Source organism: Enterocloster clostridioformis (assembly GCF_020297485.1).
Classification (GTDB): domain Bacteria; phylum Bacillota; class Clostridia; order Lachnospirales; family Lachnospiraceae; genus Enterocloster; species Enterocloster clostridioformis.
This window is the reverse complement of record NZ_JAIWZC010000001.1, coordinates 519,043-576,485: the sequence shown is the minus strand read 5'-3', so window position 1 is coordinate 576,485 and position 57,443 is coordinate 519,043. Positions and strand designations below refer to the sequence as shown.

58 protein-coding genes, 1 pseudogene and 1 riboswitch (2 of these 60 only partly in view) are annotated in these 57,443 nt (G+C 48.2%); of the genes and pseudogenes, 11 read left to right on the top strand and 48 right to left on the bottom strand.

Annotation, left to right across the window (positions count from 1 at the left end):
- On the top strand, positions 1-166 hold the 3' portion of the coding sequence (gene tnpB / locus LA360_RS02580) for an IS66 family insertion sequence element accessory protein TnpB (RefSeq protein WP_057572403.1). It extends 185 nt beyond the left edge of the window; only the last 166 of its 351 coding nucleotides appear in the window; its start codon lies off the left edge, out of view; its stop codon occupies positions 164-166.
- A 216-nt stretch (positions 167-382) separates the two neighbouring features.
- Here the strand turns inward: tnpB (LA360_RS02580) and LA360_RS02575 are convergent, their stop codons facing one another.
- On the bottom strand, positions 383-610 hold the full coding sequence (locus LA360_RS02575) for a hypothetical protein (RefSeq protein WP_225537274.1): 228 nt from the start codon (positions 608-610) through the stop codon (positions 383-385).
- Between the two features lie 253 nt (positions 611-863).
- On the opposite strand from LA360_RS02575, the gene LA360_RS02570 reads away from it, so the two are divergent.
- Entirely contained in the window at positions 864-1,448 is a 585-nt protein-coding gene (locus LA360_RS02570; protein WP_225537272.1) for a sigma-70 family RNA polymerase sigma factor, read from the top strand.
- A gap of 285 nt (positions 1,449-1,733) precedes the next feature.
- Here the strand turns inward: LA360_RS02570 and LA360_RS02565 are convergent, their stop codons facing one another.
- Complete coding sequence (locus LA360_RS02565) at positions 1,734-1,961, bottom strand: hypothetical protein (protein ID WP_112483234.1); 228 nt, start codon at positions 1,959-1,961, stop codon at positions 1,734-1,736.
- Positions 1,958-2,170, bottom strand: coding sequence for a DUF6431 domain-containing protein (locus LA360_RS02560; protein ID WP_146774990.1), 213 nt, complete (start codon positions 2,168-2,170; stop codon positions 1,958-1,960). The genes LA360_RS02565 and LA360_RS02560 overlap by 4 nt, the downstream gene beginning before the upstream one ends.
- 308 nt (positions 2,171-2,478) lie before the next feature.
- Between LA360_RS02560 and LA360_RS02555 the strand changes: the two genes are divergently transcribed.
- Positions 2,479-2,712 (top strand): LysR family transcriptional regulator substrate-binding protein, encoded by a 234-nt coding sequence (locus LA360_RS02555; protein ID WP_089775474.1) that lies wholly within the window; start codon positions 2,479-2,481, stop codon positions 2,710-2,712.
- A gap of 84 nt (positions 2,713-2,796) precedes the next feature.
- On the opposite strand, the gene ltrA is transcribed toward LA360_RS02555, so the two are convergent.
- From ltrA to LA360_RS02540, 3 genes are all read right to left on the bottom strand, one after another.
- A complete protein-coding gene (gene ltrA, locus LA360_RS02550; protein WP_002578445.1) occupies positions 2,797-4,077 on the bottom strand; it encodes a group II intron reverse transcriptase/maturase in 1,281 nt (426 codons plus the stop codon).
- Between the two features lie 517 nt (positions 4,078-4,594).
- Entirely contained in the window at positions 4,595-6,118 is a 1,524-nt protein-coding gene (locus LA360_RS02545; protein ID WP_057573225.1) for a hypothetical protein, read from the bottom strand.
- 88 nt (positions 6,119-6,206) lie between these two features.
- Complete coding sequence (locus tag LA360_RS02540; protein ID WP_057573224.1) at positions 6,207-6,575, bottom strand: hypothetical protein; 369 nt, start codon at positions 6,573-6,575, stop codon at positions 6,207-6,209.
- A 116-nt stretch (positions 6,576-6,691) separates the two neighbouring features.
- On the opposite strand from LA360_RS02540, the gene LA360_RS02535 reads away from it, so the two are divergent.
- Positions 6,692-7,975 carry an IS630 family transposase gene (locus tag LA360_RS02535; protein ID WP_112483230.1) on the top strand — a complete coding sequence of 428 codons (1,284 nt, stop codon included), beginning with the start codon at positions 6,692-6,694 and terminating at the stop codon, positions 7,973-7,975.
- 159 nt (positions 7,976-8,134) lie between these two features.
- Here LA360_RS02535 and LA360_RS02530 read toward each other — a convergent pair whose 3' ends face one another.
- The 4 genes from LA360_RS02530 to tnpC all read right to left on the bottom strand — a co-directional run bounded on the left by LA360_RS02530 (position 8,135) and on the right by tnpC (position 10,544).
- Positions 8,135-8,335: a hypothetical protein gene (locus tag LA360_RS02530; RefSeq protein WP_057573271.1), complete on the bottom strand. Its 201-nt coding sequence runs from the start codon at positions 8,333-8,335 to the stop codon at positions 8,135-8,137.
- Between the two features lie 100 nt (positions 8,336-8,435).
- On the bottom strand, positions 8,436-8,645 hold the full coding sequence (locus tag LA360_RS02525) for a hypothetical protein (RefSeq protein ID WP_057573270.1): 210 nt from the start codon (positions 8,643-8,645) through the stop codon (positions 8,436-8,438).
- The gene (locus tag LA360_RS02520) at positions 8,638-8,823 is read right to left on the bottom strand and encodes a hypothetical protein (protein WP_057573269.1); all 186 of its coding nucleotides are present in this window, start codon (positions 8,821-8,823) and stop codon (positions 8,638-8,640) included. The genes LA360_RS02525 and LA360_RS02520 overlap by 8 nt, the downstream gene beginning before the upstream one ends.
- Before the next feature lie 185 nt (positions 8,824-9,008).
- Complete coding sequence (tnpC, locus tag LA360_RS02515) at positions 9,009-10,544, bottom strand: IS66 family transposase (RefSeq protein WP_112482318.1); 1,536 nt, start codon at positions 10,542-10,544, stop codon at positions 9,009-9,011.
- Positions 10,545-10,834: 290 nt separating this feature from the next.
- Between tnpC and LA360_RS02510 the strand changes: the two genes are divergently transcribed.
- Both LA360_RS02510 and LA360_RS02505 read left to right on the top strand, forming a co-directional pair.
- A complete protein-coding gene (locus LA360_RS02510; RefSeq protein ID WP_112481419.1) occupies positions 10,835-11,701 on the top strand; it encodes a tyrosine-type recombinase/integrase in 867 nt (288 codons plus the stop codon).
- Positions 11,694-12,851 (top strand): IS91 family transposase, encoded by a 1,158-nt coding sequence (locus LA360_RS02505; RefSeq protein WP_112481418.1) that lies wholly within the window; start codon positions 11,694-11,696, stop codon positions 12,849-12,851. The genes LA360_RS02510 and LA360_RS02505 overlap by 8 nt, the downstream gene beginning before the upstream one ends.
- A 309-nt stretch (positions 12,852-13,160) precedes the next feature.
- On the opposite strand, the gene tnpB (LA360_RS02500) is transcribed toward LA360_RS02505, so the two are convergent.
- The 30 genes from tnpB (LA360_RS02500) to LA360_RS02355 all read right to left on the bottom strand — a co-directional run bounded on the left by tnpB (LA360_RS02500) (position 13,161) and on the right by LA360_RS02355 (position 45,117).
- The gene (tnpB, locus tag LA360_RS02500; RefSeq protein WP_225537270.1) at positions 13,161-13,514 is read right to left on the bottom strand and encodes an IS66 family insertion sequence element accessory protein TnpB; all 354 of its coding nucleotides are present in this window, start codon (positions 13,512-13,514) and stop codon (positions 13,161-13,163) included.
- Between the two features lie 14 nt (positions 13,515-13,528).
- Positions 13,529-13,924 carry an IS66 family insertion sequence element accessory protein TnpA gene (tnpA, locus tag LA360_RS02495; RefSeq protein ID WP_057571583.1) on the bottom strand — a complete coding sequence of 132 codons (396 nt, stop codon included), beginning with the start codon at positions 13,922-13,924 and terminating at the stop codon, positions 13,529-13,531.
- A gap of 453 nt (positions 13,925-14,377) precedes the next feature.
- Positions 14,378-14,575, bottom strand: coding sequence for a hypothetical protein (locus LA360_RS02490; RefSeq protein ID WP_057573273.1), 198 nt, complete (start codon positions 14,573-14,575; stop codon positions 14,378-14,380).
- Positions 14,559-14,927, bottom strand: coding sequence for a BrnT family toxin (locus LA360_RS02485; protein WP_057573272.1), 369 nt, complete (start codon positions 14,925-14,927; stop codon positions 14,559-14,561). The genes LA360_RS02490 and LA360_RS02485 overlap by 17 nt, the downstream gene beginning before the upstream one ends.
- Before the next feature lie 56 nt (positions 14,928-14,983).
- Positions 14,984-15,454 carry an IS200/IS605 family transposase gene (gene tnpA / locus LA360_RS02480; RefSeq protein WP_112483138.1) on the bottom strand — a complete coding sequence of 157 codons (471 nt, stop codon included), beginning with the start codon at positions 15,452-15,454 and terminating at the stop codon, positions 14,984-14,986.
- Positions 15,455-15,540: 86 nt separating this feature from the next.
- Entirely contained in the window at positions 15,541-15,993 is a 453-nt protein-coding gene (locus LA360_RS02475; protein WP_412221599.1) for a tyrosine-type recombinase/integrase, read from the bottom strand.
- Positions 15,994-16,034: 41 nt separating this feature from the next.
- The gene (locus LA360_RS02470; RefSeq protein WP_112483044.1) at positions 16,035-16,160 is read right to left on the bottom strand and encodes a site-specific integrase; all 126 of its coding nucleotides are present in this window, start codon (positions 16,158-16,160) and stop codon (positions 16,035-16,037) included.
- 230 nt (positions 16,161-16,390) lie between these two features.
- Complete coding sequence (tsf, locus tag LA360_RS02465; RefSeq protein WP_022202471.1) at positions 16,391-17,326, bottom strand: translation elongation factor Ts; 936 nt, start codon at positions 17,324-17,326, stop codon at positions 16,391-16,393.
- A 29-nt stretch (positions 17,327-17,355) separates the two neighbouring features.
- Entirely contained in the window at positions 17,356-18,108 is a 753-nt protein-coding gene (rpsB, locus tag LA360_RS02460; RefSeq protein WP_002564490.1) for a 30S ribosomal protein S2, read from the bottom strand.
- A 277-nt stretch (positions 18,109-18,385) separates the two neighbouring features.
- Positions 18,386-19,174: a GTP-sensing pleiotropic transcriptional regulator CodY gene (codY, locus tag LA360_RS02455; RefSeq protein WP_002583383.1), complete on the bottom strand. Its 789-nt coding sequence runs from the start codon at positions 19,172-19,174 to the stop codon at positions 18,386-18,388.
- A 156-nt stretch (positions 19,175-19,330) separates the two neighbouring features.
- Positions 19,331-21,418 (bottom strand): type I DNA topoisomerase, encoded by a 2,088-nt coding sequence (gene topA, locus LA360_RS02450; RefSeq protein WP_022202470.1) that lies wholly within the window; start codon positions 21,416-21,418, stop codon positions 19,331-19,333.
- Positions 21,419-21,506: 88 nt separating this feature from the next.
- Positions 21,507-22,679, bottom strand: coding sequence for a DNA-processing protein DprA (gene dprA, locus LA360_RS02445; protein WP_022202469.1), 1,173 nt, complete (start codon positions 22,677-22,679; stop codon positions 21,507-21,509).
- Complete coding sequence (locus LA360_RS02440) at positions 22,670-24,205, bottom strand: YifB family Mg chelatase-like AAA ATPase (RefSeq protein ID WP_022202468.1); 1,536 nt, start codon at positions 24,203-24,205, stop codon at positions 22,670-22,672. Before LA360_RS02440 ends, dprA begins: the two co-directional genes overlap by 10 nt.
- 305 nt (positions 24,206-24,510) lie before the next feature.
- Complete coding sequence (locus tag LA360_RS02435) at positions 24,511-25,296, bottom strand: TIGR03915 family putative DNA repair protein (RefSeq protein ID WP_002583387.1); 786 nt, start codon at positions 25,294-25,296, stop codon at positions 24,511-24,513.
- A 20-nt stretch (positions 25,297-25,316) separates the two neighbouring features.
- Positions 25,317-26,864 (bottom strand): putative DNA modification/repair radical SAM protein, encoded by a 1,548-nt coding sequence (locus LA360_RS02430; protein WP_022202467.1) that lies wholly within the window; start codon positions 26,862-26,864, stop codon positions 25,317-25,319.
- 324 nt (positions 26,865-27,188) lie between these two features.
- Positions 27,189-28,205: a UDP-glucose 4-epimerase GalE gene (gene galE / locus LA360_RS02425; protein WP_022202466.1), complete on the bottom strand. Its 1,017-nt coding sequence runs from the start codon at positions 28,203-28,205 to the stop codon at positions 27,189-27,191.
- Positions 28,206-28,362: 157 nt separating this feature from the next.
- Positions 28,363-28,992 carry an RNA polymerase sporulation sigma factor SigK gene (gene sigK, locus LA360_RS02420; protein WP_022202465.1) on the bottom strand — a complete coding sequence of 210 codons (630 nt, stop codon included), beginning with the start codon at positions 28,990-28,992 and terminating at the stop codon, positions 28,363-28,365.
- Between the two features lie 70 nt (positions 28,993-29,062).
- Complete coding sequence (locus LA360_RS02415) at positions 29,063-31,003, bottom strand: LTA synthase family protein (RefSeq protein WP_022202464.1); 1,941 nt, start codon at positions 31,001-31,003, stop codon at positions 29,063-29,065.
- Positions 31,004-31,177: 174 nt separating this feature from the next.
- Positions 31,178-31,318, bottom strand: coding sequence for a hypothetical protein (locus LA360_RS02410; RefSeq protein ID WP_155521216.1), 141 nt, complete (start codon positions 31,316-31,318; stop codon positions 31,178-31,180).
- Between the two features lie 38 nt (positions 31,319-31,356).
- On the bottom strand, positions 31,357-32,694 hold the full coding sequence (locus tag LA360_RS02405) for an MATE family efflux transporter (RefSeq protein ID WP_057572510.1): 1,338 nt from the start codon (positions 32,692-32,694) through the stop codon (positions 31,357-31,359).
- A 204-nt stretch (positions 32,695-32,898) separates the two neighbouring features.
- On the bottom strand, positions 32,899-34,077 hold the full coding sequence (locus LA360_RS02400; RefSeq protein ID WP_022202462.1) for a phosphoribosylaminoimidazolecarboxamide formyltransferase: 1,179 nt from the start codon (positions 34,075-34,077) through the stop codon (positions 32,899-32,901).
- A 16-nt stretch (positions 34,078-34,093) separates the two neighbouring features.
- Entirely contained in the window at positions 34,094-34,807 is a 714-nt protein-coding gene (locus LA360_RS02395; protein ID WP_022202461.1) for an IMP cyclohydrolase, read from the bottom strand.
- Positions 34,808-34,876: 69 nt separating this feature from the next.
- Positions 34,877-34,966: riboswitch (ZMP/ZTP riboswitch) on the bottom strand.
- Positions 34,967-35,066: 100 nt separating this feature from the next.
- The gene (locus LA360_RS02390; RefSeq protein ID WP_057572509.1) at positions 35,067-36,455 is read right to left on the bottom strand and encodes an ABC transporter permease; all 1,389 of its coding nucleotides are present in this window, start codon (positions 36,453-36,455) and stop codon (positions 35,067-35,069) included.
- Entirely contained in the window at positions 36,442-38,280 is a 1,839-nt protein-coding gene (locus tag LA360_RS02385) for a COG1361 S-layer family protein (RefSeq protein WP_022202459.1), read from the bottom strand. Before LA360_RS02385 ends, LA360_RS02390 begins: the two co-directional genes overlap by 14 nt.
- On the bottom strand, positions 38,267-39,109 hold the full coding sequence (locus LA360_RS02380; RefSeq protein ID WP_022202458.1) for an ABC transporter ATP-binding protein: 843 nt from the start codon (positions 39,107-39,109) through the stop codon (positions 38,267-38,269). The genes LA360_RS02385 and LA360_RS02380 overlap by 14 nt, the downstream gene beginning before the upstream one ends.
- Before the next feature lie 468 nt (positions 39,110-39,577).
- Positions 39,578-40,978: a family 4 glycosyl hydrolase gene (locus LA360_RS02375; protein WP_057572508.1), complete on the bottom strand. Its 1,401-nt coding sequence runs from the start codon at positions 40,976-40,978 to the stop codon at positions 39,578-39,580.
- Between the two features lie 19 nt (positions 40,979-40,997).
- Entirely contained in the window at positions 40,998-41,927 is a 930-nt protein-coding gene (locus LA360_RS02370; protein WP_057572507.1) for an amidohydrolase family protein, read from the bottom strand.
- Positions 41,924-42,769 carry a carbohydrate ABC transporter permease gene (locus tag LA360_RS02365; protein WP_057572506.1) on the bottom strand — a complete coding sequence of 282 codons (846 nt, stop codon included), beginning with the start codon at positions 42,767-42,769 and terminating at the stop codon, positions 41,924-41,926. The genes LA360_RS02370 and LA360_RS02365 overlap by 4 nt, the downstream gene beginning before the upstream one ends.
- 2 nt (positions 42,770-42,771) lie before the next feature.
- On the bottom strand, positions 42,772-43,665 hold the full coding sequence (locus LA360_RS02360; RefSeq protein WP_002573315.1) for a carbohydrate ABC transporter permease: 894 nt from the start codon (positions 43,663-43,665) through the stop codon (positions 42,772-42,774).
- Positions 43,666-43,725: 60 nt separating this feature from the next.
- Entirely contained in the window at positions 43,726-45,117 is a 1,392-nt protein-coding gene (locus LA360_RS02355; RefSeq protein WP_112483046.1) for an ABC transporter substrate-binding protein, read from the bottom strand.
- A gap of 211 nt (positions 45,118-45,328) precedes the next feature.
- Between LA360_RS02355 and LA360_RS02350 the strand changes: the two genes are divergently transcribed.
- The 5 genes and pseudogenes from LA360_RS02350 to LA360_RS02330 form a co-directional block, all read left to right on the top strand.
- The gene (locus tag LA360_RS02350; RefSeq protein ID WP_022202453.1) at positions 45,329-47,101 is read left to right on the top strand and encodes a sensor histidine kinase; all 1,773 of its coding nucleotides are present in this window, start codon (positions 45,329-45,331) and stop codon (positions 47,099-47,101) included.
- Positions 47,094-48,611 (top strand): response regulator transcription factor, encoded by a 1,518-nt coding sequence (locus LA360_RS02345; RefSeq protein WP_022202452.1) that lies wholly within the window; start codon positions 47,094-47,096, stop codon positions 48,609-48,611. The genes LA360_RS02350 and LA360_RS02345 overlap by 8 nt, the downstream gene beginning before the upstream one ends.
- A 179-nt stretch (positions 48,612-48,790) precedes the next feature.
- Entirely contained in the window at positions 48,791-49,714 is a 924-nt protein-coding gene (pyrB, locus tag LA360_RS02340; protein WP_002583405.1) for an aspartate carbamoyltransferase, read from the top strand.
- The gene (locus tag LA360_RS02335; RefSeq protein WP_002583406.1) at positions 49,708-50,139 is read left to right on the top strand and encodes an aspartate carbamoyltransferase regulatory subunit; all 432 of its coding nucleotides are present in this window, start codon (positions 49,708-49,710) and stop codon (positions 50,137-50,139) included. The genes pyrB and LA360_RS02335 overlap by 7 nt, the downstream gene beginning before the upstream one ends.
- Before the next feature lie 32 nt (positions 50,140-50,171).
- Positions 50,172-50,345 (top strand): annotated as a pseudogene (locus LA360_RS02330) (ISNCY family transposase); the annotation flags it as partial.
- Positions 50,346-50,360: 15 nt separating this feature from the next.
- Here the strand turns inward: LA360_RS02330 and LA360_RS02325 are convergent.
- The 8 genes from LA360_RS02325 to LA360_RS02290 all read right to left on the bottom strand — a co-directional run.
- A complete protein-coding gene (locus tag LA360_RS02325) occupies positions 50,361-50,669 on the bottom strand; it encodes a cation:proton antiporter domain-containing protein (RefSeq protein ID WP_022202449.1) in 309 nt (102 codons plus the stop codon).
- A complete protein-coding gene (locus LA360_RS30245) occupies positions 50,657-51,166 on the bottom strand; it encodes a cation:proton antiporter domain-containing protein (RefSeq protein WP_022202448.1) in 510 nt (169 codons plus the stop codon). Before LA360_RS30245 ends, LA360_RS02325 begins: the two co-directional genes overlap by 13 nt.
- Positions 51,153-52,106, bottom strand: coding sequence for an ROK family protein (locus LA360_RS02315; RefSeq protein WP_057572504.1), 954 nt, complete (start codon positions 52,104-52,106; stop codon positions 51,153-51,155). Before LA360_RS02315 ends, LA360_RS30245 begins: the two co-directional genes overlap by 14 nt.
- A 32-nt stretch (positions 52,107-52,138) precedes the next feature.
- Positions 52,139-53,782 (bottom strand): hypothetical protein, encoded by a 1,644-nt coding sequence (locus LA360_RS02310; RefSeq protein ID WP_057572503.1) that lies wholly within the window; start codon positions 53,780-53,782, stop codon positions 52,139-52,141.
- A 15-nt stretch (positions 53,783-53,797) separates the two neighbouring features.
- Positions 53,798-54,634, bottom strand: a complete 837-nt coding sequence (locus LA360_RS02305; protein WP_022202445.1) for a carbohydrate ABC transporter permease — start codon at positions 54,632-54,634, stop codon at positions 53,798-53,800.
- Positions 54,634-55,521 carry a carbohydrate ABC transporter permease gene (locus LA360_RS02300; RefSeq protein WP_022202444.1) on the bottom strand — a complete coding sequence of 296 codons (888 nt, stop codon included), beginning with the start codon at positions 55,519-55,521 and terminating at the stop codon, positions 54,634-54,636. Before LA360_RS02300 ends, LA360_RS02305 begins: the two co-directional genes overlap by 1 nt.
- 24 nt (positions 55,522-55,545) lie before the next feature.
- The gene (bglB, locus tag LA360_RS02295; RefSeq protein ID WP_112483050.1) at positions 55,546-56,646 is read right to left on the bottom strand and encodes a beta-galactosidase BglB; all 1,101 of its coding nucleotides are present in this window, start codon (positions 56,644-56,646) and stop codon (positions 55,546-55,548) included.
- 232 nt (positions 56,647-56,878) lie between these two features.
- Positions 56,879-57,443: the final stretch of an ABC transporter substrate-binding protein gene (locus LA360_RS02290; protein WP_022202442.1), read on the bottom strand. It continues 758 nt past the right edge of the window; only the last 565 of its 1,323 coding nucleotides appear in the window; the start codon falls outside the window, past its right edge; it ends in the stop codon at positions 56,879-56,881.

Here is a 57,443-nt window from a genome sequence, read left to right as displayed (position 1 = left end):
AGACGGCATGTGCCTGCTGTATAAGCGTCTGGACGGAAACATAAAGGGGCGTTTCCGGTGGCCGCGCAGCCGGGACGAGGTGAAACCGATCACCTGGAAGCAGTTCGACTGGCTCATGTCAGGCCTGGAGATCGAACAGCCCAAGGCGCTGGAAATGGCTGTATAATACTTGCTGCGGGATGCCGAAAACCATTGGTTTTGCTGGATTTTTCCTGTATTTGGTGGTATAATTTAACTATCAGATTTCAGAGGAGAAAGCCAATGCCGCAGGACGCAAAAGACATCCAGTTCGCAGAACTTAAGGACATGATCGCCCAACTGAATACGACCATTGCAGCCCTGACTGGAACCATTCAGGAAAAGGATGCGGCCATTGCAAAACTCACGGAGGAATCATCTGTGGTGAATCCATCATACCACAGTTTCCGCCCCCTGTCATCATTTCGTTGCAGATCAGGCGGGATATTTTTTCGTCAGGCGTGTCGGCATATCCCGAACCTGTATATACCCTGACCTTGAAAAGCGTCCCGCCGATCCTGCGGTAAAAAAAGCCAGCCGCAGAAGGGCTGGACTTTGCCATATCATTATTCAATTTTACTGCCTCCATCATGCAATCCTTTCTTGCGTATCACGCGCATTTCCCTTATAATTGTTCGTGGAACCGTTAAGTCCCCTAACTTCCGTACTTAGTAACCGGATTTCTGTTTTATCCGTACCTCATAGCCTGCTCCTCCTTTCATGTAATTGATTTTTAATCAAAAAGAATTACTCCTTCACTAATAGGAGAAAAACGGCTATAAAAACGGAAGTGTTTTTGAAAAAACAGCTACAAAATTTTATTTTTTGCAAAGGACTGACCATAAATGCCAAAATACGCTGAACTCCCGGCATTCAGGGAACAGGATTTCATAACGGAAGCGGACGGGGATATGCTCCACCGTGAAGCCCGCGCTCTTGCTATCCGGCGTATTGAGGAAAGCGCAAGGACAGAGGAAGATTTTAAGGAAGTCATCAGGTGGTGGGACAGGCTGGACGCTAACAGGGAACGGAAAGAAAGAGACCATGAGACGGGGCGCTCCACCGTTCCTTTGGAATGGGGTGCAGATGAATTTTATGTTTCCGGCAAGCCTTCCTATGACATGGTTCTAAAAAGGCTCATGCTTGCAGGTGATTTCCTCGATATCATATTTGACCACCCCGAAACAATACATGAGCTTGTCACGGATGCGGATCTGTCGGAAATATTGAAGGAACTAAAGCCGCATCTCAAAAATATGCTCTATTACCTGTTTGTGCATGACTATTCCACAACAGAGTACGCGGAGAGTATCGGACAGTCTGACCGGAATATCAGGGGTATTCGGGAAACTGCGCTGAATAAAGATACGGAGACTTTACGGCGGCGTACTTACATACAGGAAAGAAAACAGTCTGCCTATGACGCTTGACGAAAAATATTTCTTGGAAAACCGAGTGCGAAAAAAGGGAAGATAAATGTATCCCGACTAAAAACCGCAAACAGCTTGACCGATAATGAGTAACTGTTTATAATGTAAGAAATATTACATCAGATGATGTGGCAGGATTGAGCGGAGCAGACAGCGTGAGAGCGCCTCGTTATCCCTCCCGTTTAAATCTTTTTTGATTGTCTGCATGGTATGCACCTCCTTTTTGGACAGCATACCGCAGAAAGCGCTGACAGCCAAAACAAAGTGGGTGCATATAAGATGTACTCAGACGGATACCAGGAAACCGCCTGAGTTATAGACCATGCGCAGGACAGCGGGAAGCCACCTGTCACAGGATTTCCTAATTGTTTCCAAAATGGCCGCGCCGGCCAGTCCGGGATTCCTTAAGAGGCTCATAGCCTGCCGACAGTAACCTTCTGTCCGGGAGAAGTTTGCCATAAGCCAGTGGTGCCGCCGCCGTATGGTTTCATCACAAGGATAATCCTCGTTCATGGTATCCTCCGGCAGCTCTCATTGTCACACCGTCTCCGCTCAATCATCAGCCACACCACCTGTCCGCCATCCAGCTTTATGATTCGCGGTTTCCAGTCACGGTGGCTGACAGGGGACCGGCATATGGGGCATATACAATTTTCGTTACAATGGATAGTAATTACGCCATCCCCCTTGTCAGATTCCGTGTACTCTGATACAATAATCATGGTTTTATCATGAGTCTCAGAGGACACAACTTAGCGGGAGGGTCTTCTGGGACTTTCTCTTTCTGTAGAATGTTTATTGACATTATACAGAGCAAGTCCCTGACATTCAAGCAGAGCAGTATGGATGACAAATCAGCTTAGCAACAACAACTTTCTTACATAAAGCAGATAGCAACGAGCCCTTACACTTTATTGGCTTTGGCAGCACACTTGAATTTGACTTAAATTAAATAACCTGAAGCAAAATCCTTTAAATCTCATTTTCAAGATTTAAAGGATTTTTTGTATATTAGTTTCCATTTCTTCAATTGTATACGATCCATGATGATTACGCGATTATGACCATGGTGGAGGCGGGATTGGGGATCAGTATTTTGGCAGAACTGATCCTTCACCGGACCAATTACCGGATCGCCCTGCGGCCGACAGACCCGCCCATTTACCGCACCATCGCCATCGGATACAAGGACGTCCACAGCCTTCCCATCGCCAGCAAACGGTTTATCGAATATTTGCAGGCACATATTCATGAGCTTCCTTAATCGAGTAGGAGGAAGGCGATTATTTCGCCTTCCGACCTCTCACACCACCGTACGTACCGTTCGGTATACGGCGGTTCAATCAACTTAACATGTAACAGCCTTTTCGGCGTAGTAGTCTTCCATGGATACAAGACCAAACTTAGCTAGTCTCTCTTTACTGATACAAATGTGGAGATTCCAGCTTCTGCACACTCTGGCATATCCTTTGGCATATGAAATGCCATGTGCCGCATTTGGCGGCAGACCAAGTTTGATAAGATTCTTTTCCCTGTTCTTTGGCGTTTTCCAGTGTTTCCATATGCACATGCGCAGTCGATACCGAATCTGTCCGTCCATTTTTGCGCACAGCCTTTTCATGCTTCCGATTTTGAAATAATTTATCCACCCTCGGATAAGCCGGTTGAGTTTCCCAATTTTATAACCATTGCCCACTCCCCAGCTCCTGCTTGTATATTTCTTCATCTGCGCCTTGAACTTTGCTGCCGCTTTCGGGTGTGGTCTGGCTTTGTACCCTTTGGCAAATGAGTCATAGTAAAATCCAAACCCCAGATACTTAATGCCCTTTGGTTTATCAACCCTGCTCTTTTCCGCGTTCACTTTCAGTCCAAGCTTTTCCTCTATAAACCGAGCCACGCTCTTCATTACCCGCTCTGCCGCCTGTCTGCTCCCGACCATTATAATAAGGTCATCTGCATACCGGACGAAATCCAGCCTCCTTGCTTCCAGTTCTTTGTCCAGCTCATTTAACATGATATTTGCTAACAGCGGCGAGATATTTCCACCCTGCGGTGTGCCGACTACCGTATCTTCATACTCATCATCAATCATTACGCCGCTGACCAGAATCTTTCTTACCACCGATATGACATCTCCGTCCTTTATTGTCCGTCCGAAAATCGTCATCAGCTTGTCATGGTCTACTGTGTCAAAGAATTTCGCTAGGTCGATATCCACTATCCAGTTGTGTCCGTCATTCATCATTTCCAATGCTTTAAGGACTGCCTGCTGTGCACACCGCTTGGGTCTGAATCCATAGCTGTGGTCGTGAAACTGCTCCTCAAATATCGGGGTAAGCACCTGTGCCACCGCCTGCTGTACAAAGCGGTCTACTGCTGTTGGCACTCCAAGATTTCTTGTACCACCATCGGGTTTGGGTATCTCCACCCTGCGGACTGGCTTCGGCTTATACTTCCTCGTCCGCAACTGTTCCTTAATGTTTTCGCCGTTTTCCGAAAGATATGCGCCAAGTTCTTCAACGGTCATCCCGTCCACGCCTGCCGCTCCTTTATTCCTTACGACTTGCAGATACGCCGCATTTAGATTATCCCTGCTTAATATCTGCTCCATGAGACTGCTTGTGTCCATGCGTTGTTTCCTTTCTGCCCCTTTTGCCTTTGCCGCCTTTGAAGTCATCGACAGGCGTATGCTCCGGCTACGAAGTGGAACGTACTTCAACTGATTGATTGTTCAGCCCTTCGCTCCGTCCCCATTACAGGAACTTCCTCACTACTATGGCTTCTGCTGACTTCTCACAATTCGTTGTTACTACGGCTAATGAGACCGCCTGTGAGACCTCCCCAGTTAAGGTGCGTGTTCTTTTCCTCCATGTACCTGCCGCATTTACTCGTACTTCCGGCAACCTTTTGGACTTCAGTGCCTTTTGCCACCTTATCCGTATTTCCGAGCCTTATATGCGGTTCCTGTCCGTCAGGTCAGAGGTTTGCTTACAGCTTCTTTCAGATTCCGTCTCACGGCGGACACCCTTGCTGTTCGGCTATGTGCTTCGTTGTTGCCTACGCGCACTTGGGACTTTCACCCATTAGAAAACGCCCATGCTGGGCAAACAAAACAGGGGCAGCACACCCGCTGCCCCTGCTTTCACTCAAGATTCCCAATATTTTTCTATCCCTTTTTCCACATCTGTAATGCTATTATTATAATGATTTTGATTCAAAAATTCTTCCATAGACGGCTCGAATTTATCAAGCACAAACTCCTTTTCGCCCTCTCTCTGAGAATAAATCCGCACAGAAGAAACCGCATTGCCTGCGTCTGTCCCATATCCATTAATGATCAGAATATCATACCTGCCGTCCTCATCCACATCCCGAAATGCCACCGCCCGCACGTCCCAAAACGGCTGAGCAGTCACCGTATTTTCCGAATTATAGCCGGGGAACCGATATACCACTTCTCCATCCTTCAGCAGCATAAATTCCACATCTCCATCAGGATTTACAGACAAATCCGGGCGAAAGGTTGCAAAGGCTGCATTCTCCCATCCATCCAGCAAATACTGGTCAAAATACTGTTCCTCAATCAAGCGGGATGCCAATTGACTGTCATTAACCGGAACCCGCTGGAAGCTGGAAAAACCGATTTCCTTTGTCTCATTATACAGTCCATAAAAGGGAAGTTTGGTCGCATCCTCGCGCCAGCCAACCCACATCAGGAACTCCTCCGGCAGTTCTGCAACGGGTGTACCCGGAAGATAAATCAGAATATTTTCCGCGCCCGCCAGCCCGGAAGCCTCGCTGTATCGATATAAAATCCCGTCCTTGATCTCTTCCGTACCGGGTTCTTTTTCGTAATTCATCTCCGCGATTTTCATGGAATAGGTGTAGGCATTGACCTTCTCCGGCTCCGTAAACTGACCGCTGAAATCGCACCGATACTGTATACCATTGGGATAATTTTCGTTCAAAACGCCCATGTCGCTGTCGTAATATTCGCCGGAAAAACTGCCGTCTTCATGAATCTCCAACTCCGTCCTCCACGCGCCCGCGCCGCTGGAAAACCAGAACTGGAGATTGGAAAAATCCGCAAAGGAACAGGAGCTTTCCAATTGCTCCCAATACATGATTTCCTCGTCATATGGAGTGGTCAGATAAAGCACTCCTTCCTCCTCCACGGGCGTAATCACGAGCCGCTCCGGCGTACCTGCCGTATTCTCTCCAAACTCCTCTCCATAAGGCGTAATATCTGCCACCAACGTCCCGTCCTGCTCCGACACCGTGCCGCTGCCTCCATAATTAATCGCAATATAAAAGGAAAAACTGCCGTCCGTTCCGATCTCCATGCCGGAGCCGTAGTGGATGCCCGTTCCCCATATTTCCTGCAGAGAACCATATTGTTTCAGATGTTCCTCCGTTTTGTCAGCCAGCCGCCAACTGCTTCCCGCAAGTTGTTCCATCAGCCCGGAAGCTTCCGGAATCTGCGTCTCTGTCAGTCCCGCCTCGCTCGATTCCACATCATCATCCCCGGATTCCCCGTCCAGCACAATCTCAATGGGTTCCTCGACGCCGCCAATCACATCTATTTTTTCCATAGAACGCCCGCATTCGCTGCCCAAACCAACTGCCAAAACCAGCCCTGCCGCAGCCACAATCCATTGTTTTTTCTTCATCAAAAATCCCTCCCTCTGATACTGTTTACCTGATATCTACTTTCTCATAGACACTTTAAAATTTACCTTGTAGATTTATCTGCCCATTCTATTGCAATATAAGGTTCGCTAAAACATCTCCAATATACTCATCATAGCCTTTTTCAATATTTACAACGAACATTTTCTCATCTATTACCATTGCATAACAATCAAACCAATCATATTGCGAGCCTGGACAGTAGTATGTAAGAATTCCTCCTATTTCTTTCTCTGTAAATATTCCAGGATTGCTATTTATTACTGAATCTAATTGCTCATTTCCATTATTTGATGTGTATGTCGCCAATTTTACTTGAAATGTACCACCTCCATCCTCGCATTCATAGGTTACGGCTACGTAACTCTCCGCTACCGAAACATTATTATCTATCGCTGTGAACATGGCTGCATTTGAAGAAGTTGCGCTTTTACTCATTTACTACCCACACTATTTTGGCAACCCATTATGCCTAGTATGACTCTATTTTAATAAGTTTACATTATTATCCTGAAATGGTATAATACTTATAGACCATTTCAGGAGGTAAAATGATGCCAAAGAGTGCTACGCCTATTTTTCTTTCCAATGATGATAAGTCATATTTAAAGTCCATTCTACAGAAGGGGACTGTTGAAGCCAGAGTCCACAGGAGAGCCAAAATCCTCTTATTAAAATCAGATGGCATGGCAGATGAAGCCATTGCTGACAAACTCGATATTTCGAGACCGACGGTAAAGCTCTGCCTGAAAAAATATATGGAATCAGGCGTAAAAGCTGCCATGGAAGACAGTAAAGGCCGTGGCCGCAGGATTGAAATTACCGATGATGCAAAGGCATGGGTAATCAATATTGCCTGCCAAAAGCCTTCCGCATTCGGCCTCCCGGCAGAGTTATGGTATCCATTGAGCCTTACCCGCTACATCAATTCCGTTGCTGAACAGGAAGGATATCCCCGTATGGCGACAGCATCTGAGTTTTCTATCCGGAAGATACTTAGGAAAGCAATGCTTAATCCCCATAAGGTCACCTATTATTGTGAAAAACGGGATCCTGACTTTGAAAAGAAGATGCATGATGTGCTGGTCATTTACAAACAGGTTGAACTCCGCTTTGATGAAAATGGAAGTTTGATTCCGTTTGCCGGTGATGAAGAGCCGGTACATACATTATCCTATGATGAAAAGCCCGGGATCCAAGCGATTGCCACCACAACCGGGGACAGGCCCCCGGCTGCCAGTACGGAAAAAATGTCCACCGTACAGCGTGATTATGAGTATAAACGTCTGGGGACGCTCTCCCTATTGGCAGCGATTGACCTGTTGACCGGGGAAGCTATCCTACTGGTAAGCAATACTCATAAAAGCAGCGATTTTGTAACATTCCTTAAAATATTGGATGAGAAATACCCAAAAGGGGACAAAATACGGCTTATACTGGATAACCACTCCGCCCATACATCCAGGGAGACACAGGAATATCTGAATACAGTTCCTGGAAGGTTTGAATTTGTGTTCACACCCACACATGGCTCCTGGCTGAATATGGTGGAAGGCTTTTTCAGCAAAATGACCCGCCAGATGTTGTCCGGGATTCGTGTAGGCCCGAAAGAGGAACTAAAGGAACGGATTTTGAAATACTTTGAAGAAATCAATGAGGTTCCCGTCCCCTACAAATGGAAATACCGCTTGGACACGATTGATCTTTCGGAAGAGGATGTGGGCACAATCGTCTATGAAGTTGTAAATGCGAAAGCAGCAAGTCCTGAAAACCAAGGGAAACGTGCGCCCAAAGCACGGACACGTAAGCCAAGAAATCAGATTACTACCAATGCTTAAATTGTAAGCTTATTTAAATCGAGTTATACTAGAACCATTAACATAATCAATGTTACTATAATTCTTTTCATATTGACTCCTTCAATTATAGTCGGTGTTTATATTCCTTGATGACTACTTCTTATAAAAATGCCATTTCAGAGTCTGAACACTATATATTTATAAAAAATTCAATAATTGTAACAATTTATGCCCCTCTCCGTCCTGCTCTCCATCCGTCATCCTCTCACCAAATAGCCGGAATCCATTCTGCTCCTGATAGAACCTAATCAAAGGCTCCTTCTCTTCACATTCCAAATAAACCATAAGACCACCCAGCTGTCTTTGAATTTCATTCAAAGTATTAATTGCAAAATTCATCAACATCTTTCCCGTAATCGGATATCTAACTTCTTCACTGTAATTTCTTCCCAACTGAGCAATCAAATACGCTGATAAGGTATAGCTGCCTATGCGTTGATCAAGGCGACTTAACCTGCTTAGTTTTCGTTTCACAGAATTCAATGGCATTCTTTTTCAGAAAAAACTCTACATCTGAATTTTTCGGGTTTGAAAAATCGGAGAGAATTTTTTCCAAGTCATTCTCTCCGATTCCACCCGTTTCCTCTGGATTCAAAAAATCCCTTATATTAACACAAACAAATTGTTCCTCTGATGGCATTCTATCCATGCAGCTGTCTCCTTTTTTCCATTAACTGTATAAACTCACCTTTATCTCTCACCATACGGACAGATGTTGTTCTGCGTCCAAGCGGATTCTGGGATGCCTTCTCAACTGCATCCGCAAATGCTTCTACTTGCTGGGGATCACGAATCACGATATTATCGGTAATACTTGATGTAGCCATTCTGTCACCTCCTCTACAGCAACGTCTTTTCCTGTTTCTATAAATATCCTATCACCTCATACACCCTTTTTCAATCAGTTTATGAATTTTTCAGTTTTTCCATCCTCTGTCCGTATTTTGTAAGCGTCAAATAAGATGGTGGATAGAAAAATAACCACTAACCCTCTATACTAAAAGGGCAGTGGTTATCGGCAACGTTCCTGTACCATGGGATCCCATGGCAGATAGTCATCCAGATATTCCGGATTTTCGAGAAATCTACTCCCCGGCATATCTGCCAGGATATACTTGATGTATTTCATTGCATCCAGGCCGTTGGCTTTGGCTGTTTCTACCAGGGTGTAGATTCCCGCACTTGCGGCAGCACCCTTCGGACTTCCGGCAAACAGCCAGTTCTTCCGGCCGATCACAAAGGGGCGGATACAGTTCTCCGCAAGGGAATTGCTGATGGAGCAGTTTCCATCCCCAAGATAGTTGAAGAACTCCTGCCGGTTGTTCAGGGCATACTGGAAAGCGGTATGGAGCTTCGACTTTGGCAATTCCCCGGCAGAGCTTATCTCTGCCCACGACCAGAAAGCCTCGAGAAGCGGCTTCTCGCGGTCAAGTCGTTCTTTTTTCTTTTGTTCCGGGGGAAGGCCGTCCAGTTCCTTTTCTATCTCAAACAGTTTATTCAGACGAATGACTGCTTCCGCAGGTTTTGAGGCTTCCGGGCCATGGATGTCTTTTGGCAGCGCGTCCACAAAAGCGCGGCGCAGATGTGTGTAACACAGACATCTCGTAACCCCTTTCACCCCATTATACCCGGAATAAGCATCCGTATGGATATATCCGGTATAGCCTTTTAAAAATGTTTCCGGATATTTCCCACCCCTCCCCGGCTGGTACTCAAAATACCGGACCGGCCGTTTGCTGTCCCTGGTGCTGCAGTACACCCACATATAGGAATCCGAAGTGTTCTTCCTCCCTGGTTCCTTCAGCACCTGCACGTGGGTCTCGTCGATATGCAGATATCCCTGCTTTAGAAGTTCCCGTCTGAGATGGGAGACCACATGGGAAAGCCAGTCCCGGCAGACGGCCAGGAGCCAGTTTGACATCGTTGCCCTGCTTAAAGACAGCCCCATGGCTTCCCATTCCTTTTCCTGACGGTATAAGGGGATGCCCAGTTCAAACTTCTGATGGACAAGCCATGCGATCGTGGAAGCAGATGCAAGGGAGTGCATGACCGGAGGATGGGGCACCGGGGATTTCTCCATATAAGGCGTCCCGTTTTTGCGGCATGCCCTGCATTCATAGGTTTCCCGGTAATGGTCAACCACTTTGAGGCTGGCAGGGATGAACTGTACCTCGGTACGCACAAACTCCTCACCAACTTTTACCATGGTACCTCCGCATCTCTCACAGATCTGTTCACTTTCATCGATCGTGTGGAGCACTTTGCTGCGGGGAATGTCTTTTATCAGTTTTTCCCGCTGGCCGGCATATTTCCTTTTACGCAGATGTTTTTCGACCTCCACCAGATCCGGCTCATGGGCATCCGGCTCAGCACAGGATTCCATTTCATTAAAAAGAGACATCTGTCCCTCTATTTCAAGGGCAGACGTCTTCTCTGATTTTGTTCCATAAAGTTTACGGGTAAGGAAATCAACCTGCTCCCTAAGGAGCCGGACCTGCTGTTCCAGTTCTTTGATCTGCTTTTGGTACTCCTGCTCTGTATCCTGCATGGGCTGAAAACCTTCCTGTTCTGATAAATTCATTGTACCAAGTCGCTAGTGCGACGGCTAGCCCAAGGTACATAAAACCACCACTTTTTTTATAAAAAATAGCAGTTTTTAAATTTATGATGTATTGTTAAGTTACCACACCAAACAACTTCATAACTTTAAGAACTGCTATGCTTATGTTATCATGGATTTCTAAACTCAACAACTATATATCTTATTTTTTTACTCGTCCACCACCTCTTTTTGAAATGTAACTACTGTTTTTATTGCATTTCAAAGGAGATTTTACTATGGACAAATATTTAAATTCTTTCAGGGAAATGATTTCCCTTCGCGGTCTTACCGACCATACCCTTAAAAATTACTGTACTTACATCCGGGCGTATCTGGATTACCTCGCAAATGTTCTTCACAAATCGCCAGAAGATGTTTCCTGGGATGAACTTCGTGACTACATCAAATGGCTACAGAAATCCAGAGACCTTTCTGACCGCACCATCAACTGTGCCATTTCACAACTGCGCTTTTTCACCATGTATGTTCTTCACAAAACATGGGATGACACACAGCTTCCCATGCGTAAGTTTGACGAGTACCTTCCCTATGTTCCCTCGAAACAGGAAACATGGCAGTTTATTTCTTCCATACCTGATTTAAAGCAGAAGACTATGGTTACACTCATGTATTCCTCAGGGCTTCGTATCGGTGAAGTATGCCGTCTGCGTTACGAGGATGTTGACCGCAAAAACATGCGGCTTCACATCACACACTCCAAAAACAGGAATGACCGCTATGCCATTCTTTCTAAAGCGGCACTTGACCTGCTGACACGCTACTGGTTTGAATACGGCAGACCAAAAGGCTTTCTTTTTCCAAAGCAAAGTGGCGAGGACAGACCCATCGACACATTCTTCCTTTCAAGACACATCCATGCCCATGAGGACAGGCTCGGATGGGAACGCAGGCTTACCTGTCATTCCTTTCGTCATGCTTTTGGTACCCATCTGTATGAAAACGGAACCGACCTGCTTACCATAAAAGCGCTTATGGGACATAAATCTTTGTCTTCCACCACTATTTATGTCCATCTTTCCGGTAATGCCATCCGCAATGCCGTCAGCCCTTTTGACCGATTGGCAGGTGAATACCATGAGTGATTACAAAATCAGGCAGATATTTGAGCAGTCCTATGAAGCTTTCTCAGCACCGGGGCACTATCAGTCGGATGTCCAACGCAAAGCCGCCCGAGCCATCTTAAACTGCAAATCCGGAAGGCTTGGTGTCAACTTAAGTCAGTGTACCGACTGTGGGCATGTGGAAGTCCACAATAATTCCTGCCGCAACCGCAACTGCCCCAACTGTCAGGCTGTGAAGAAAGAAATCTGGGTAGATAAACGCAGTGCTGAGGTCATTGATTCACCCTATTTTCATGTAGTGTTTACACTTCCACATGAATTAAATCCCCTCATTTACTGCAACCAGAAGCTTCTGTATGGACTTCTTCACAGATGCTGCGCCGAAACACTTCTGGAATTATCTGCTGATAAGAAGTGGCTCGGGGCAACACCCGGGATTATCCAAGTACTTCATACTTGGAATCAGGAGCTGGATTACCATGTACATATGCACTGCATTGTTTCCGGCGGCGGGCTTACCGGAGATGGAAAAATCCGTAAATCCTCATCTAAGTTTTTTATCCGTACGGAGGTCCTGCGGGATAAGTTTAAGGGGAAATATATGGCACACCTTGTCTCCCTTTATGAAAGCGGCTCCCTTAACTTTTCATCCTCCTGTGAAAACCTGCGTAATTCTTACCACTGGAAGGAATTTAAAAATAAGCTTTATGAAATGGACTGGTGCCCCTACATCAAGAAAACCTTCAACGGCTTCGGCAATGTCATTGAATACCTTGGACGCTACATCCACAAAATCGCCATCTCTAACAGCAGGATCCTTTCTGTTACGGAAGATACGGTAACATTCTCTGCCCGTGGAAAAAAGCCGGGTGAACCAAAACGTCAGATTACTCTTGGCAACACGGAGTTTATACGCCGTTACCTGATGCATGTGCTGCCTTCCGGCTTTCAGAAAATACGCTATTATGGTTTTCTGAACAATCGGATGAAATATAAGAATCTGAAGGTTATCTTTAAGCTTCAGAATGGACAGCGTTTCAAGCAGCGTTACGCCGGAATGTCCCTGGCAGAGCTTTTAAAAGCAGTCTGGAATTTCGATATCTGTGTGTGTCCTGAATGTGGTCATACAGCCATGAAACAGCTGGGAAGGTGTCATGTTCCTTCTTCCTGACAGGCTGCTTTCCTATATATTTTTTAAGACCTGCCATCGGGAGGTCTGCGAAGCATACCCAAAAATATGGGATACAGCTAAAATCGTCCTGCTTCTGCATTGCAGACCACCATAATCCACTATTTTAAGCTTCCCTGGGGAAATACTATCCCCATACAGCCTATGGCTAAAGTTCCGCGACTTGGTACAATTGGAAAGAATCACATTCAGAGCAGTTTATCTTTTGCATAAGCTGTTCATTTTTTTGTCGCTCTGAATCTGATACTTTCCTTAAGAATTATACCATAAAACAGCAGGATTTTCCAGCATTTATAAGGAATTCCCGGGGTTTTCAGGCTTCGGGGGAACCCAGCTGCGGACCGCTTTTGGCTGCTCCGGGTTCAGGCCCTCCAGAAGCCAGCGGAGCTGCTGGTGGGAGATCTGTCTGGCTTCTTCGCCCGTCCGCGGCCATTGGAGGCGGCCGTTTTCGTAGCGCTTATAGAACAGGCAGAAGCCGTCCCCTTCATAATAGACTGCCTTGATCCGGTCCGCCCGTTTCCCGCAGAAAAGGAACAGGGAATTGCTGTAAGGGTCAAGCTGAAAGCTGTACTGGATGATATCCACCAGACCGTCCAGCTGTTTTCTCATATCTGTGTACCCGGTGCGCAGATAGATCTTTTCCACCCGGGAGAGGTCACCTAACATGATCTCACCGCTTTCAGAATGGTCTCCAGCAACTCGCGGGGCGTATCTTCAAAGAGGTCAACAGTCACCGTACCGGCACGGAGTACTGCTGCAGGAGCGGCACAGGGATCCTGCCTGCCGTGAAGGGATACCTCCGTAAATTCCGGAGCCGCATCCGGAATCAACGCAGTCTGCTCCATGACCGGCCTGCATCCATGACTCTTTCGGGGCAGTTCTTCAAGCGCCAGTTTCCGGATCTTTGCGATCCAGTAGTAATAGCTTTTTAGGGAGATATGATGTTGTTCGCACCATGCCTGGTTTGTTAGACCGGAGGCTCTGCATTGCCGGATCACGTCCAGCCAGTACTGAAGTTTTACCTGTTTATCCGGAGTTAAAGCGGAAATGTCCATTGGTATTCTCCTTTATCTGGATTTAGAGTTTTGGGAGGGAACTCTAAAAACTCTAACCCCAAGTTTACAAGAGAACGCCAAATATTTCACTACACGTTCTTATTTGACGCTTACCGTATTTTTGCTCTTTCCCAATTATATTATAAGAATCACCGCATTGAAATCATATAAAAAAAGCCGTCACGATTTTCCGACACCCCAAAAACGCAAAAAGCGCTGGAACCATGCGGGTTTCCAGCGTCTTGCTTAATCTTATGAAATTGGAATTACATTCCCATCTGCTTCGCGAACTTTTTGAGTACTGTGTCCGGAAATCCGCATAAAATCAAGATTTTTTCGGCTTTTGCAAATATCATTTCCATGTTACTACACAGAAATGATTTGTGTAGTAATTTTTAAAATATATTTCTTGGTGGTACTACACAAATTTTAAGCCATGCAGATCATTGTATATTATGCCAGACTTTTGCCAGCCAACCTATGCGGAGGATTCACCCTGCGAAATTTTATAGCTTTTTCAGGGCTGATTTCAGGACAGTCCTCATCGAATGTGATAGGCATTTTTCTTGCCTGCTCTAATTCCTTCAGTTCCTCTTCTGTAAATGCCAGTTCTTTCTTCATCTCTTCTGTTATACTATTCATATTTACCATAATAGAATCCCCTCTCAAAGCTTGTTGCTAATCTTGCTGATATAAGTCTGGTGATATCTGTCTGTATGCCATTTTCCTCTGTTCTTACTCTTTCCGTATATACAACAAACAAAATATCATTAGCCGTTCCTACAAGCCGATCTATATTTCCAATCGTTGTGTTAGCACCAAGTGATAGATTTCCCGCTGAGATGTCACCTATCGTATCATAACGATCCTCATCATCGCTGTGTTCCTCATCATAAAGCTCGATTCGATCATAATCAAAGAAAGCACGTGCTGCATTCCTGAATGATATCCCATGCTTTTGGACATTTTTCCGATTCTTTTCTTCATCATACTCAAAAACCATTCCACCCAAAATGAACTACCCCGCAGCAAGCTGCGGGGTATCGAAGGTTGCAACCTCTACATATAATCCCATATGCTATACTGCTTTGTTTTCTCTACGTTTTTATAGATTGTTTTATAATTTTTTTCCTGTCCCTGTTCTTTCACATATCTACTTATGATTTGCTCATTCCCATGTTCACTCACCGTTGCTACGTAATAGCCATCTGTCCAGAATTCTCCTCCCCACAATTTTTTCTTCACTTGTGGACATTTCGCGAACACCTCCCGGGCTATGATGCTCTTCACTATTTGGATGATTTTTTTTGGACTATATGTAGGCACTGACTGGATAAGAAAATGTATATGGTCTTTATCTGTACCTACTTCCAAAAATCTTATTTCATACCTTTCCTGAATTCCCTCACACGTTTCTTTGATTACCCTATCTACATCTTCATCTATTACTACTCTTCTATATTTTGCTGGACATACGAAATGATACATGAGTACTGATACATTGTGTGACTTGCGTATTGTTTCACTCATCACACAATTTCTCCTTTCCTTTTTCCTCTAGTATATCACTTCCTCCATGTCTTGAAAAAGTTTGTTACGCAGCAAGCTGCGGGGAATTAAACCCTCTTTTTGATTAAACCCTCTTTTTGATTAAACTTAGTAATATCATCCTCCAAAAATGTTTCATCTAAATGCGTATAAATATCCATAGTTGTTGATATTTTTGCATGCCCCATTAACTTTTGTGTTGTCTTTACATCCATTTTTGCAGCGTAACAAATGGAAGCAAATGTATGTCTCAGCGCATGTGGATAAACCCTTTCAAACAAAACCGGTTCTCTCTGTTCTCTTTTTGCTTCATAAGCTTCTTTGGTATTGATGGAATCTACCACTTTATTGATTGTTTTTTCAGCGTTATGCCTGATCAGCGGGGAACCCATGGTGGTAACAAATACCAGATCTTCAAACTCTCCCTTTCCCCGATATCTGTCCTTCAGTTCTCTTTTTAGGAAATCAACCTGCTCTTTCTGCTGAAGGAACATCTCTTTGACCTGGCCCATAAAAGGAATTTTCCGATAGGAATTAGTCGTTTTTAGTGTTGTGAGCGATATCAGTTTTTCCCCTGCTTATACTCTGCTGACAGTGCCTGTTTCAGCTCTATATATCCGCCTTCCAGATGGACATCCTCCCATTTCAATCCGCCTACCTCTCCAATACGCATTCCTGTATAGATCATAATATAATGGAGCGGAAACCAAAATGGAACCTCCCAAAATGCAAAGTTTGCAATTCGGGTTTGTGTAACGGGTTTTACACAAATCACTACACAAATTACTACACAAATTTAATACCAGACCACACAATTTAGCACCAGTCTGCAACACTCACAAAAAAACCCGGAACCCCTGATTTTATGCGGGTTTTCCGCATGTATCAGGGGTTCCGGGATAAAGGTTGCAATTGGGCTTACATTCCCATCTGCTTAGCTACCTCAGCAGCAAAGTCCTCGTTCTTCTTCTCCAGGCCTTCGCCGGTCTCGAAACGTACGAACTTCTTTACCTTGATAGAAGCGCCGTTAGCCTTTGCTACAGCTGCAACATACTGGGAAACGCTCTGCTTGCCGTCTTCTGCCTTTACATAAACCTGATCCAACAGACAGGTTTCTTTCAGCTCTTTGTTGATACGGCCCTTTACCATGCCCTCAATAATCTTGTCGTTGGCATCCGGCTTCTCATTCTTAGCTGCGGCTGTAAGGATTTCTGTCTCTTTTGCGATGTAATCAGCGCTTACTTCGTCTCTGCTGGTGAACATTGGCTTTAAAGCTGCTGCCTGCATAGCCACATTCTTTGCCATATCCTTAATGTCATCGTTGACAACATCTGTCTCTACGTCTACCAGAACGCCAATCTTTCCGCCTGCATGGATGTAGGATGCGACAAAACCATTTGCCTCCTCAACCTGCTCAAAACGACGGATGTTCATGTTCTCGCCGATAATGGCAATCTGGGAAGCAAGTGCCTCCTTTACGGACAAGGTCTCGTCCTTAGCCCATCTCTCCTCCATGAATGCGTCTAAATCCTTAGCGGAAGTGGTAAGTGCCTGTGCTGCAACATCTGCAACATATGTCCGGAACTTCTCGTTCTTGGCAACAAAGTCAGTCTCAGCGTTAACCTCTACGATAACAGCCTTCTTCTCATCAGCAGCTACCGTTGTAGCTACGATGCCTTCTGCTGCAATACGGCCGGCCTTCTTGGCTGCTCCGGCAAGTCCCTTTTCCCTTAAGAACTCTACTGCCTTATCCATATCTCCGTCAGTAGCTGCAAGAGCTTTCTTGCAGTCCATCATTCCGGCACCGGTCATCTCTCTTAACTCTTTTACCATTGCTGCGGTTACTGCTGCCATTTCATCTTCCTCCAATTTTAAAGTTTTAATTAAGCCTCAACAGCCTCTGTCTCGAAAGCCTGGGCAGGAATCTCGATTTCCATTGCGCCCTCTAAAACTTCGCCCTGCTTTGCTTCGATAACAGCATCAGCCATCTTGGAAACAATCAGCTTAACGGCTCTGATGGCATCATCATTGCCAGGAATTACATAATCCAGTTCTTCCGGATCACAGTTAGTATCAACAATACCGATTAACGGTATACCCAGTGTGTGAGCTTCCTGTACGCAGATGTGCTCCTTCTTCGGGTCAACGATGAAGATTGCATCTGGCAGTCTCTTCATATCCTTGATTCCGCCAAGGTTTCTCTCTAACTTGTCCCACTCTTTCTTCAGGGCGATTACTTCCTTCTTAGGAAGAACATCGAATGTTCCGTCCTGAGACATGGTCTCGATTTCTTTCAGTCTGTCAATACGGCTCTGGATGGTCTTGAAGTTGGTCAGCATGCCTCCCAGCCATCTCTCGTTTACAAAGTACATTCCGCAGCGCTCTGCCTCAGCCTTGATGGCTTCCTGAGCCTGCTTCTTTGTACCTACGAACAGGATGGTGCCGCCGTCTGCAGCAATGTCGGATACAGCCTTGTAAGCCTCATCTACCTTGCCTACGGACTTCTGTAAGTCAATGATATAGATACCGTTTCTCTCGGTATAGATGTATGGAGCCATCTTAGGGTTCCATCTCCTTGTCTGGTGACCGAAATGTACACCAGCTTCCAGTAACTGCTTCATAGAAATTACGCTCATGTTATTTACCTCCATTTGGTTTTTAGCCTGCTCCGTCGCGTATGGGAGTTCAGGCTCTTCCGCCTGCTTCTGACACTTCCCGGAAGACCTGCCAAACTACTGGTCAGGCACCGTCCCGCAGAATCCACAGACGTGTTTTTTGTCAGCCTTTCAAATATATCACAAAATATGGCAGCTTGCAAGCACTTTTAATAAGTTTTCCCGCAAACTGCCATATATTTATCTGACTCTATATTATCCGGCTATCCGCCATCTGCTTTATCCGGCCGCCTGATATCTACTTTAAATTTGAGTTGGATGCCTTGATTGCCTTCAGTTCATCAAAGACCACGTCATTCAGGACCTTGATATAGGTTCCCTTCATGCCTGAGGAGCGGGATTCAATGACACCGGCGCTCTCAAACTTGCGGAGGGCATTGACAATCACGGAACGGGTAATGCCCACGCGGTCGGCAATCTTACTGGCTACCAGGATGCCTTCGTTTCCATCCAGTTCCTCGAATATATGGATGATGGCCTCCAGTTCGGAGAAGGATAAGGTACTGATGGCTGATTTTACAATCTGCACCTTCCTGGTTTCCTCTGCATTCTCCTCATTGACAGAACGCATCATCTCCAGGCCCACCACGGTGGTTCCGTATTCGCTCAGTATGATATCGTCAATATCATACTGGGAATCTGACTTATAAATGAAAAGTGTTCCCAGTCTCTCTCCCGCTATATCAATGGGAGTAATGATGGCCTGATACTTTTTTACATTCTCCTCAGCAAAGCCAAGGGTTGCAAGATTCACGTTCTCTTTTGTGGACAAAACGCTTAAAAGACGTTCATTCAGCATCTTATCCACGTATCCTCCGACCTGGTCTTCGATAAGTTCCTCTATCTCATCTACCCCAGAACAGATACTCACCCCCAGAACCTTGCCCTTCTTGCTGATTACCAGGATATTGGATAACAATATCTCACTTAAAACTTTACAGATGTCATTGAAAACAACTTTATGAGAATTATTGTTATGCAATAGCTTGTTGATTTTTCTTGTTTTGTCCAACAATTGAACACTCATCTCCGAAAGCCTCCTTATCCAAATTGTATATCACCCAAAAATACTCTACTAATACTAGAATTTTAGCACAATTTTTAAGCAATAACAAGAGTTTTTTGAAGTTTTCGATTATTTTAAGATTTTGATATTTTTCCTTTTTTGTTTTGACAAATTTTTCTATTTTTCAGTCTTATCCATGCGGTACCCGCAGGTCTCGCCGGCACACAAAAGCTTATTTCCTTTCTCCACCATATAAGATCCGCAGACCGGGCATTTCTGGGTGGAAGGCTTCTGCCAGGACATGAAGTCGCAGTCAGGACTGGCCTCGCATCCATAGTAGAGACGTCCCTTCTTTGTCTTCCTGCGCACCAGCTCCTTACCGCACTTCGGACATGGAATCCCGATTTTTTCAAGGTAAGGCTTGGTGTTCTTACACTCCGGAAATCCCGGGCATGCCAGGAACTTGCCGTGAGGACCGTACTTAATCACCATCTGGCGTCCGCACAGGTCGCAGACCACATCCGACACCTCATCCGCAATCTTTACGGATTCCAGCTCCTTCTCAGCTGTCTTAACAGCCTCATCCAGATCAGGATAGAAGTTGCTGACAACGGTTTTCCAGGCAACGGTACCGTCCGCCACTTTATCCAGCAGGGATTCCATATTGGCTGTAAAGTTAGGGTCTACGATGCTTGGAAAGGAATTCTTCATGATGCGGTTTACCACATCCCCCAGTTCAGTCACATAGAGATTCTTGTTCTCCTTTACCACATATCTTCTGGCAATGATGGTGGTTATGGTGGGTGCATAGGTACTCGGACGTCCTATGCCCTGCTCCTCCAGAGCCTTTACCAGGGATGCCTCCGTATAATGGGCCGGAGGCTGGGTGAAATGCTGGCTTGGGTCCAGCTGCTCCAGCTTAAGGATGGCCCCCTTTTCCAGGTTGCCAAGGACCTGATTTTTCTCTTCCTCATCGTCCGCTTCCACATAAACAGACATAAAGCCTTCAAAATCCAGCTTGGAGGCCGATGTGGTGAACAGGTGGCTGCCCGCCCCAATCTTTACAGAGGTGGTCTCATATACGGCCGGCGCCATACGGCTGGCTGTAAACCGCTTCCAGATTAACTGGTATAACCGGAACAGGTCTCTTTGCAGGGATTCCTTTACAATGGTCGGAGTCAATGTTATGTCAGTGGGACGGATGGCCTCGTGCGCGTCCTGTATCTTAGCGCCCTCTTTTTTAGCCTGGCTTCCCTGAGCAACATATTTCTCGCCGTAATGTTCCTTTACAAATGCCCTGGCCGCTGTGTCCGCCTCGTCTGCGATTCTGGTGGAATCCGTACGCAGGTAGGTGATAAGCCCCAGGGTTCCCTTGCCTTTTACCTCCACGCCTTCATAGAGCTGCTGGGCCAGACGCATGGTTTTTTGTGTGGAAAAGTTAAGCGCCTTGGAGGCTTCCTGCTGCAGAGTACTGGTTGTAAACGGGATGGGCGCCTTCTTTACCCGCTCCCCTCTCTTTACTTCCTCCACCTCATATCTGCATCCCTCTAACTGGCTCAGTATCTGATCCAGCTCTTCTTTGTTGCGGATAACTGTCTTACCGCCCTTGGAATCCCTGGTCCCATAATATTTTGCCGCCAAAGGCTTCTTATTTCCTTTCAGGAGAAGGTCTGCCTCCAGATTCCAGTATTCCTCAGGAATGAATGCATTGATTTCGTCCTCGCGGTCGCAAATCATCCGCAGAGCAACGGACTGTACACGGCCTGCACTCAATCCTCTCTTGACCTTTGCCCACAAAAGCGGACTAATCCGGTAACCCACCATTCGATCCAGCATCCTTCTGGTCTGCTGGGCATTCACCAGGTTCATGTCAAGCTCCCTGGGAGTCTTGAAGGATGCCTTTACCGCGTTCTTCGTAATTTCATTGAAACTGATGCGGTAAACATCCTTACTCTTAAGCTCATCCAGCTTAAGAGCCTTCATCAGATGCCATGAAATGGCCTCTCCCTCGCGGTCAGGGTCCGTTGCAAGATAGATCTTGTCTGCCTTCTTCACTTCCTTGCGCAGCTTAGCCAGAACGTCTCCCTTTCCTCTGATTGTAATGTACTTGGGCTCATAGTCATGCTCCGCATCAAATCCCAACTGGCTCTTTGGAAGATCCCTGACATGGCCTCCCGATGCATCTACCTCATAGTTGGCGCCCAGAAACTTCTTGATGGTTTTCACTTTTGCTGGTGACTCTACAATTACCAGATAATTCGCCATTGTAAAACTCCTTACTCGCTGTTCATTTATTTTCACAAAATGGAGACACACACCGGCGAATGCCGGAGGATATCCAAAATCCTGACACTTATGTGATTGTTTTCATGTAGTTCTGTCCTGATGTTCTCACCGCAAGTCCTTCCAATTCCAGCTCCAGAAGGGCGCTCATACAGCGGCCTGCCGAAAGTCCTGTCTGTACCATAATCTGGTCCGGATGTCTGGGTTCGGAATCTAGGCAACTATACACCATTTTTTCAATCTTGGCAAGTCCCTTCTGGTCTTTTTCACGGTTAATACACTTTTTTTCGTGAAAAATGCCCATATACTCCAGCACATCCTCAGGGCTGGTCAATATCCCCGCGCCTGACTGTATGAGCTCATTGCACCCTGCGCTCAGGGTATCCGTAATCCGGCCCGGCAGTGCAAATATCTCCTTTCCCTGCTCCAGTCCCAGGCTGACGGTTATAAGGGAACCACTTTTCTTTCGGGCCTCTATTATCAAAATCACGTCGGAAAGGCCGCTTATGATACGGTTGCGCATAGGAAAATTCCTGGCCAAAGGTTCCTCACCCGGCCCAAACTCGGAGATAATTCCTCCCTGAGATGGAATTGCCTCATACAGATAATAATTGCTTCTGGGATAACATATGTTTACCCCGCACCCAAGGACCCCATATGTCTTCCCCTTTCCTTTAAGGGCTCCCTCATGCCCGGCCCCGTCTATGCCGAGAGCCAGGCCGCTGACAATCTGCACGCCTGCCTTTGCCAGCTCCTTTCCCATAAATCCGGCTGCCTGCCTCCCATACTCCGTACAGTTCCTGGCCCCTATGATGGCCGCGGTGGGACATTCCTCATCCGGCAGCTCTCCCTTTACATAAAGTCCCATTGGATAGTCATAAATATGCAGAAGCCGTTTCGGATATTCCCTGTCAAGGGGCGTTACGAAACGGATTCCCTTCTCCTGTAGATGGTCATATTCCCGGACCATACAGGAAAACTGTTCCTTCCACCGGTCATACGTACGGCATTTTTCCTCGCTTTGCAAAATTCCCTGTTTCTTTAATTCCATTCCTTCTATATAATATGCATTCTCAAAGCTTCCCGCCGTCTCCCATATGCGCCGTATGGTCACTGCCCCAAAGCCCGGAATACGGGTGAGCCAGTAGAGATATTTTTTTTCAAGTTTTTGGACCCGGGCCATCCCCGGGCCGGAATCAGCGTTCCGGTTTGAATCCTGTTCCATACTATTTTCTATCCCCATATCTTTTCCTCCAGTCCCCCGTATCCCAATGCCTCTGCCAGATGTTCCTTTTTTATATCCTTGCTGTCCTCCAGGTCGGCAATGGTCCTGGCAACCTTCAGCGCCTTATGGTACCTTCTGGCACTGAAGCCTCCTGATTCATAAATCCGTTGGGCAAAGGCCTTCTCCTCAGGTCCCAGGCAGCAATGCCGTTCTACCTCTTTCATGCCCATGCGGCTGTTAAAACGTATCCTGGTTCCCGAAAACCGGCGTTCCTGACGCGTTCTGGCATGCTCCACCCGTTTCCGAATGGATGCCGAATCCTCGTTTTCTCCCTGAGCCAGGTTCAATTCCCCAAAGGTCACCGGAGCCGCCTGCGCACAGATATCAAACCGTTCCAGTATGGGCCTGGATATATGCCCCAGATATCGTCTGATCTGATTTTCCGTACAATTACAGCGATTCCTGTCCGGATAAAACCCGCATGGACACAGGTTCATGGCTGCTACCATCATAAAATCTGCCGGAAATTCATAATTACCAGATACCCTTGTAACTGTGATTTTCCGTTCCTCCAAAGGCTGCCTCAGTATTTCCACCGCTGAGCGGCCAAAATGGGGCAGCTCGTCCAAAAAAAGTACGCCTCCCGAAGCCAGGGACAGTTCTCCGGGCCTGGGAGGAACACCTCCGCCTGCCAGCGCCCTGGCTGTTATGGTGTGGTGAGGACTCCTGAAAGGCCGCTCAGACAGAAGGGGACGGCCTGGTGGCAGGAGTCCGCAGATGCTGTAGATTCTGGATATCTCTATATCCTCCTCCCGCGTCAGCCCAGGCAGGATGGTGGGGATTCTTCTGGCAATCATGCTCTTGCCGGTTCCGGCGCTGCCGGTCAAAAGCAGTCCGTGCATGCCGGCTGCCGCCACCTCCGCTGCCCTTCTCAATATGGCCTGGCCGTTGACCTCCCTGTAATCCAGGCCATCTTTCTTCTGACGGCGGTACTCCGGGCGGTGAGGCGGGACATGGCACGGTTCCATGGAAACAGCGCCCTTAAGAATACCTGCCATATGGCCCAGAGATTTCACCCCCACCATGTCTACCCCCTCCATCACCAGGCCCTCCTCCACATTTTCCAATGGCAGGAAACATCTCCTGATACCTTTCTCCCTGGCCATGGCTGCCAGGGAAAGCACACCGCTTACAGGTTTCACCCTGCCGTCCAGTCCCAGCTCTCCAATTACCATGCTGTCCTCCAGCACATCCGTCCCCACCATCTGAAACGCGCCCAATATGGCGACCGCAATGGGAAGATCATAGGCTGTGCCGCCCTTTCGTATGCCTGCAGGAGACAGGTTTACAGTTATCTTTTTAGCCGGGAGACGAAATCCCGAATTTTTAAGGGCTGTCCTGACCCGTTCCTGGGACTCCCTTACCTCTGAAGCCAGCTGTCCTGATATGGAAAATCCCGGAAGTCCGTCGGACACATCCGCCTCCACCGAAACCAGAACTCCCTCCACAGCCCATATACCGCCGCTGTTGATTCGCGTAAACATCCATCCGCCCCTTTCTCTTTGTTATCGTAGCCATACTATACTTTCATGAATCAGTGGAACTTTGGCACGATACCGTACCGGATTTAAATATAAGACAGGATAGGAAGAATCCTATCCACTTGAATGAAAGATATAATTACTATACTAAAGGGAACAAAAAATTACAAGGGGCAATCTAAACTGTTTTCTATGAATGTATTCCGGTGTTTTCCATTCGTGTTTTTCATACGCGTTTTCCATACATGTTTTCCATACATATTTTCCATAACATGTCTCCTGCGGGACCACTGCGCCTTCTGCCCCATCTATTTTTGAAACTCCGTCATATAAGGCCGGAAACGCAGGGGCAGATGGGTTCTCTGGCATACCGGGTTATGGCGTTCCCTTATGGCAATGGTATCGCAGAACATACGCCACATGTCCTCATAAGTCTCCTCGTCTGTCCGCTCCTTCAGCCAGTGGCTCCACCCCTGGTCGCTGTTTTCCTGTTCCGGTTCAAGAGGGTGATTTACAAGAAACCAGGAGCGTCCGGCGGGATGGACTGCTGCCCTTTTATGGTTCTCATCATAAATGACCCAGTTTTCCTCCGGCAGCCGGTCTGCAAAGTGAGGTGCCAATAGAGTCATGATATCGTTCTTCGGACCGATACGTGACACCAGTATGCCTCCCGGAGTCTCTGAAAAGCGCAGAAACTCTGTCAGCAGATGATTTTCATTGTAAACATTCCGGCACAGCCCGAATATGTCATAGCAGGCCGGAAGCTGAAGCATGTCCAGCACCGACGGGCCATGTCTGAAGGCCTGTATCAGGAACCTGTATATCTTATCTGCCCGATCCCGATCCTGGCTCAGGGAGGCGGTGTACACCTTCCTGTATATCTCCTGAGAGAGTTTAGCGCACACAGAACGGATGACCTTCTCCGCTTTCTCCGGGCAGCTCTGTACCTCCCTGTACTCCGCAAAAAGCTCCAATTCCTCATACTCCCCCTTGACGGCCAGCCGGACATTCCCATGGCCGGCCGGTTCAGACCATGCATCGTATACGCCGCAGAGAATCCCCTCAAGCCATGGCTCGCACATGTAAACTGTCATATCGTCCACCTCCTCAATCCTTACAGGCTTCCTGTCACAGAAGCATAATGGTCTTCGCTTGTCACCGGCATCTCCAGATGCATGTCATCAAAGAGAGTGAGCTGGCGGAAGCTGTCTCTGTTCTCAATATCCCAGGCTTTGCGCCTCTCATCTCCCACAAGACAGGATGTAATATAATCCTGGTCCAGCCTGGTGCCTTCCATCATGCGTCCTTTGCAGGTGATGAAATATCTGGCCCGCTTCAGGACCACCCCCATCTTCTTTAAGTCCTCGAACAGGAGTTTGCCCTGCTTTCTGGCATTCACAATTCTCTGGGCCGACTTTACCCCCATGCCGGGGACCCTGAGAAGTTCCCCGTAGGAAGCCCTGTTGATTTCCACCGGGAACAGCTCCAGGTGGCGCAGGGCCCAGTCGCACTTGGGGTCCAGGAATACATTGAAATTCGGCTGTTCCTCCGACAGCAGCTCCTCAGCCTTAAATCCATAGAACCGGAGCAGCCAGTCCGCCTGATATAACCTGTGTTCCCTTAACAGAGGAGGTCTGGCTGTCACGGAAGGCAGACAGCTGTCGTCGTTGACCGGCACATAGGCAGAATAAAAGACCCTCTTAAGGCCGTAATTCTCATACAAGGCCTGTGTGACAGCCATCATCTGGTAATCGTTCTCCGGTGTGGCCCCCACAATCATCTGGGTACTTTGGCCCGCAGGCACAAAGGGCGTCCTGGCATACCGGGAGTCGGAAAGGTGCCTTCTTTCTCTCCCGGCCCTCTCCATGGACTTCTGTCCATCACCCGGACCATCCTGACCGCTGCCGGATAAACCATGGTTTCCCAGCAAAAGAGCGTCTGGCTGTGCCAGCTCCGGACGAATCAGGGCAGCACCGCCTGCAAAACCAGCCCGCTCCGCGGCATAGGTCTTCTTAAATTCCCTGTCATATCCCAGAAGATGGCTGGACACCGCAATGCCCTGCTGTACCTGACGCATGGGCTTTAATATCTTATCTCTGGTCTTCCCGGGAGCCAGATTCTTAAGTCCCTCGGCCGTGGGAAGCTCCAGATTGATGCTCATGCGGTCAGCTAAAAAACCCATCCGCTCCACCAGCTCAGGGGCAGCCCCCGGTATGGTCTTCACATGGATGTATCCGTTAAAATGCCACTGGTTCCTGAGTTTATGCAGGGTCTCGTAAATCAGCTCCATGGTATGATTGGCGTTATACAAAATACCCGAGCTCAGAAACAGCCCCTCGATGTAATTCCTGCGGTAAAATTCAATGGTGAGCTTACACACCTCATCCGGCGTAAAGGCAGTCCTCACCACATCATTGGAACAGCGGTTCACGCAATATTTGCAATCGTAGATACACTGGTTGGTAAACAGAATCTTGAGAAGGGAAATACATCTGCCGTCCGCTGAAAAACTGTGGCAGATTCCGGCTTCCGATGTGTTTCCTATACTGCCTGCCTTTCCCTTTCTCCTTACCCCGCTGGATGTGCAGGCCACGTCATACTTGGCTGCATCCGTAAGTATCTTTAACTTTTCCTGTACGCTTAAATTCTCCTGTATCAACATGATATCACCATCCGGAACGTATGTTTGTCCTGATAGTATAGCACAGAATTCAGGCAAATGCAATTGCAAAAAGAACATTTGTTCTTTTTGCTCGCCAGCAAATTTTTAGGGATGCTATTATCAATGATTCAACTATTTTCAGGCTGTTATTTTAAGTCCAGTATTCGCAAACAATTATTTTCAGACATCCCTATGGATGAAACCCAATTACAAAGAGGCCTGCGCCTATCCCCGCCATATCATATGACGCGAATCCGGCCGCAGGCCTCTCAATTATCGGAAAAATCAATGAAACATCATTCTGTCCGGAATTTAGATTTATCTTTAATCCCTGTACCCGTTGGGATTCATGGACTGCCATTTCCAGGAATCAGCGCACATCTCCTCGATTCCCTTCTCAGCCACCCAGCCCAGCTCACGCTTTGCCTTGGCTGAATCGGAATAGCAGGTAGCCACATCGCCTTCACGGCGGGGCTGAATCTCGTATTTCAGCGTCCTGCCGCAGGCCTTCTCATATGCATGGAGCACATCCAGCACGCTGTAGCCCACGCCGGTTCCCAGGTTATAGATGCTGACGCCCTCTTTATCCTGCAGCTTCTGCACTGCCTTTACATGGCCCTTTGCCAGGTCCACCACATGGATGTAATCCCTGACCCCGGTACCGTCCGGCGTGTCATAATCATCGCCAAATACATTCAGATGGTCCAGTTTTCCCACTGCCACCTGGGCAATATAGGGTACCAGGTTGTTGGGGATTCCCTTGGGATCCTCTCCAATCAGTCCGCTCTCATGGGCGCCGATGGGATTGAAATAGCGCAGCAGCACCACGTTCCACTCCGGATCCGCCGTATGTAAATCCGTCAGAATCTGCTCCAGCATGCCCTTGGTCCGTCCGTAAGGATTGGTAATCTCTCCCTTGGGGCAGTTCTCAGTGATGGGAATTTCTGCCGGATCTCCGTACACGGTAGCGGAAGAACTGAATACAATATTTTTGACCCCATGGCTGCGCATCTCACCGCAGAGAATCAGGGTGCCCGTGATATTATTGTGATAATACTCCAGAGGCTTGCGCACGGATTCCCCCACTGCCTTAAGACCTGCAAAATGGATGACCGAATCAATTTCCTCCTTGTCAAACACTTCTTTAAGGGCCGGCTGGTCCAGAAGGTCTGTCTCGTAGAACTTTACCTTCCTGCCTGTTATCTTCTCTACTCTCTCCAGTGCCTTCTCGCTGGAGTTATAAAGGTTGTCTACTACAACCACATCATAACCCGCTGTCAGCAGTTCCACACAGGTATGGCTTCCGATATAGCCGGCGCCACCAGTCACTAAAATAGCCATGATATCTCCTCCTTACGAACAATTGATTGCTGCAAAAAGGCGGAACAGGTTAAGCTGTCTGACTGTTCCGCCTGTTATAACTAGTATAAAGGGAAAGCTGCAATAAAACAATGCACAATTCTTCTATCTTTTTACAATATTTTTTGAATGGCACCCCTTAACCGTGTTTTGCAAACTCTGTCCGTATCTTCTCAATTGCCTTTTTCTCAATCCGGCTCACATAAGAACGGGAGATGCCCAGCTTGCCGGCAATCTCCCGCTGGGTATGCTCCTTCCCACGGTACAGCCCGTAGCGCATCCCCAGAACCGTCTTCTCTGTCTCTGTCAGACAGGACTCAAAGGCCTCATAAAGCTCCTTTACATCCTGTTTGAAAATCATGGTATCCAGCGTCTCTTTATTGTCCATCTCTATCACATCCACCAGACTGACAGTCTCCCCGTCCTTGTCTATTCCGATGGGCTCAAAAAGGGACACTTCCTTGGAATACTTCCTGCTTGCCCGCAGAAGCATCAGTATCTCATTTTCCACGCATCTGGCTGCATAGGTGGCCAGTCGTGAGCCTTTATCTGCGTTAAATGTATTCACTGCCTTAATAAGGCCTATGGTTCCCACGGACAGCAGGTCCTCCATGTCGTAATCAGAGCCCTGATACTTTTTTACCACATGGGCTACCAGACGCATATTATGCTCAATCAGCATATCTCTGGCAGACTGGTCGCCCTCTTTGCAGCGTTCCAGATACTCTTTTTCCTCTCCTGCTGATAATGGTTTCGGAAAAGTCTTCAAAGAAAGCCACCCTGCATATTCTTAATCTTATTCTATGCGGGGGCAGCTTGCCAAGTGCTTTTACAAGTTTTTATTGGCTTATACTATTTTCCGAATCTATGACGAACAACTCCTTAAACTTCTTCCGGTCCAGGCTGTGGTTGTACACAAGGGCCTCATAATCCAGTACCGTGTCCTGATAGGGGCAACGCTCCGACTCTGCCTTGGCCCAGTAATAGTAGGTTCCCTCCCTGTCATAACAGCCCAGGAAATGGACCACCGGAAGGTCCTCCTTCATGGCAAGCAGGAACCGGTTATAGGGCGTCATTTCAAGATTGGCCCTCCACAGGACCTCTGAGGACAGGTAAACAGCCCCGAGACGCCCCATATCCTCGGAGGGCATGCTGTAGTTGGTCCATATAATAAATGGGGTCTCGTACCACATGAGATGTTCCTGCACCGTGATCTCAGAACTAGGCATGCCGGCTATGTCATCGTAAAATTCATCCTCCACGCTGGGCTGGTGATCCCCGAACATGACAATCATGGTAGGCTCGTCTATCCGGCTGAAATACTCCACCAGATACTGGAATGCCTGGTCCGACCGCTTCATAAGGGACAGGTACTGGTCCGTCTTTGGATATTTTCCCTCGTACTCTCCGGTAAGCCACACCTCCTGTTCAAAATTGTCATAGGTCCCCTCATATCCGCCGTGGTTCTGCATGGTTACATTGAAGATAAACAGCTTATCCTCAGGATTTTCCTTGGCTTCCACCACCTGGATCAGCTTCTGGTAATCCGCCTCATCGCTTACATAGTTGCGAAGTTCCTCGCTGCCCTCGTAAAATTCCTGGTCCAGGAACGCATCAAATCCCATATTCTGATAGCATTCCACCCGGTTCCAGTTTTCTCCGGGATAAGGGTGCATTGCCACGCTGTAATATCCCTGGTCCTTCAGGGTACTGACCATGGAATAGGTATCTGGTTTTACATTGAACTGGTAGGCAATGGAATTGGCAGGCAGCAGGGCCATGGAGTCCCCGGTAAGAAACTCAAACTCTGTGTTGCTCGTCATGGAACCGAACACGGGCACACAAAGGCTGCCCCTGACCGTGTTTTCCTCAAGGCTGTCCATAAAGGGGAAATATTCTGTATTGGTGGTAAAATCGCCTGCCGTCTTAAGCTCTGCCAGGCTCTCGTTCATAATGCATATTAGATTGACCGGCGTTACAGGCTGCCCCTCCTCCGGCCGGTTCTCCGGATTCTCCGGATTCTCCGGGCTCTCCGGATAGGCCTGGCTTTTTACCGGATAAGCCTGACCATTTCCCGCTTCCGCATATATACTCTCCTCCAGGCGGTTATATATCTCCTTAAGCCTGGCGTTACTGTACCCCTGAGGCGGCTTCTTTACCACATACTGCAGGGAGACCGCGGTGGACAGCACATAACCGTATTCCTGGTATGTCCCGTTGATGGCCCACATGTTGATGCCAAGCCCCCAGGAAGGGACCAGAACGGCGAAGAACCAGGCCCCGTAACCCGCTATGGACGCAGCGATGCCGCCTCCCACCGCAAGGCGGAGCTTCCAGCCTCTGACCCGGCGCGGTGTGAACCACAGGAATACGTTCATAAGCAACAGCAGGACAAAGGCTGTCTTCATCTGGCGGGTGATAAAAAATTCATAGTTGCCGGACACGGTCATGGCTGTCCTGAATGCCATCACATCCCACAGCATAATGGGGCGGCTCCGGAAGGCCACCACAAAGGTCTCAGCCAGGGAAATGACATAGAGGACGCAGGAGACAGCGGGCACGGCGATTCTGGTCCTCCCCGTGACGGCAAACAAAGCCAGATACAGCACATAAATCCAGCCTATGTTCAGGACCGCCATATAATAAGGAACCGTGTCCAGGTTCCCCGTGACATACTCAAACATAAAGTATGACACCACTGGGGCCATTAGCAGACTCACGGTTCCCACTATATACCATATATATTTTATAATCTTTATCTTATTTTCTTTTGTCACCATTGCCGCCTTTTGTTAGAGCTTTGTTAATAATTTTTAATAAACTTATCCTAGCATAAAGGATTTGATGATTCAAGAGTCAAATACTTCCATGAAAGACATTTCGCAAAACCTTCACATGTTCCATGCCCACATCTCAGCCAGGGGGCGCAGATCCCATCACTGTCCAGGCCGCTTTTATCCTTCCTGTCCATTCATGATATATTTGACCCCGGGCACGATGATATGGGTCTGGACCTGTGTAATGCGGGCGCCTTCTATCAGGGAAACATAAAGTACATAATAGGAATCCTTGTGGTAATACAGCCAATGAACCACTGTCTCTGCTGAATGGTTCTAACCGCAACTTTTCCCCATCAGATACGTATACGATATTTCCCCGTGACAATCCTCCTGTAAAATATCATAGTCAGCAGGGCAGCCGCAATCCATCCAAAGGGCCAGGCCATCCAGATACCCGTGCTTGCGAAATGCCGCGTAAGGATATTGGCCACGATAATCCGGAGAATTAAATCCGGCACAGTGGCCATCACGAAATAGGTCATGGCACCGGAGCCCCGGATGATGCCGTCTGTCATGAGCTTAATGGAAATCATGAAATACATGGGGCTTACAATGCGCAGGAACTCCATGCCGGACTGTATGGCCCGGGTGCTTCCCGCCCCCAGGAACAGTCCCATCATCTGGCGGCTGAACACAAAATACAGCAGGAAAAACGGAACCGCGGCATAAAAGGACAGTCTGACACCTGTCTTAAAGCCCAGGGGAATCCGCTCTTTCTTTCCCGCTCCCAGATTCTGGGCCGTATAACTGGACAGACAGCCTCCCAGGGACATGAATGCATTGATGGCAAAGGTATTGAGTTTGATGGCGCCGGAATAACCCGCAATGACAGCGGATCCATACCGGTTCACGATTTCCTGGACAAACATATTTCCCACAGACAATACGCTCTGCTGCATAATGCCGGGCACTGCGATGGCTGCTATCTGCCCCAGCAACGCGGCGCTGAACAGCACTGTCTTCCGGTCGGTCTTAAGGGCGCCCAGACGCCTGGCCAGGGTACCCAGAGCCAGGATGGCGGAACCCCCCTGGGCAATAAAGGTAGCCCATGCCACTCCGGCCACCCCCAGTCCCAGCCGGGCCACGAACCAGTAATCCAGCGCTATATTTCCCAGGGATGAGCCGATAAGGAAATAAAGGGGCGTTCTGGAATCCCCCAGGGCCGTGAATATGCCTGTACATACATTGTAGAGGAACAGGAATATCAGCCCGTACACATAGATCTTAAGGTACAGCTCTCCGTCCGCGAATATGTTGTCCGGGGTATGGATTACCCGCATCATATCCCCGCAAAAGGCATATCCCAGAACGGTCAGAATCAGGCTCATGGCGCCGCAGGCAATGAATGCCGTGTGGACAGCCGTCTTCATCCTGCCTATGTCCTTTGCCCCAAAGAGCCTGGACACCACCACGGAAGCTCCCAGGTTGCTTCCCACAGCAAAGGCCATAAATATCACCGTAATGGGATAGGAGGCCCCCACGGCTGCCAGCGCGTCCTCCCCTGCAAACCGGCCCGCAATGCTGCTGTCCGCAATATTGTAAAACTGCTGGAACATGACGCTTATGAACATGGGCAGCGCAAACCGCCACAGTGTTTTTTTCGGATGCTCCACCGTTAAATCTGTAATCATGATACCCTTTTTCCTCCCAATGACAATTTATGTACCATTATACCCTTGGTCTGCCATTAGGGCAACCGGAAATACAGAGGGAACGCGGAGCAAAACACTAACAAAATGCTGCAAATCAGCGCAAAAAAGCGCCCATGGCATTCCCTTTTATGGAATTTGCCGCAGGCGCTGTCTGTTTACTTTATTAAACTTTGCATAAAACCATTAGTGGTGGAACAGACGGATTCCCGTAAATGCCATCACCATTCCGTACTGGTTGCAGGTCTCGATGACCTGGTCGTCGCGGACAGAACCTCCGGGCTGCGCCACGTATTTCACGCCGCTCTTGCTGGCCCTGTCAATATTGTCACCAAATGGGAAGAAGGCGTCGGAGCCCAGGGCCACGTCTGTCATGGTGTCCAGCCAGGCCCTCTTTTCCTCAGCGGTGAATACAGGAGGCTTTACCTTGAAGGTCTTTTCCCATCTTCCGTCAGCCAGTACATCCATGTAATCATCTCCCATATAGACATCAATGGCATTGTCCCTGTCAGCCCTCTTGATGCTGTCCACAAAAGGAAGGTTCATTACCTGGGGAGCCTGGCGCAGATACCAGTTGTCCGCCTTGCTGCCTGCCAGGCGCGTACAGTGTACCCTGGACTGCTGTCCCGCGCCGATGCCGATGGCCTGTCCGCCTTTTACATAGCATACGGAGTTGGACTGCGTGTATTTCAGGGTGATGAGGGAAATCATCAGGTCAATCTTGGCAGAATCCGGAAGATCCCTGTTCTCAGTGACAATGTCCTCCAGAAGGTCCCTGTTGATCTCCAGGTTGTTATGTCCCTGCTCAAAGGTGATGCCGAATACCTGCTTGCGCTCCAGGGCCTCCGGCTCATAATCCGGATCGATCTGGATGACATTGTAGTTACCGTTTTTCTTGGACTTAAGGATTTCCAGGGCTTCCGGCTCATATCCCGGGGCGATAACGCCGTCAGACACCTCCCGCTTAATGATTCTGGCCGTGTCCGCGTCGCACACATCGGACAGAGAGATAAAGTCCCCGAAGGAGGACATGCGGTCTGCTCCCCTTGCCCTTGCATAGGCGCTGGCCAGAGGTGAGAGTTCGCCCATGTCGTCCACCCAGTAAATCTTCCTCAGCGTATCGTCAAGAGGCAGGCCCACGGCTGCCCCGGCAGGGGATACATGCTTGAAAGAGGCGGCTGCCGGAAGTCCTGTGGCTGTCTTCAGCTCTTTTACCAGCTGCCAGCCGTTTAACGCGTCCATGAAATTGATATAGCCGGGTCTGCCGCTCAGTACTGTGATGGGAAGCTCCCTGTCCCCTTCCATGAATATTCTGGAAGGCTTCTGATTTGGGTTACAGCCGTATTTAAGTGCCAGTTCTTTCATAATGTTACCTCGCTCCCTATTTGTTTTTATTTACGATTCTCGTCTCATATGTGCCGGCGGCAATATCGATATAACGCACGAACAGGGACACCTTGTTGTCCTCGTTAAGGCTGTTCCAGACCAAATCCGTAAAGGCATCGATGTCCCCGCTTATGCCCACCTTCTTAGGCTCTCCCTCAAAGCTGGGAAGTGGATTGCCGTCACGCATGTAGGTGTGGATGAAACGTCCCTCTCCCGCTGCCGGTGACTGATAGGCATAGGTAAAGCGCAGGCAGGAATCCGGATTTGTGTTGTCGCTCTTTAAAATGGACATGGCATAGTTGTAATTGCCGTTTTCAATATGCAAGATGCCGGAGATCCGCGGTGTGTAGTTAGGCGCGTCTGGCTCGAATTCCCTGCATCGTAAGGACTGCTCAAAGGTCATCTGGTGATCCATCCCGTCGTAGATGGTGTCTGTCTGGTCCCCGTTGGTCACAATAGTCTTGTTTCCAAGAACCCGTACAGGGGCATATATAATCAGGCTTGGGTCCTCTAACTTGGCGGGGTCAAATGCCTGGGTACGGATCCCTTCCCCATCCGCCACAAACACGCGGTTGCGGCTGTTGGCGCTTCTGCCCATGATAAAATAGGCGGTTACTGCCTTTGTTCCATCATCAGAGCGCCCGATGACGATTCCCCGTCCGGGATAAGCATTGCTTTTCAGTTCCTGTTCCAGTGACATCTGATTCATACTGATTCCTCCATTCGGCTTAATAGGTTTCTGAAACTTAAAAGAGCCGGCTCCCGGACACGCAAAAAATATGCATGCCCAGGCGGTCGGCTCAAACTAGTTCATGGTACTGCGTGCTCCCTGTGGTTGCTCCACTATCCGCCAGTCACACGCCCTACCATTAATATATATCTTTTTTTCTAATATTGCAACCCTTTTTTAGAAGTTTTACTAATCAAGAGTGTTCAGGAAAGCTGTCTCCAATACCGGCATATTTTCCCTATTCATTTCGGATGGCTGCCAGGGGGCTCAGCTTCATAGCGCGCATGGCCGGCATGAATCCGGCTGCCATGCCCACAAAGATGGCAAAGACCACGGCTGCCACGGAAAGCCAGGGCGGTATTCTGGACAGGTTGCCTGTCAGGCCATTCATTTCCTCCAGGTTTACAAACCGGTTGATAACCACCGAGATACTGTAACTGAGAAGAATTCCGGCGACACCTCCCATGAAGCCGATAAAACCGGATTCAATGAGAAACATGTTGCGGATATTTCCCATATCGCAGCCCAGTACCTTCATGACTCCGATTTCCTTTGTCCTCTCATAAATGGACATCATCATGGTGTTGGCGATGCCGATGGCTGCCACGAACAGTGAAACGGCTCCGATGCCGCCGAGGACAGCCTGTATCATGCTGGACTGCTGTTTCGTGCTCTCCATCCAGTCCGCCTGGCTGCTGACCTGGAATCCCATGTCCGCTATCTGCTTCTGCACCGCCTGGACATATTCCATATCGTCCACAAATATCTGCGCCCGGTTATAGGTCAGATAGTTAAGGGGCTTTCCTTTTTTATTGGTGGGCTGCCCCGGTATGACGGTTCCCTTTTTAAACACCTTGCGCAGCTGGGCTTTCAGGCCGTCTATATCCGTGTACACATTATAGGAATAGGAATTCCAGTCGTCCGGACCGCCCTCCACCATTCCGGTTGCATTCAGCATATACTTTTTCGGCGGTTTCACCGGGGTCTGGCCGTCCTCCGAGGAACCGACGGAACCATTTCTGGTCTGGAAATAAGCATCCACGTCAAAAATCACAAAAAGAGGCTTATTCATAAAGTCCACATCCGGCATCTCGCCTGTGTCCCAGTACCCGCGGCCTGTCTTGGAATTATAAAAATTCTGCTGGACCGTATTGCCCACCACCATGCCCATCTCTCCCGGCTCCGGCAGCCTGCCTTCGCCCAGGGGAATCTGCTCCAGAAAGGACTGGCTTACGCCCATAAGGGACAGATACTGGGCCTCGTAGGCTCCCTGGCGCATGAGCACATTGATTTCCAGGACCGGGGATACCCCGGTCACATGGGGCAGACGGCCAAACTGTGCTATGACATCGTCTGTGATGTAGGTGGGATCCGAGGATTTGCTGCTCCCGCCCCCTCCAGCCATCACCGCGCCGCCATAGGATGAGCCGGAATACACGTTGATGGTGGTCAGGCTTCCCCAGGAGGAAATCTGTTCCATGAACATCTGGTCCAGTCCGATTCCCAGGGATACCATGACCACAATGGACGCCGTACCGATGATAACTCCCAGCACGGTCAGTACCGTTCTCAGCTTCCTGCGTCTTAAGTTGTTAATGCTCATGATTACGAGATCAGGAAATCTCATTGTCCACATCCTCTTCCCTTGCCGCCTTGCGTTTCTTCCTGATTCGGATGACAACCGCGGCAGCAATACCGGCCGCTGCCACCACACCGGCAATCACCAGGAACTTATATTTACTCCAGAAGGACGGCGCTGCCTCGGCGTCCATGCTGCCTGCATCCATGGCCGCTCCCGTATCATCCCAGTTCTGTTCCATCTCCTCCATGACCATGAGGGTCAGCTCCTTTTCCACCGGTTCGGCGGGAACGCCGTTTTCATCCTCGTAATCAATGCGGATGCGCACCGTTCCCTCATCCAGGGTGGGGGCCACGCCTGTCAGCATGGTGTCCACGTTGCCCGTTTCACCCGGCTTGATGTTTCCCACATAGGCGTCCGTGGTCTTGATGGAATCCGCCTCAAAGGTCACGGTCACGTTGTAGAGGATGACCTTTCCCGTGTTGTTGATGCCAAACATGACATTGGACTCAGATCCCACGGTTAAGCTGTCCGGCATAACGTCAATGGTGCTGGTGCTTAACCGGGCATACTGCTTTACAGGGATGTCCACTACAATGCTTTCCTCCGCGTTCTTGAATTCGGGGCTGTCGTACTTCTCCTTTACCGTGATGGCGTAGGAGCGCTGGTCCACTCCTGCCCTGGCCGTGAATCTGGCCCTGACCTCGGTGGTCTGTCCGGGAGCCATATTGTCCACTACCAGGGAGGAGGTGCCTGACTCCGTGGTAAACACGGCGCTGTCCGATACCTTCTCCGACTCCAGGTTAAAGAGAATGTTGCTGGCAGGAACCGAGGTGGATGCGTTCTTCATGTTAAGAATCAGCTCAAACTCGTCCCCTGCGTAGATTTTCTCCGGGACCGTGTGATAGCTCTCCACAATCAGCCTGGCCCTGGTCCTGTCGTTGGCGTTAAAATCACCCAGGTCGTCCTCTTTATCCTTGGACACGATATGTACGTAAAAGGTTCCCTCCTCCGTGTGCAGATCTCCCTCAGAGCTTAAGCGGAAGGTGATGGTGTATTTGATTGGATAATAACCCGTGTAGGAATCCTTGCGGATTGCCATGCTGTAGGGAGCCGATACGGTTTCTCCCGGCTGCACGCGCTCAAAGGTGCGGTCATAGTTGCCGTCGTTGATTTCAAAGGGGAATTTGGCATCGTCCTCTGAGAGCTGCATGCTGACCGTCACATCCTGGGCCGTGGTCTCCCTCTTGTTGCGGAAGTTTACGGTGTAATCCATGACATTGGGATAGACTCCCCTGGGCGTGGGCTGGTTCTCACCCACCACAAAGTAATTGCCTTCCTTTTTGTCCTCCTCCTCGTCCGCTCCGGATGTGGATGAGGTGGAAATCCATACGTTGATATAATCTGTATCGGAACCGCCGTCCCATTCCAGCAGCACAGGAATGCTGTAGTATCCCTGAAGGGCGTCCCGCCGCACCCTGGCTGACAGGGACACGCTCTTTACATTGCCCTTCTTGATGGTTCCCACGCTCTTGGCCACAAAGGTGGTCTCCATGATTTCAAAGGGATAGTAGTCAACGGAGTAATCCCCGTTTCCCCTCTCCTCTATCTGCTGGAACTCATTGGTCTGCAGGAGACTGATGCGCAGGTTCTCCATATCCTCATCCGTGGCCCTGATACGGAAGGGAATGGACATGGATTTTCCTATGGTCCCTTTGGGTGATTTTGTAGTAAATACATAATCATTTTCACTGGCATTGGTGTTATAGCCCAATTTGTAATCGCTGGCCGCCGCACTGGACGAATGCATCCCGGCCAGCATACAGGCTGCCAGGAACGCCGTCAGGCCTTTGCACCATTTATTTGCTCTCATTCTCATTGCACTCCTTTTTCTCTGCATTCCCCTCATATAACGCTTCTCTGCCGCCTGTCTCGATTCCCACAATCCGGCCGTCCATGATTCGGATTCTCCGGTCCGCATAGGAGGCCAGATTGTTGTCGTGGGTAACCATGACCAGGGTCTGGTTCTGCTCCCTGACAATCTTCTGCATCAGGCGCAGCACCTCCATGGTGGTCTTGGAATCCAGGTTTCCCGTGGGCTCATCGGCAAATATAATCTGGGGATTTACCACCAGGGCCCTGGCAATTCCCACACGCTGCTGCTGTCCGCCGGACATCTGGTTGGGCATATGCCTGGCCTGGCCTCCCACGCCTACCAAATCCATATATTTCCTGGCCTCCTTAAGCCGCTGTCTTCTGGAAACACCACGAAAGGAAAGGGGAAGGGCTACGTTCTCCAGGGCATTCATGGTATTTAACAGGTTGTATGCCTGGAAGATAAACCCCACCTTTTCGCGGCGGAAGCTCACCAGCTGGCGCTCCGTCATCTTCTCTATATGGACCCTGCCAATCTCAATCTCCCCTTTGGTGGGCTTTTCCAATCCGGCCAGCATGTTGAGAAGGGTGGATTTGCCGGAACCGGAGGCCCCCACGATGGCAACGAATTCTCCCTTATATATGTCAAAATCCAGTCCGTCCAGGGCCCGGACCTTGATATCGCCTACCCGGTATATCTTATATAAATTCTTTACCCGTATGACCACGGGCCTGTTTTCTTTTCCAGTATTTTCTTTTCCTGTGTCTTTTTCTCCTGCATCCTGTTTCTCAGGGACCGACGACACGGTCAACTGTTCCTGTGCCAAATCCAGCCTCCTTTCCGGGGCGTAAAAGCGCTCCAATCCGGATAACAGCCTCTATGGACAGACTGTTACTGATTTTGTTCAGTATAGCACAGAGAAGGTGATTTGTTCTTCTGTTTTTCTTTAATCTTCCTTTAATAATTCCTTACACCCTATCCGTTTTCAGTAGCAAATGTAACACGAAAACAGGTAATTGTAAAGTAAATCAGGCCGGAGCGCAGCAAAAGACCGGGCCCCGCTGGTTTTAAGCGGGGCCCGGTTTTGAGGGGTTCTTAATATTTCACAGTACGGTTCAGGAGCAGCGTTCATAGGACAGCAGATAGCCGTTTTTCTTCAGCCATTTCATGTCTTGGAATGGGTAAACGGTCCTCCGGTTGCATCGTAAAACGGCTCTTTCCGGGGTACCGGCGCAAGATTGATAATAAATGCGTCTGTGAATTTAAGTAATTCGCCATCGTGCTTCATTTTCGTCTATTCCCATCCTTTTGGAAGATATTTAAGCGTATTCTTGATCATGTCATCCACCAGAAGCCTGACATCTTCTTCCCGGCAGTTCTTTCCCTTTACAAGGGGATCGTTCATAAATGCCCTGACCACCTTTTCTTTATCCGGATTAAGGGCTGCTTCCATAATCAGCTCATGGTTCTCCAGATGGGGCATCAGAAGTTCCTTTACATTTTCCGGCACTGCTCCCGCAACCACCGGATAGATGTGATCCTTTTCAAAGACCGCGTTGGTCTCCACCAGGGCACCCGCGGGCAGGTTGGTAATCTGGCAGGCCGTATTAGGGATATTCACATTGCTGACAACCCTTGTCAGGCCGCAGAGCGCTTTGATTAAAAGGATTCCCTCCTCGCCGGTAGGTTCCAGCTTGACTTCTTCCTCACCGGATGCCAGCCTGCGGCTCCTATCCAGTCTCTCCTTCAGGTCATTCTTTCTCCACTGCACCGTGGTCAGGCCGAATTTCCAGGATGCCACTGTCTCCGGGTCATTCAGGTACTCATTTCCGGGCATGAATTCAGCCAGATGCCTGTCCCCTGCCGCCGCAATCAGGCCGTACCTCTTAAACAGATCCATCTTGACCCGGTTGGCGCACTTAAAGGAGGAATTCATCCAGTTTTCGCCTTCCACTTCATATCCCTGGTCAAAATGCCTGTCAATATACTCCCTGTAAACAGGGAACAAATCGATCCCCTTATAGGAAGCGCTTGAAAACCATGTGAAATGGTTGATGCCCAGCACATTTACATGGATGTCATGCCAGTCAATATCTGTTTCCCCGCTGCTCTCCTCGCAGATTCCCTTAAGGACCTTCTGGGTGCCAAAGACTTCATGGCAGCACCCGAATGCCTTGATTTCCGGAAATACATGATACAATGTCTTTACACACAGTGACATGGGGTTGGTATAATTAATGACCCATGCCTTTGGCGCATATTCTTTTATGGCCCCGGCAATCTCCACGAACATGGGTATGGTGCGCAGGGCGCGGACCATTCCGCCCGGCCCTGCCGTATCGCCTACAGACTGGTAGATTCCCAGGCGCTCCGGAAGGTGAACATCAGACTCCATCTCGTCAAAGGTGCCGGGCAGGATGGAAATGACAACGAAATCACAGCCTGTCAGGGCGTCCTTAAGGCTTGCGCTGGTCTCAAACTTCCAGTCTCCTTTGGCGTCGTCCCTCTGCATCAGACGGTTGCCAATCACCTCATTGTTCTTTGCCGCGCCGCCGTCAATATCATACAGACGTATGGTACCGCTGATCTGGTCCTCCAGGGCAAGGTCTGTCATAAAGGTCCAGGCCCATCCCCTGGAACCGCCGCCTATATATGCAATCTGAATATCCTTAACTTTATTATCGCTATACTTCATAGCTTCCTCCTTAATATGTTTACTTGAAATATACATGCTCTGCATTCCTGTACATGATTCGTTCCTTTTCTTCCCGGGAAAATGCATCGCTGCATGTGATGTACTGTATAAAATGCTGATAGCTGTCCTCCTTCAGCACCGAGGGTATATCCGTTCCGAAAATGAGTTTGTCCGCCCCTGCTATCTCAATACCATGCCTCAGATACCTCACCGCATTGGGATAGGGGTAGGCGTCAGGGCCGCAGTTATGGGGCAGGGCAGCCAAATCAAACCACACATTGGGCAGGGCCAGCTTCTTTAATCCTTCCACAAGCTTATCCTCGTCCCTCATGGACACGGCCAGCAGATGGCAGACCACAAACTTCATGCCGGGATGCTCCTTTATCACATTCAAAAGCCGGTCCGTCTGCCAGCTCTCACTGCCGCATTTGCCTATATCAATGACAAACACCAGACCATGTTCATCCGCATAATCATATTCGGCCTTCATGATATCCCCGTCCAGGGGCAGCGTGAAATGGTTGGCCATGAGCCCAGAGCCGGTACTTACCTCAAACTTCACAATTGGAAAACCCAGCTCTTTAAACAGGTGTTTTCGTATCTGTTCCTTGCCCCTGCAAAAAGGGTCGTAGGAAGCCGCGGCACAAAACCGGTCCGGATATTTTTTCACTGCCTCCATGGAATAGAGATTCTGGAAACCAAAGTAATTTCCCTGGAGCAGCACTGCTTTCTCCACTCCGTTATCATCCATTTTCCTGAGAATATCCCCGGCAGTCACCACTCCCTGGCTGAATTCATCCGGAAGCATTCGGAACCGTTCCCCTGATGCATATTCCGCCATGCCGTTTCCGGCAAAGCGCAGCTCTCCTCCTGCCCCTGTTCCGGCGATACACTGTATCAGATGGACATGTCCGTCTATTATCTTCATCTCATGTTCCATTTTCATCATCCTTTCAGGCCGGAGGTGCTGATGCCCTCAACCAGATATTTCTGGAAGAACAGGAATATAAGGATGGACGGCAGTATGGACAAGGTTGCCATGGCGAACATGGCGCCGTAATCCGATGACGAGCCCGGGTCGCAAAAAAGCTTAAGCGCAAGGCTGACAGGGTACATGCTGGACTTGCTGACATACAGCAGGGCTGAAAGGAAATCATCCCATCTCCACATGAAGGAGAATATGCAGGCCGTGACCAGTGCCGGCTTTATAAGAGGCAGCATGATGCGGGTAAAAATACCTGCATAGGAACATCCATCAATCTTGGCCGCTTCATCCAACTCCGTAGGAATACCGCTGATGAAGTTGGAAATCAGGTACACAAAAAATCCCTGTATGGCAAAGAAATATGGAACAGTCAACGGCATATAGGAGCCCACCCAGCCCAGCTTCTGATACCACAGATACTGGGGGATCATGAGTACCTGGGCGGGAAGCATCATGGAGAGCAGCATGACAGCAAACAGGATGCTCTTGCCTCTGAATTTGAATCTAGCAAATCCGTAGGCCACCAGGGCGGAGGAGGCCACGGTTCCCAGGGTGGCCACCACTGAGATGAAGATGGAGTTTTTGAAGAAGGTGGCAAAGGAAATCTTTCCAAAGCCCTTCCATCCCGTGGAATAATTGCTGACTATAAATTTCTCCGGAATCAGGCTGCCCGCTGTGGAGAATATGGTGCTGTTCTCCTTAAAAGAACTCATGACCATCCATATAAGGGGATAAATCATGATGATGCCGATGACGAAAACAATGATATGGTATACTGCTTTTTTAACCACTCGCTTCTCTTTCATGATTAAAGCCCTCCTTCATATACCCAGAACCGTTTCGTTGCAAACAGGAACAGGGTTATCAGACCAATCACAGCCAGCATGACCCATGCAAGGGCCGCACCATATCCTGTGTTGTAGAATTCAAAGGACTGCTTATACATGTAAACAGTATAGAGCAGGGTTGAATTCATGGGTTTTCCCTGGGTGATGATATAGCACTGGGTAAAGGCCAGAAAGCCGTTAATCATCTGCATGACCAGGTTGAAAAATATGGTGGGGGTCAGCAGGGGCAGGGTAATCTTAAAGAATTTTGCCGGCGCGCTGGCGCCGTCCACCTCTGCCGCCTCGTACAGGGACTGCGGAACCTGTTTTAAGGATGAGAGGAAGATAAGCATGGATGAACCAAACTGCCAGACCACCAGCAATATGAGGACCCATATAGCTGTTCTGGTATCTCCCAGCCACGAAAAGCTGGTCTGGATTCCCACCATTCCCAGAAGCTTATTCACCACGCCGTCCATGGCAAACATCCTCTTCCATAAGATGGATACTGCCACGGAACCTCCGATAATGGAGGGAAGATAATAGGCTGCCCTGTAGAAACCGGACATTTTGGAATTTTCCAGCAAGAGCATGGCCACAATCAAAGCAAACAGAAGTTTGAGCGGAACAGACACAAATGCAAAGAAAAAAGTTACCTTCAGTGTTTTAAAAAACGTTTCATCCTGGAACATGGAAATAAAATTCTTAAGTCCTGTAAAAACAGGCGGTGAAAGAATGTCATAATCACAGAACGAATAATACAATGAAATTCCCATTGGAACAATCATGAACAGCAGGAATCCAATGGTAAATGGCAGTGTAAACAGGACACCGGCCACACTTTCCTTGCTGAGCTGCTGCTTTAATGCCTTCATAGCCTCTCCTCCTCGCCTTATGAAAAGAGCGACCTACAACAGCCGCTCTTTTTTAATTTGCTAATTTTTCTTGGACTCCATAATCTTTGAGCCTTCTGTAAACAGCTGCTGACCGGCATCCTCAGCCGTCATCTGACCGTAACGTACCTGTTCCTCCAGCTTATTCAGAAGATCGTTTACCTCGCTTGAACCGTCGGCAGCAGGCGGATTGATCTGGGAAGAATTGTCAGATACAACTTCGTTGATGAACTTAATCACTTCCTGGCTGGTCTCATCCATCTTAGGCGCAATGGAATCTGCCACTGCTGATGACAGAGGAATGCCTCTCTCTCCCAGAAGGATTTCATTACATTCCACTGAGTTTGTGATGAAATTCAGGACCTTTGCCGCCTCTTCCGGATTTGTGCTGTCCTTTGTGATGGCGAAAAACTGGCTTGGCTTCAGATAATCGGACTTGACAGGGTCTGCTGAAGGCCAGGTGGTTATGGCAATCTCCACACCCTCAGGTGCGGCGCTTCGGATGGCTGTGAGCTGGTTGGTATAGTTAAACGCACACCATGACATGGTTTCAGGATTGGAACCATACACCATTGGGTCCTGCTCCACGGATCCGATGGTCCTCTCTGCAAAGATGGAAGGATCCACAACCCATCCGTCCCTTATGCCATCCTCATAGAGTTTAAAATAGGATACATAATCCTCTGCTGTTCCGCCCAGTTTTCCGTCCTCGAACATGACTACATCATTGGCGCGCAGGAAATACTCGATGAAATTCTCACCATTGTTATATGCAATGTTGGTCTTATATCCTGTCTTTTCCCTGATTTCCTTGCAGAGTGCAATGAACTCGTCCATGGTCATATTATCTTTTACCGTGATGCCTGCCTCATCCAGGGCTGTCTTGTTGTACAGTAGCGCAGGTGCATTGATGCCGTTGCAGATTGCATAAAGTCCGTCCCCTACCTTACCGGAGTTCAGTACATCTTCATTACAGTCTGCCACGTCGATGGTTCCGTTTTGAATATAAGGCGTCAAGTCCACCAGCAAATCATTGTTTACATACTGCTGGATATACTTGTAATCCATCTGGACAATGTCCGGCATGGAATGACCGGCAGCGGCCGTAGCCAGCTTGTTCCAGTAATCTGCCCACTCTGAAAATTGTCCGTCAAAGGTAACTCCGGGATTCTGTTCGGAATACAGCTCTAAGATAGCCTGTGTACGCACATTTCTCACCTGATTGCCCCACCAGGCAACCACCATCTCCGAACCATCCCCGGATGCAGCGTTTTCCCCGGATGCAGCGTTTTCCCCGGATGCAGCGTTTTCCCCGGATGCTCCTTCTGCCTGTGAACCGGCCGCCTTTGTATCTGCGGTACCGGAACCGCCGCATGCTGTCAGGCTTGCCGCCGCCAGGGCAGCTGTAAGCACAAGTGCTAATTTCTTTTTCATGATTGAAAACCTCCCTCGTTCTTTAGTTGCTTTTGATGAATTGATTATACCTGCTTTTTCTTGTCAAACCAATCAATAAAACCGATGTCCATGGTTAATTTTCCGACTTTTTCATACAGTTTATGCGGATGCAACTTTTCCTTGTCCTGTTGAACGATATGGTTTATATTAATCTAAGACAGTCAATTCCCACTGAAAACAGGAGTAACGTATGAGATACCTGAACCAGATAAAACGTGATTTTGAAAATCTCTCCATGAAAAATAAACTGCTGGCCGTTGTATTGTCCAATGTGGTGCTGATTCTATTCATAGCGCTCATGGGGCTGCGCATTTCCTCCAATGCATACAATGAACAGCTCTACAAGGCCATTGCCGGAAATCTGTCCTTTTCCTCCCAGACCATTTCCGGCAATTTAAAAAGCATCGAGACCCTTTCCTCTGTCATCATCTCCTCCTCCGTGATTCAGGATTCCCTAAACCGCATTGACAGTACGGATGATCCCCTTATATGGTCCGACAACAACCCCCGAATCAGCGCAGCCATCAACAATTACCAGCAGGCCTACAAAAATAACGGTGTGGCTGCTATTGCGTTAAATAACCGGCATTTCCAAAACCTGACTAATTTCGTGGTCATAAACAATGCGGATACGGACACGGTACGGGACGCGGTGGACAAGGCCAGGGAACGGGAAGGAGCCATTACCTGGACCATTGACTATGACCACGGCCTGTATATACTCAGCCGCAGCGTCAGGAAGGTATACAACCTGGAGCTGGACCATCTGGGAGACCTGCTGGTCTTTGTGGATCTGGACCGGATTGTAAGGGATGCCAACCGTGCGGTAACCACCTACGGCGACTCCGGCTACATTCTCTTTGACGGGGACCAGCTCATATACACCTCTGACGGGATTGACCCGGAAACCGCCAATGGGTTCATGAAACAGACCGGCCAGCCCTACAGCATCGTACACCAGAACGGTCACAGCTATTTTGCAGTTAAGAACACCATTCCCTACTACAACTGGACCTACATAAACCTGGTCCCCTATGACCAGATTTCCAATTCCACAGGCATGGCCTACCGCCTTATCCTGGCCATGCTCATTGTAGGCTTCATCGCTGCCATGACATTTTCCAGGCGCCTGACCCGCTACATTTTAAAGGACTTCGACCTTTTAATACAGAAGATGGAGTTTTTCAGCAGCACGGAGCTTAAGATGCCTGAGGTGGAGGTGGACTACAGTAAACGGACCGATGAAATCAGCAGGCTGCACCAGCATTTTGACACCATGGCCGGCCGTATCCAGTACCTGGTCCGGAACAATTATGTGAATCAGATTTTAAGCCGCGACGCAAAGCTTAAGGCGCTGGAATCCCAAATTAATCCCCATTTTTTATACAACACCCTGGAAACCATCAACTGGCGGGCAAAGGCATTAAAGGACCAGCAGATTTCCTCCATGGTGGAATCCCTGGGAACCCTGCTTCGGGCCACCCTCAGCAGCAAAAAGCCTCTTGTGACCCTGGATTATGAGATCGGCCTGGCCGGAAGCTACATGACCATTCAGAAAATACGCTTTGAGGACCGGCTTCTGTTCCATGTGGAGTGTCCCGAAGAGCTGGGAAAAGCCCTTATACTGCCCCTTACCATCCAGCCCCTTCTGGAAAATGCCATACGCTACGGCATGGAGGAAATGATGGATACCTGTGAAATCAGCATACGGACCATGAAGGAAGGGGGCCTGCTGATTGTGGAGGTGTCAAATGAAGGCTCTGTATTCGAGGACGGCCTTCTTGAAAAGCTTCAGGACGGCACCAAGAATGCCCACGGCTTTGGCATCGGCCTGGTCAATATCCACCAGCGCATCCAGATGCTTTTTGGGGAAGCCTATGGACTGTCCTTTAAAAACGAGAATGAAAAAGCCATTGCAATCATCACTATACCATACAAAACAGAGGAAGATGACTATGCTTAAATTAATCATTGCGGACGATGAACGCATCATCCGCGAAACCATATCCACCATCATCAATTGGAAGGAATACGACATCGAGGTGGTGGGCCTGTGCAAAAACGGAATGGAAACATATGACATGATAATGGACGAGACGCCGGATATCGTGCTGACCGATATCCGGATGCCCGGCATGGACGGCCTGGAACTGATTCGCAGGATTTCCGGTACGGACCTGAACGTACAGTTCATCATCCTCTCCGGCTACGGGGAATTCGAGTATGCCAAGGAAGCCATGAAAAACGGGGTTAAATACTATCTTCTCAAACCCTGTAATGAGCTGCAGATCATTGACTGTATCGAACAGTGCAAGAAGGACTGCTACCAGCAGAAGCTCATGGAACGGATTGTATCAGACCGCTTCATGGCAATCAACAGCATGAACCACAACGTCATTTTCAGCATCATCAATGACAGCATATGCCAGAACCGGGGTTTTCCGGATATCATCCGTTCCTATGAATCCTATATTGACTTTAAATTCACGGTCTACAGGCTGTACTATGTGTATTTTCTGCCCTTTGAGCATCTGGAGAGGTTTCTGGATGATTTAAGGCTGTATTGCAGCCAAAATATTTCCTCCGTCATCATCCACGGCGTATACGTCAATAACACACTGCTTCTGTTCTTTAAGGACTTTGCCGCAAACTACCAGGACCTGGAGCGTTTCATCTGCCAGAGGCACTATCCGGGCCAGGCCGTAGCCCTGGAAACCGAATCCACACTGTATTCCAACCTGGAACAGCTTCTGGTGGTGGTTCTCAAGAAAATAAGGCGTTTTGGAATGATTTATTATATCAATAATTTTCATCTGCTCTACACCTGCAATTACAACACCCATATCAATGAATTGGAGCAGCTATGCCAGTCTATCCTGGACCGGCAGCCGGATTCCATGCAGAAGCTGACCGATCTCATAAAGGATATAAATGACATCACCTTTTTAAAACAGATTGCCAGCAACCTGTTCATGAAGCTTACCCTGAACAGTCCCTGCCTCTCCTCCACCTGGCTGACTGAACTCCTGGTCCGGATTGAAAATGAACAGTGCTTAACGGACTTAAAAAACCTTGCCATTGACCGGGTGGAGGAAATACTGAGAGAGCCTGACAGCGGGCAGTCCGTCAGCACCATGACCCAGCAGATATTTGATTATGTAAGCCGGAATCTGCAGGATGACAACCTGACCCTTAAATATATTTCAAAAAACTATCTCTTCATGAATGTGGACTATGTCAGCAAAAAATTCCTGAAGGAGACCGGCACCAAATTTTCCACCTACCTGACGGACATGCGGATTAAAACAGCCAAGCAGCTTCTGGCTTCCAAGGGTCTGGATAAGATACAGGATGTGGCCCAGGAAGTGGGACTCGGAAACAACCCCCAGTATTTTTCCCAGCTGTTCAAGAAAAAAACAGGCATGACTCCCAGCGCCTACATCACACAGGTCCTGGGAAGACCCTGCAAATAAAAAGCGATCATTTTTTATAAAAGCCTGTAATTTTTACTTGACTTATACCGCATTCTATGTAAGAATATGACGAGGCACAAATCAGTGCCATATCTGGCTGGTCCGGCTATCGCACTGGTAGAGTGCGAACTATTTCCCAAATTCAATATTTTACAATATAATGCGCAAAGGAGACTCCCATGAGACATTTATTGAATCCCTTAGACTTCTCTGTGGAAGAAATTGATGACCTTCTGGCCCTTGCAAGGGACATTGAACAGAATCTTCCAGGATACGCCCATGTATGCGACGGCAAGAAGCTGGCCACCCTTTTCTATGAGCCAAGTACACGGACGCGTTTAAGCTTTGAGGCTGCCATGCTGAACCTGGGCGGCAGTGTATTAGGTTTTTCATCCGCCAATTCCAGTTCTGCCGCAAAAGGCGAAAGCGTGGCCGACACCATCCGCATGATTTCCTGTTATGCTGATATCTGTGCCATGAGGCATCCAAAGGAAGGCGCTGCATTCGTAGCTGCCCAGAAGGCCCAGATTCCGGTCATCAACGCCGGAGACGGAGGCCATCAGCATCCCACCCAGACCTTAACCGATCTTATGACCATCCGTTCCATGAAGGGACGTCTGGACAACCTGACCGTGGGCTTCTGCGGAGACCTTAAATTCGGCCGTACCGTACATTCCTTAATCAACGCCATGGTCCGCTACCCCAACGTCAAGTTCATACTGATATCCCCGCCTGAGCTGCGCATCCCGGACAACATCCGTGACGACGTGCTCACTGCAAATAATGTTCCCTTTGAGGAAGTCGGCAACCTGGACGACGCTCTGGGCCAGTTAGACATTCTCTACATGACACGTGTGCAGAAGGAACGCTTCTTCAACGAGGAAGATTACATCCGTTTGAAAGACTGTTATATTCTGGATAAGAAGAAAATGAAACTTGCCAAGGAAGACATGTATGTGCTCCATCCTCTTCCCAGGGTAAATGAAATCTCCGTGGAAGTGGATGACGACCCAAGGGCTGCCTACTTCAAGCAGGCACAGTACGGCGTATACGTGCGTATGGCATTAATCATGAGATTACTGGAGGTGCAGAAACCATGTTAAACATCAGCGGATTACAAGAAGGCATTGTCCTGGACCACATTGAGGCAGGAAAGAGCCTGGACATCTACTATCACCTGGGCCTGGACAAGCTGGAATGCCAGGTAGCCATCATCAAAAACGCCCGCAGCAACAAGATGGGACGCAAGGACATCATTAAAATCGAGGGCGGCCTGGATACGGTTGACTTAAAGGTATTGGGCTACATCGACCACAACATAACGGTGAACATTATCCGCGGGGACAAGATTGCCGAAAAGCGGGCATTAAAGCTTCCCAAGAAAATCACCAATGTGATTCAGTGCAAGAACCCCCGCTGCATCACGTCCATTGAACAGGAGCTTCCCCATATCTTCTACCTGGCAGATGAGAAGGCAGAGGTTTACCGCTGCCAGTACTGCGAAGAGAAGTACAGCGAATTTAAATAGGATGATTATGGGGCGCTGCCCTTAAATACATGAAAGAGACAGTGGCTGTTGAGAAATCCATTCACCACTTCAAGGACAGCTTTTGTGTTGCCGGACGTAAAACGCAGAATGAAAAAACTCTGCATGCTGATTTGCTGCTTGCGGGAATTGCACAGCTCATTACAGTAGTGGTTGCTGATAAAATTCACATTTTTAATCAGAATTAAAAACTTGTTTCGCAATTACCTATGATAATCCGTAAAAGTCCGGCGCACATCCGCCTTTTCATCAATCATTTTCAGGCGTCTGGAAAACCATGGAAGCAGGGTTCCCTGAATGGAAATGGATAACAGAACAATACAAAACACCAGATTAAACAGATTATTTTTCATCGGCACCTGACGCAGTACGGCATAAATGGCAAATACAATAGAGGCCACACCGCGAAGCCCCGCCCAGGAAACCGTTCCGATCTGTCCCCATAAAGACCGGAAGCTTCCAAGAAGCACCGTCACTGCAAGTGGACGTCCAATCAGGGTCAGGAATACCATAATTGCCGCTGAGGGAAGAAATACCTTTGAATACCCGTTTCCTCCCAAAAGCACAGGAACTGCATAGGCAAGAACAGCCACGGCGAATACAAATATGGTTTTTCCCTCTGCAATGTCAAAATGAAGACGATTTGAAGTCCGGTTAAAATCACTGTCAGCATATAGGAAATGGGGTCATTGGAGCCGGATTCCATTTCCAGCAGGGAAGCAGTATTCTCCTTAAGATTCAGATTTTTAGACCGCAGAATGCCGAACACGGAGGCTGCATCCGTGGAGCCGATCACGGAAGCTGTCAAAAGACTCTCCAGAAGCGGAAGCTTCAAAATCAGATGGATAAAAAGCCCTGTAATTCCTGCTGTGAGAACCACCCCCGCAGCAGACAACAGCACAGACCGGCCAATCACCGGCTTTGCCTCCTTAATTATTCCAATGGCAAAATACAGGTTTTGCCGGAACTTTAACGGCTTATTAACATTTCTGTCTTTATCTCTGCTCATTTAAGCAGGCTGCTCCGATGATGCCTGCTCCGTTCCCCAGCTCTGCAAGGAGAATCCGGGTGTTCTTTTGGGAAGCTCTGGAATAGATTTTGGGTGCTGTTTTCTCCTTCACCGGAGCTAAAAGTGCCTCTCCGGCTCCGCTTAAGCCCCCGCCAATACAGAGTATCTCCGGCTGAAGAATATTGATAATATTGGCAATTCCCTCAGACAAATCCTCCATAAAGCCGTCCAGAACCTCACATGCTGTGGAATCTCCCTTCTCTGATGCCTCAAAGATCATGCGGCCGTTTACTCCGGACAGATCTCCTTTGCAGAGGGACCAGAGCATGGACTCATCCGAACGTTCCATAGCCTCTCTTGCCCGGCTCACTAAAGCTGCAGCCGATGCATAAGCCTCCAGACAGCCCTTCCGACCACAGGTACAAGGATGTCCGTTCTGATGGATCACCATATGGCCCAGCTCGCCTGCTGCTCCATTGTCTCCTTCCAGTATCCTTCCGTTCAATATAATACCTCCGCCGACTCCTGTTCCCAGAGTTACGGCTGTCATGGAACGGCTGCACCGTCCTGCACCTGCCAGATATTCGCCCCAGGCAGCAGCCTTGGCATCATTTTCCCCATAAACAGGGCATGGAAAAAGGTCTTTTAACATTTTCAGAAAGGGCACATTTTCAAAGCCGAAGTTATTGGCATACTCGATACAGTCTGTTTCCTTGTTCACTGTTCCGGGAATGCCGATCCCCACGCTTTCCACATCCTGAAAGGTTAATCCCTGTTCCTTTAAAAGGCGTTCTGTCAGCCTGTAAATAGCCTCTGCCAGCTCCTTTGCCGGTTTTGGCAGGCCTGTTGGCTCCTGAACGGCTGGCCCCAGCACTCTGTTTTCATCCACCAGACCAGCGGCTATCTTCGTTCCTCCAAGATCAATTCCGATTCTCAGCATATAATTTCCCCTTTATTTTCATAATTTACCGTTTATTTTACCATAAGGGAGAAATGCTTTTCTAGAGGAGTATAGCCATTTGCATATACGGTGAAACCGGCGCTGTTGATCTCTTCTCCGGAGTAATGTCCCTTGAAGGAGTGCTCTCCGAATCCGGGACCAATTTCCATTGTCACAGATCCGTCGTGAACCTCCAGATATCCGTCCTTTAATATCATGCCCTCTCCCGCTGCTGCCTCCAGAGCAAATGCAGGATGCTCCAGAGTTACACCTGCGGGAATGAAGATCTCCAATCTTAAAGGAAGACGGTCCAGTCCCTCAGCCTTCAGATGCAGCTCCAGCCCCTGATCCTTTTCCCGGATCTCCAGAGTTGTTTTTAACCGGCTGCTGATCAGTTTTTCCCGTTTGGTCTGATCCATTTTCCACCAGTCAGAGGTATCCTGTTTCTCCTTAAAGGGCAGATAATACCAGCTTTCTGCCTCTGCCTCCAGACGGCAGCCGTCGGGCAACTCTTCTATGGTCTGAGGAATGAAATTACGGATATCGCAGCAGCTTTCTCCGATTTTTACACAAAGCATCGTTCCCTGAGATTTAAAATACAAAAAAGCGCTCTTTCCGTTTAATACTGTGTAAGTATAGGAAGGCTTTCTCACCCTCAGCACACCGGCATGACGGAAAAATTTGCGATATTCCTCTAAAAATCCATATTCCTTAAAATGATATCCCATCATTTCATCATGGTTCATCACAATATGCAGACAGTCGGGCGCCAGATCTCCACGCTCCATATTATCTTTTATGATCTTATGTGCCGCTCCGTCAAAGGCAGGACAATGCTCTCTGCTGCACATATAAAGATACTGGTAGAAATATTTATCCGCATATTCCAGTTTTCCCTGATCCTGTCTGGTGGAATTCTGAGTGAAAATAGTATCGTCAGGGTCCATATAGGTAAGCATCATGGACAGATTGCGTTCCACATATCCCAAAAATGCCTCATCACCTGTTTCCTGATACATAGCCATCATGGCATTGTTTACAACTGCATTATAATTTCCCGTAGACCGCTCTGCATATTCTCCGTCCTCATCTCCGTCAATGCCCTCTGCCAGATACTGATCTGCCCGCGCCTTCAGCCCTGCAGCAAATCCATCTTCCTCTGCAAACAGATTAGAGCCCTGAAGAAGAGCTGCTGCGATTCCCCAACGGTGATTGGGCGTATGGAAGCCACCCTCGCGAATGGCATCCAAAGCCTTATGCATAATGGTTAAATACTTTTCCTTTAAAACCGTAATGGCCTCATCAGAAGAATCCCCATATTTTACCAGAAGCCGGTATGCGGCAATCAGCCGTTTAAAGCAGAATGAGGTATCTGCCGCTGATTTAAAATTGCAGGAGGGATAGTCAAAGCTTCCATCCTCTCTCTGGGTCCTTTCTATAAAATCCAGTGCCAGATTCACTGCTGCATACAGCTGTTCATTTTTATAAAAACAGCTGTCCTTGTGAAAATATACAGCCAGAGCAGAAGTCAGGGCATAAATCGTGGGCTTTGCTTCCCAGATATCGCCTTTGATTCCCCCATACTGCAGGGAAGCCGGGTCACCTACCTGACTTCCCATAAACTGCTTTGTTCTGTATTCTGCTCCCTTCAGCAGATGCGCCATATAACGTTCCATTGCAAGCCTCCGTTTTTAGCCCTTTACACCGCTGGCAGCCAGACCGCCGGTGATATAACGCTGCAAGATAATGAAAATAACAATAATAGGAAGGATGGACAAAATGGATGCTGCCAGAATGGAGTTCCAGTCTACGCCCATTGTTCCGATATAACTCTTGATTGCAATCTGAATGGTAAAATTCTCCTGATCGGAAAGCACCATCAGAGGCAGAATATAGTCATTCCAACGCCACATGAATGAGAAAATGGTCAGTGTAATGGTAACGGAGGATCCCAGTGGAAGCATGATCGACCGGAAAATCCGGAATTCGGAAGCTCCGTCCAGTCTTGCTGACTCTGCAAGCTCCAGGGGAATAGACATATAATGCTGTCTGTACATGAAAATACCGGTTGTTGTGGTTACAACGGGAAGGATACAGCCCCAGATACTATTGTAAAGTCCCATTTCGCTGACTACCGTAAACTGTGCGATGGTCAGGATTTCACCGGGAATTAAGGTTCCTAGCAGGAATACGGCAAATACCTTGTTTACATAGGGAATTTCCTTGCGGTAGATAGCAAGGGCATAACCGCACATGGCACTGATAACAACTGTAATCAGCGTGCCTACCACTGCCAGAAAAAGGCTGTTCTTTACATAGGTAAAAAATCCGTCTGCTACTACGCTGACATAGGATTCACCGCTGGGTGCCTGCGGAAAAAGATGCAGGGGATAGGCAAACAGCTCCGTAGAAGGTTTAAACGAGCTGAATCCCAGCCAGATAATCGGGAAAACCATAAGTCCTGCTACGGCCAGTCCCAGAACCGTCATACATATGGTTTCTACTTTACGCTTTACAGATCCTTCCATTATACTTCACCTCCGCCTTTGGTTGCTTTAAACTGTATCACTGCGATTACGATAAACAGAAGGCTTATAAGGATGCCTGCTGCAGAAGCGTAGCCGTACTTATACTGGTTAAAGCCCTGATCAAAAATATACTGTACCATATAGGTAGTTGAGGAACCCGGTCCTCCAAGGGAAATACCCTGTACCAGTGCGTATTCCTTTAAAAGAGATACGGTAGAAAGGAGAAGTACAATAAATGTTGTAGGCATCAGAAGCGGCAATGTGATGTTGATAAATGCCTGAATCTTTTTTGCACCGTCTACGCTGGCTGCCTCATACAGCTCCTGGTTAATATTGTTAATACCGCCTACATAAAGAAGCATATAGTATCCGGCGGAAATCCAGTTGGAGGCCACACTGATTACCACAGTTGCCAGAATCGGATTTAATGACCACTGCAGGGGATCAATTCCCATTTTCTGCAAAATAAAGTTAATTAAACCGTATTCCTGTCCGAACATCCAGTTGATTGTGATACCGGCTACCAGAGCAGATAAAAGAACCGGAATATAAATCAGGGTACGCATGATGGTCTTTCCCTTTACCAGCTTAGAGGTAACCAGAGCCGCTAAAAGCAGGGGAACGGCAATCTTAAAGGGCAGGTTGCAGACTGTATATATAAGGGTTCTTCCCACAGTCTTATAAAAATCTGTATCCTTTAAAATATCTGTATAGTTCTTTAAGCCAATCAGATCCATGGTCTTCCAGCCATCATAATTGGTAAATGAAAACCAGATGCTTAAGATCAGCGGCACCATGAAAAATACCGCAAATAATGCCAGCGATGGAAGTACGAACAGCCAGAAGCTGTGTGTATGGCAGAATGACTGCCTTGTACTCTTTTTCATGTCAATCTCCTCCTTGATTTCTTTTTAATCATTCATGTGCTTTCTGCATTCCATAAAGAACAGCATGGCCAGAGCCTGTCCGTAAGGCATGGGCTTAAGCTCAATCTCTTTGTAGAAATCCTTTGTCTTTCGTCCCATTGGGGTTCCGTAGGATACCTGATTTACAACGCCCGTCTCATCGGTATATTCCATAATAGGCTCAAGCGCCTTAAGAGCGCCTGCAGCCCAGTCTGCTTCCGCCAGTCCCAGTTCTGCCCCCTTTAAAATACCATATGCAAAACCACAGGTAGCACTGGCTTCTACATAGGAGGTCTTATCATCAATCAGAGTATGCCACATTCCTGTGGGTTCCTGATACTGAATCAGCGCTTCTGCCTGACGCTTCCAGGTTTCTTTTAAAAGCTTTTCCACACTTGGACTGCAGGGACACAGTGCCAAAAATTCCGGAATCGCTGCTGTAATCCAGCAGTTCCCTCTTCCCCAGAAGGCTGCAGCAAAATGGCTCTCTTCCTTAAAGGACCAGCCGTGATACCAGAGGCCCGTTTTACGGTCTGTAAGATATTTGATATGAAGCAGAAACTGATATTCCGCCTCGTCCTGATATTTCTTTTCTCCCAGAATTCGGCCCATATTCGCAAGGAAAAGAACGGTCATAAACAGTGTATCATCCCACAGCTCTCCCTCATTTAAGGTATCTGAGGTAATGTGCTGCAGTCCGCCTTCCTTTGTTCTTGGAAAATCAGCGTAAATCCATCTGGCCCATTCCCGGCAGACCTCCATGTAGCGTCCATTGTCTGTTTCCTCTGCCACAAAGGACATGGCTAAAAGAGGAGTTACCGTATTTACATTCTTGGCGGGAAGCCCGATCTTTAACTGTCTTTCATAGTAGGAAGTCAGGATGTTCATATACCGCTCATCCTTTGTTTCTTTATAAAGCTTCCATACTCCGTAAAGGCCTACGCCCTGAGTCCACTCCCAAAACTGGTACCTTCTGATATCATCTCCGGCAAGGCTCCTTGTCTTCATTCCCTCCATAAACTGGGAATCCTCCTCGTAAAGAACCTTTTCAAAGCTGTTAAGATACAGATCAATGTAACGGTCAATATCCGTTGCTGTGTATTTCATCCTCTCGCTCCTCTCATCGGAAGACCTTCATCGCTTCCATCACTTTCTGGATCTATCCTAACACTTTGATAAGTCAATTTCTACATCTATTTTGCCTTTTAGCTATAATAGCATTGCATATTTTGCTTTACGTGCAGGTTTTTGCTTTTTTATTTTATCAATCATTTCTCAAAAAGGCAAATAAAAAAACAGTCCATCCCACAAAGAATGAACTGTTTTCTGTGTAATAAAATTAGTATGCCATGCTCCAGCCAGAAGCCTCAGACAGCTGCTTTGCAAATCCGTCCAGTGCCTCTTTTGCTGTGATCTCTCCGGATACTGCGCGCTTTAATGCATCTCTGTACTCATTATCCTTATAATTTCTCCAGGAAGAGCTCTCATCTGTCATAAATGTATCTGTAACAAAATCAGTCTCAGCCTGCATTAATGCAAACTCTTCCTTCGCCTTGTCTGTCTCAGGCTCATAAGCAACATCGTTCATAACAGACAGACCCTTGTGAAGCTGCAGATACTCTTTGTAATGCTCCTCCTCGAAAAGCCACTGTACGAACTGCTTTGCCAGCTCAGTATTCTTTCCGTTCTGAGGAATTGCAAGAGCTGCACCGCCGATGATTGCGGACTGGCACTCGCTTCCCTTTGGTGAAGGCATTACGCCAAATTCGAATTTGGAAATATCATTTGTAAAGGTGTTGTAATTCCAGGAGCCGGATAACAGGATAGCTGCATCTCCATTCTTGAAATACTCAACCGGGTTATCTGTGGTACCTCCTGCCCAGATTGCCTTTGGCATTACTTCA

What these genes read in the sequence shown, in the direction of transcription:
- LA360_RS02575 (WP_225537274.1), bottom strand. Translation starts at nt 610, where the DNA reads ATGATGGAGGCAGTAAAATTGAATAATGATATGGCAAAGTCCAGCCCT.
- LA360_RS02570 (WP_225537272.1), top strand. Translation starts at nt 864, where the DNA reads ATGCCAAAATACGCTGAACTCCCGGCATTCAGGGAACAGGATTTCATA.
- LA360_RS02565 (WP_112483234.1), bottom strand. Translation starts at nt 1,961, where the DNA reads ATGAACGAGGATTATCCTTGTGATGAAACCATACGGCGGCGGCACCAC.
- LA360_RS02560 (WP_146774990.1), bottom strand. Translation starts at nt 2,170, where the DNA reads ATGATTATTGTATCAGAGTACACGGAATCTGACAAGGGGGATGGCGTA.
- ltrA (WP_002578445.1), bottom strand. Translation starts at nt 4,077, where the DNA reads ATGGACACAAGCAGTCTCATGGAGCAGATATTAAGCAGGGATAATCTA.
- LA360_RS02545 (WP_057573225.1), bottom strand. Translation starts at nt 6,118, where the DNA reads ATGAAGAAAAAACAATGGATTGTGGCTGCGGCAGGGCTGGTTTTGGCA.
- LA360_RS02540 (WP_057573224.1), bottom strand. Translation starts at nt 6,575, where the DNA reads ATGAGTAAAAGCGCAACTTCTTCAAATGCAGCCATGTTCACAGCGATA.
- LA360_RS02535 (WP_112483230.1), top strand. Translation starts at nt 6,692, where the DNA reads ATGCCAAAGAGTGCTACGCCTATTTTTCTTTCCAATGATGATAAGTCA.
- LA360_RS02530 (WP_057573271.1), bottom strand. Translation starts at nt 8,335, where the DNA reads ATGAATTTTGCAATTAATACTTTGAATGAAATTCAAAGACAGCTGGGT.
- LA360_RS02525 (WP_057573270.1), bottom strand. Translation starts at nt 8,645, where the DNA reads ATGGATAGAATGCCATCAGAGGAACAATTTGTTTGTGTTAATATAAGG.
- LA360_RS02520 (WP_057573269.1), bottom strand. Translation starts at nt 8,823, where the DNA reads ATGGCTACATCAAGTATTACCGATAATATCGTGATTCGTGATCCCCAG.
- tnpC (WP_112482318.1), bottom strand. Translation starts at nt 10,544, where the DNA reads ATGCAGGATACAGAGCAGGAGTACCAAAAGCAGATCAAAGAACTGGAA.
- LA360_RS02510 (WP_112481419.1), top strand. Translation starts at nt 10,835, where the DNA reads ATGGACAAATATTTAAATTCTTTCAGGGAAATGATTTCCCTTCGCGGT.
- LA360_RS02505 (WP_112481418.1), top strand. Translation starts at nt 11,694, where the DNA reads ATGAGTGATTACAAAATCAGGCAGATATTTGAGCAGTCCTATGAAGCT.
- tnpA (WP_057571583.1), bottom strand. Translation starts at nt 13,924, where the DNA reads ATGGACATTTCCGCTTTAACTCCGGATAAACAGGTAAAACTTCAGTAC.
- LA360_RS02490 (WP_057573273.1), bottom strand. Translation starts at nt 14,575, where the DNA reads ATGGTAAATATGAATAGTATAACAGAAGAGATGAAGAAAGAACTGGCA.
- LA360_RS02485 (WP_057573272.1), bottom strand. Translation starts at nt 14,927, where the DNA reads ATGGTTTTTGAGTATGATGAAGAAAAGAATCGGAAAAATGTCCAAAAG.
- tnpA (WP_112483138.1), bottom strand. Translation starts at nt 15,454, where the DNA reads ATGAGTGAAACAATACGCAAGTCACACAATGTATCAGTACTCATGTAT.
- LA360_RS02470 (WP_112483044.1), bottom strand. Translation starts at nt 16,160, where the DNA reads ATGATCTATACAGGAATGCGTATTGGAGAGGTAGGCGGATTGAAATGG.
- tsf (WP_022202471.1), bottom strand. Translation starts at nt 17,326, where the DNA reads ATGGCAGCAGTAACCGCAGCAATGGTAAAAGAGTTAAGAGAGATGACC.
- rpsB (WP_002564490.1), bottom strand. Translation starts at nt 18,108, where the DNA reads ATGAGCGTAATTTCTATGAAGCAGTTACTGGAAGCTGGTGTACATTTC.
- codY (WP_002583383.1), bottom strand. Translation starts at nt 19,174, where the DNA reads ATGAGTGTTCAATTGTTGGACAAAACAAGAAAAATCAACAAGCTATTG.
- topA (WP_022202470.1), bottom strand. Translation starts at nt 21,418, where the DNA reads ATGGCGAATTATCTGGTAATTGTAGAGTCACCAGCAAAAGTGAAAACC.
- dprA (WP_022202469.1), bottom strand. Translation starts at nt 22,679, where the DNA reads ATGGGGATAGAAAATAGTATGGAACAGGATTCAAACCGGAACGCTGAT.
- LA360_RS02440 (WP_022202468.1), bottom strand. Translation starts at nt 24,205, where the DNA reads ATGTTTACGCGAATCAACAGCGGCGGTATATGGGCTGTGGAGGGAGTT.
- LA360_RS02435 (WP_002583387.1), bottom strand. Translation starts at nt 25,296, where the DNA reads ATGACAGTTTACATGTGCGAGCCATGGCTTGAGGGGATTCTCTGCGGC.
- LA360_RS02430 (WP_022202467.1), bottom strand. Translation starts at nt 26,864, where the DNA reads ATGTTGATACAGGAGAATTTAAGCGTACAGGAAAAGTTAAAGATACTT.
- galE (WP_022202466.1), bottom strand. Translation starts at nt 28,205, where the DNA reads ATGGCTATTTTAGTGACTGGTGGCGCCGGCTATATCGGAAGCCATACC.
- LA360_RS02415 (WP_022202464.1), bottom strand. Translation starts at nt 31,003, where the DNA reads ATGGTGACAAAAGAAAATAAGATAAAGATTATAAAATATATATGGTAT.
- LA360_RS02405 (WP_057572510.1), bottom strand. Translation starts at nt 32,694, where the DNA reads ATGATTACAGATTTAACGGTGGAGCATCCGAAAAAAACACTGTGGCGG.
- LA360_RS02400 (WP_022202462.1), bottom strand. Translation starts at nt 34,077, where the DNA reads ATGAAAGAACTGGCACTTAAATACGGCTGTAACCCAAATCAGAAGCCT.
- LA360_RS02395 (WP_022202461.1), bottom strand. Translation starts at nt 34,807, where the DNA reads ATGAATCAGATGTCACTGGAACAGGAACTGAAAAGCAATGCTTATCCC.
- LA360_RS02390 (WP_057572509.1), bottom strand. Translation starts at nt 36,455, where the DNA reads ATGAGATTTCCTGATCTCGTAATCATGAGCATTAACAACTTAAGACGC.
- LA360_RS02385 (WP_022202459.1), bottom strand. Translation starts at nt 38,280, where the DNA reads ATGAGAGCAAATAAATGGTGCAAAGGCCTGACGGCGTTCCTGGCAGCC.
- LA360_RS02375 (WP_057572508.1), bottom strand. Translation starts at nt 40,978, where the DNA reads ATGAAGTATAGCGATAATAAAGTTAAGGATATTCAGATTGCATATATA.
- LA360_RS02370 (WP_057572507.1), bottom strand. Translation starts at nt 41,927, where the DNA reads ATGATGAAAATGGAACATGAGATGAAGATAATAGACGGACATGTCCAT.
- LA360_RS02365 (WP_057572506.1), bottom strand. Translation starts at nt 42,769, where the DNA reads ATGAAAGAGAAGCGAGTGGTTAAAAAAGCAGTATACCATATCATTGTT.
- LA360_RS02360 (WP_002573315.1), bottom strand. Translation starts at nt 43,665, where the DNA reads ATGAAGGCATTAAAGCAGCAGCTCAGCAAGGAAAGTGTGGCCGGTGTC.
- LA360_RS02355 (WP_112483046.1), bottom strand. Translation starts at nt 45,117, where the DNA reads ATGAAAAAGAAATTAGCACTTGTGCTTACAGCTGCCCTGGCGGCGGCA.
- LA360_RS02350 (WP_022202453.1), top strand. Translation starts at nt 45,329, where the DNA reads ATGAGATACCTGAACCAGATAAAACGTGATTTTGAAAATCTCTCCATG.
- LA360_RS02345 (WP_022202452.1), top strand. Translation starts at nt 47,094, where the DNA reads ATGCTTAAATTAATCATTGCGGACGATGAACGCATCATCCGCGAAACC.
- pyrB (WP_002583405.1), top strand. Translation starts at nt 48,791, where the DNA reads ATGAGACATTTATTGAATCCCTTAGACTTCTCTGTGGAAGAAATTGAT.
- LA360_RS02335 (WP_002583406.1), top strand. Translation starts at nt 49,708, where the DNA reads ATGTTAAACATCAGCGGATTACAAGAAGGCATTGTCCTGGACCACATT.
- LA360_RS02325 (WP_022202449.1), bottom strand. Translation starts at nt 50,669, where the DNA reads ATGGTATTCCTGACCCTGATTGGACGTCCACTTGCAGTGACGGTGCTT.
- LA360_RS30245 (WP_022202448.1), bottom strand. Translation starts at nt 51,166, where the DNA reads ATGAGCAGAGATAAAGACAGAAATGTTAATAAGCCGTTAAAGTTCCGG.
- LA360_RS02315 (WP_057572504.1), bottom strand. Translation starts at nt 52,106, where the DNA reads ATGCTGAGAATCGGAATTGATCTTGGAGGAACGAAGATAGCCGCTGGT.
- LA360_RS02310 (WP_057572503.1), bottom strand. Translation starts at nt 53,782, where the DNA reads ATGGAACGTTATATGGCGCATCTGCTGAAGGGAGCAGAATACAGAACA.
- LA360_RS02305 (WP_022202445.1), bottom strand. Translation starts at nt 54,634, where the DNA reads ATGGAAGGATCTGTAAAGCGTAAAGTAGAAACCATATGTATGACGGTT.
- LA360_RS02300 (WP_022202444.1), bottom strand. Translation starts at nt 55,521, where the DNA reads ATGAAAAAGAGTACAAGGCAGTCATTCTGCCATACACACAGCTTCTGG.
- bglB (WP_112483050.1), bottom strand. Translation starts at nt 56,646, where the DNA reads ATGAAATACACAGCAACGGATATTGACCGTTACATTGATCTGTATCTT.